Origin of the sequence: uncultured Kordia sp., assembly GCF_947496985.1 — a bacterium.
In the GTDB taxonomy this organism is placed as follows: domain Bacteria; phylum Bacteroidota; class Bacteroidia; order Flavobacteriales; family Flavobacteriaceae; genus Kordia.
In genome coordinates, this window is sequence record NZ_CANMEZ010000003.1 from 57672 (window position 1) to 115342 (window position 57671).

Here is a 57671-nt window from a genome sequence, read left to right on the forward strand (position 1 = left end):
GCATCGGCGCTTACAATATTTCCTTCTGGATCAATCATAATGAATCTTGGAATTGAAGAAATCTTATATTTATTGATGAAACTCTCTTTGTCTTTAGCGTCATCAGCAATTAGTTGTGTACCGCCTAAGTCTTTGTCAGTTACCATTTTTTTCCAAGTTTCATAAGCTTTTGGCGTATCTATGGAAATAGAAACAAATTCAATATTTTTACCGTGGTATTGTTTTTCAACCTTTTTTAAAGAAGGAATTTCTGCGATACAAGGTCCGCACCAAGTTGCCCAAACATCAATGTATACGAATTTACCTTTTAAATTGGCTAAAGAAGTTTTTCCTCCTTTGTGATTTTCGTAATCAAATGTTGGCGAAACTTTACCTCTTGGTAATTCTTTTTTAAGTGCAATTGCTTCTCCAGCGTATTCTTTGTAGAATTTTAACATTGGTTCAACGTCTTTTACTTTATTAGCTATAATAGTGCTATCAACATCCGTTTTTGAAGCATAAAATTCTTTTAATTTTTTAGACATTTTTCCAATTTCTTTCTCCAATCCTAAAGAGTCAAGACTTGTAAGCATGTCCATATTTAGCATTTTTTCTTGCATTAGCGCATCTTCCGCAAGGAAATTACTATGTACAGCTCCTTTACCACTATATTTTACAGTTTCGTCAAACATTTTGGTATCTAAAGTGATATTTATATCAAAGTCATTTTCTAAATAAATGCTAGTACTCTCTTTACCGTCAAAAAAGTTATACATACCATTTGCTACTTTTAACGTATCTTTAAAAGTGCCATCTTCATTGACTTTTATTGTTTTTGAGTATGTTCTAGTTCGAACGACAATAGAGTCACTATTTTTGTTTTCAATTTTTCCAGATAGCGTTACGTAGTCTTTTGGTGCTTCTGGTTTTTTTTCACACGAGAATATTGCAAATGCTGCAATTAATAGCAATAATTTTTTCATTTTTCCAAAGTTTGTTTGCTCAAATTTAAACGATTCTTTTTTTAATCAATAAATTATTAACAATTATTTGGTTTATATCAATGGAATTTTCACTTTTGAATTAAATTTTATAGCGTTTTTAACATGGTACACGAAATAAGTTCTCAGTTACTTGATATTACAATAATTAAAGAGTTATTGTTATCTAATGCAAAACTTTCTCTATCAGCATCTTCGACTGATAAAATTGTTGCTTGTCGTGAATATTTAGAACAACGATTGAAAGATCAGAAAACACCAATTTATGGAATTAATACAGGATTCGGATCGTTGTGTAATGTGAAAATTTCTGATGAGCATCTTTCTAAATTACAAGAAAACTTAGTCATGTCACATGCATGTGGAACAGGAGATCGCGTTCCTGAAGAAATTATAAAATTGATGCTATTGTTAAAAGTACAGTCACTAAGTTATGGACATTCTGGAGTTCAATTGATTACAGTACAGCGGTTGATTGATTTTTATAATCATGATATTTTACCAGTTGTTTTTGAGCAAGGTTCACTCGGTGCTTCAGGAGATTTAGCACCTTTAGCACATTTATCATTACCACTTTTAGGAAAAGGAAGTGTGTATTATAAAGGAAAAGAAGTGCCTACTTCAGAAATTTTGAAAGAGTTCAATTGGGAACCTATTGAATTGAAAGCCAAAGAAGGATTAGCATTGTTGAATGGAACACAATTTATGAGTGCTTATGGAGTCCATACGTTGTTGAAAGCTTATAAGTTGTCATACTTTGCAGACTTTTTTGCATCTATCTCATTGGAAGCTTTTGATGGACGTTTAGAACCGTTTAATGATTTAATTCATTTGGTTCGTCCACACAATGGACAATTAAAGACAGCTCGAAGAATTCAAGAATTTGTGGCTGGAAGTGAATTGATTTCGCAAGAAAAGAAACATGTGCAAGATCCGTATTCATTTAGATGTGTACCACAAGTACATGGAGCTACCAAAGATACGTTGGCGTTTATTAAAAAGACATTTGAAACAGAAATTAATTCTGTAACTGATAATCCAAATATTTTTATTCAAGAAGAAGCTATTATTTCTGGAGGAAATTTTCATGGACAGCCTTTAGCTTTAGCGCTTGATTATTTAGCGATTGCTGTTGCTGAATTAGGAAATATTTCGGAACGTAGAACTTTTCAATTAGTTTCTGGCTTACGTGGTTTGCCTGATTTCCTTGTAAATAATCCTGGATTGAATTCTGGATTTATGATTCCACAATATACAGCAGCAAGTATTGTAAGTCAAAATAAACAATTGGCAACGCCTGCAAGTATTGATTCTATAGTGTCTTCCAATGGACAAGAAGATCATGTTAGTATGGGTGCCAATGCAGCTACAAAAGCTAAGAAAGTAATTGATAATGTAGAACGCATTTTGGCAATTGAATTATTGAATGCTTCTCAGGCATTGGTATTTAGATCGCCATTAAAGAGTTCTGAATTTATTGAAGCTTATTTATTGATGTATCGTGGAGAAGTTCCTTTTGTGGATGAAGATAGAGAGTTACATATCGCGATTAAGGATACATTATTATTTATGCAAAATATGGTGATTGAGAGCGAAGTATTGTTCGATTAAAATATTATTATAAATACGTTTTAACCCAAGTAACGGCTTCTGGAAGTGTTTTAAAAATATTCATTGGTTTATTGAAAAAGTGTTTTTCAATTTTTACATTATGATTGTCAATGAATTTGTTTGATACAATAGCGATTGCTTTTAAATTTTCAATCTCAAAAACTTTTAAATACATCATTGGATCTACAGCATACGAATTTTTACGAATAGTAATGTAGGCAAATGATTTTTCTAGAAAGTGTTTTTGTGCAATTAGTATAATTTCATGTACACTTTCAACATTCAATGTAATACCTTCATTTAATTGGGCAACCATGTAATCTTCATAGATTTTGATTTTTCCAATACTCAGAATATACTTTTGAATGTACGAGTTTTTATGTCCGTTAGTTAATTGCAATGTCGAAGCTTTTCTTAAAGATACTTTTTTTTACTTTAAAACGAGAAAAAAATAGATGAACTACGTAGTATTTTTTTGAAATGAACTTTTCCAACGAATTAAGGTTTCGTTTTTACTCTTTGAGCGTATCTTTTTTTACGCTAATAGCATTGTTTTCTAGTGGAATGATTTTGTCTAACCAATTTATAGCGGCTCCAAGTGTAGTAAACAATTCATAGCGCCCGTTGAAAAACTTTTTTTCTACATGTGCATTTAAAGAAGCAAACTTATCATTAGATACAACAGCAATTCCTTTTAGAAGATTGTTTTCCGGAAGCATTTTGTATACTTGTGGATCAATAGAGTAGGAGTTTTTTCGATATGAAATGTATCCGAAAGGTGTTTTGAAGTTTTCTTCAAAGAATTGAAAGAAAGAAAGCATTTCATCAATTGAAATGTGTACACCTTCAAAAATTTCTCCTATAATTAAATCATTATATATGTATAATGTTCCGTCATCGAAATTGTAAATGTCTCTTAATTGTTTTCCTGCAATCTGCATTATGTGTAGGTAGTTTGTTTTATTAGACTACTAAATTACTTGGATGCTTGCATTATTCTACTGATTTTAAGATACTTTAAGAGTATTTTAGATGAACACCCTATTTTTATCTGTAAAGAACACGAAAACAAGGAAAAAGAAAAATCCTGCTTTTTAGAAAAACAGGATTTTTTTATTGTTTTTAAAAAGTATTGCTATTATGATTCAGCAGGCTTTTCTGCTTTTTCAATCTTAATAGTTAACTCATCAGTTTTTTCATTTAAGTCCATGAAAATTTTATCACCTTCATGAATTTTAGATGTAATTATTTCTTCGGCAAGTGCATCTTCTACATACTTTTGAATTGCTCTTTTTAAAGGTCTTGCTCCATATTGTTTATCAAAACCTTTATCAGCGATATAGTCTTTGGCTTTTTCGCTTAATAATAAATCATATCCTAAACCTTTAATTCTAGCATATAATTTTGCAATTTCGATATCAATAATTTTGTGAATATGTTCACGTTCAAGTGCGTTAAAGATAACAACATCGTCAATTCTATTTAAGAATTCAGGGGCAAATGCTTTTTTCAATGCATTTTCAATGACACCTTTTGCATGATCGTCTGCTTGTGTCTTTTTAGCATTTGTACCAAAACCAACTCCAGCTCCGAAATCTTTCAGTTTACGTGCACCAATATTTGATGTCATAATGATAATCGTGTTTCTGAAATCAATTTTTCTTCCAAGACTATCAGTTAAGTATCCATCGTCTAATACTTGTAACAGCATATTAAAGACATCTGGATGTGCTTTTTCAACTTCATCAAGCAATACAACTGCGTAAGGTTTTCTACGAACCTTTTCGGTTAATTGTCCACCTTCTTCATATCCAACGTACCCTGGAGGTGCGCCAACTAAACGAGAAATTGCAAATTTTTCCATGTATTCACTCATGTCAATTCTGATGAGTGTTTCTTCAGAATCAAATAACTCACGCGCTAGCACCTTTGCTAGCTGTGTTTTTCCAACTCCTGTTTGTCCTAAAAAGATAAATGAACCAATTGGCTTATTTGGGTCTTTAAGTCCAGCACGGTTACGCTGAATAGCTTTTACAACTTTTCCAACTGCTTCATCTTGACCAATTACTTTTCCTTTAATCAATTCAGGAAGTTGTGCTAGTTTATTGCTTTCAGTTTGTGCAATTCTATTTACAGGAATTCCAGTCATCATAGAAACTACATCGGCAACATTGTCTTCATCAACTGTTTCTTTGTGTTGTTTGGATTCTTCTTCCCACTTTTCTTGTGAAATTGCTAATTCTTTTTCGAGACGCTTTTCATCATCTCTTAATTTAGCAGCTTCTTCATATTTCTGTTTTTTAACAACAGTATTCTTCAATTCACGTACTTCTTCTAGTTGACGCTCTAAATCAAGAATTTGTTTTGGAACATCAATATTTGTGATATGTACTCTAGAACCTGCTTCATCCAATGCGTCAATAGCTTTGTCCGGAAGGAAACGATCTGACATGTATCTATTTGTTAATGTAACACAGGCTTTAATAGCTTCTGGAGTGTAACTTACATTGTGATGCTCTTCATATTTATCTTTGATGTTTTCTAAAATCTCAATAGTTTCATCAACTGTAGTTGGTTGTACCACTACTTTTTGGAAACGTCTTTCTAAAGCACCATCTTTTTCAATATGTTGTCTGTATTCATCTAATGTTGTTGCACCAATACATTGTAGCTCACCTCTTGCTAAGGCAGGTTTAAACATATTAGAGGCATCTAAACTTCCTGTAGCACCACCAGCACCAACAATTGTGTGAATTTCATCAATGAAAAGAATGATATCATCATTCTTTTCTAGTTCATTCATCACGGCTTTCATACGCTCTTCAAACTGACCTCTGTATTTAGTTCCGGCAACTAAACTGGCCAAATCTAACGTAACTACACGTTTGTTGAAAAGAATACGTGATACTTTACGCTTTACAATTCTATTTGCTAATCCTTCAGCAATGGCAGATTTACCAACACCAGGTTCACCAATTAGAATAGGATTATTCTTTTTACGCCTGCTTAAAATTTGTGAAACACGTTCAATTTCTTTCTCACGTCCTACAACAGGATCTAGTTTTCCTTCTTCCGCCAGAGCGGTAAGATCGCGTCCAAAATTATCTAATACAGGTGTTTTTGATTTTTTATTTACTTTTCCTCCAGTGTTAGAAGATCCAAAAGGATTTTCTTTAGAAGGTTCTTGCGATCCACCGTTGTCGTCAAACTGTGAGTCTGCACGAGGAGAATCTATGTAATCATCATCATTTGTTATCATATACTTAAATTGCTCTTTAACGTTATCATAATCCACTTTTAACTTATTTAAAAGTTTTGTAGTAGGATCATTTTCATTTCTTAAAATGCACAATAATAGGTGTGCGGTATTGATAGAAGAACTTTGAAAAAGTTTTGCTTCTAAAAATGTAGTTTTTAGCGCTCTTTCGGCTTGTCGAGTTAAGTGTAAATTTCGCTTTTCGTTTGGAGCTACTGCTACATTCGGATTTGCAGGACTTAATATCTCTACTTTTCTGCGTAAGTGTGTCAAATCGACATCTAATGCATTTAAAATATTGATAGCTTTGCCATTGCCATCTCTGAGAAGTCCAAGCATTAAATGTTCAGTACCAATAAAATCATGGCCTAAACGCAATGCTTCCTCTTTACTGTAGGCGATTACATCTTTTACTCTTGGGGAGAAATTATCATCCATAAATCTTGTTTCCTTTCGTCATTAAAATTAATACTTCGGAACGAATAATACAAAAATTGTTCCGTCATGGAAGGTTGTCAAAGCTAATAGACGAAAAAAAACAGCGAATTCAAAAATTATAATATTAAATTATCAAAAAAACTTATTAAAAATTGTTAATAAAAAAACGTTAAAATGCTGTTTTAAATCCTCGCTGAATACTAGTAAATGTTGTATATTGACCCGATTTGTAAAACTCGAAATATTAAAACATAAAATACATGGCAGAAGGAGAAAAGTTAATCCCTATTAATATTGAAGATGAGATGAAGTCTGCTTACATCGATTATTCGATGTCAGTCATTGTGTCACGTGCACTTCCAGATGTAAGAGATGGTATGAAACCAGTACATCGTAGAGTATTATTCGGAATGCATGAACTCGGTGTAAGATCTAGTTCAGCTCATAAGAAATCTGCAAGAATTGTTGGAGAAGTATTAGGTAAGTATCACCCACATGGTGATACCTCAGTATACGACGCCATGGTTCGTATGGCGCAAGAATGGAGTTTGCGTTATATGCTTGTAGATGGGCAAGGTAACTTCGGATCTATTGATGGAGATAGTCCTGCAGCAATGCGTTATACGGAAGCAAGAATGCGTAAAATATCTGACGACATGTTGGCAGATATTGATAAAGATACCGTAGATCATTCTCTAAACTTTGATGATACGTTAAAAGAACCAACAGTTTTACCAACAAGAGTTCCTGGTTTATTAATCAATGGAGCATCAGGTATTGCAGTAGGTATGGCAACAAATATGCCTCCACATAACTTATCTGAAGTTATTGATGGAATTCATGCGTATATCGATAATAATGATATAGAAATTGATGAGCTAATTCAGCATGTAAAAGCACCCGATTTTCCAACTGGAGGTATTATCTATGGATATGATGGTGTTCGTGAAGCGTTTAAAACAGGACGTGGAAAAGTTGTCATGCGCGGAAAAGCTGTAATGGAAGAAGTACAAGGTAGAGAATGTATCATTGTATCTGAAATTCCATATCAAGTGAATAAAGCAGATATGATTAAGAAAACTGCTGACTTGATCAATGATAAAAAAATTGATGGTATTTCTACAATTCGTGATGAATCTGATAGAAAAGGAATGCGTATCGTTTATATTTTAAAACGTGATGCAATTCCAAATATCGTATTGAATAAATTATATAAGTATACAGCATTACAATCTTCATTTAGTGTAAATAATATTGCACTTGTACATGGACGTCCGCAATTGTTGAATCTGAAAGATATGATTCACCATTTTGTTGAACATAGACATGAAGTAGTAACGCGTAGAACACAATATGAACTTAAGAAGGCTGAAGAACGTGCGCACATTTTAGAAGGTTTAATTATAGCATCTGACAATATTGATGAGGTAATTGCTATTATACGTGGTTCAGAAAATGCAGAAGCAGCTCGTAATAACTTAATCAAACGTTTTGAATTGACAGAAATTCAAGCCAAGGCGATTGTTGAAATGAGATTACGTCAGTTGACAGGTCTGGAACAAGACAAACTGCGTGGTGAATACGATGATATCATGAAAAGTATTGAAGATTATCGTGATATTTTGGCTAACAAGTCAAGAAGAATGAACATCATCAAAGAAGAACTTGATGTTATTAAAGATAAATATGGAGATGAGAGACGTTCATTAATTGAATATGCTGGTGGTGATGTAAGTATTGAAGATTTAATTCCTGATGAAAAAGTAGTAATTACAATTTCGCATGCAGGATATATCAAACGTACTTCGTTAACAGAATACAAGCGACAAAACAGAGGAGGAGTTGGTCAAAAAGGAAGTGCAACTAGAAATGAAGATTTCCTAGAGCATCTTTTCGTAGGAACCAATCATCAATATATGTTGTTCTTTACGCAAAAAGGAAAATGTTTCTGGATGCGTGTGTATGAAATTCCAGAAGGAAGTAAAGCTTCTAAAGGAAGAGCGATTCAGAACTTAATTAATATTGAGAAAGACGATAAAGTAAAAGCATTCATCTGTACACAAAACTTAAAAGACGAAGAGTATATCAATAATCACTTTGTGATTATGGCTACTAAAAAAGGTCAGGTTAAAAAGACTCCTTTAGAGCAATACTCGCGTCCACGTACTAATGGAATTAATGCGATTACAATTAAAGATGGAGATGAATTACTAGAAGCAAAATTAACTACTGGAAATAGTCAGGTAATGTTAGCTGTAAAATCAGGTAAAGCTATCCGATTTGAAGAAGAGAAAACGCGTCCAATGGGAAGAAATGCTTCTGGAGTTAGAGGAATTAGACTTGCTAGTGAAAGTGATGAAGTAGTAGGAATGGTTGCTGTAAACGACATGGAAAGTAATATCTTGGTAGTTTCTGAAAATGGATATGGAAAAAGATCTAGTTTAGAAGATTACAGAATTACGAATCGTGGAGGAAAAGGAGTAAAAACGATTTCTGTAACAGATAAAACAGGAGAGTTAGTTGCTATTAAAAATGTAACTGATGAAGATGGTTTAATGATTATCAACAAATCAGGAATTGCAATTCGTATGGCAGTTTCAGATTTAAGAGTTATGGGGCGCGCAACGCAAGGAGTTCGATTGATTAATATCAAAGGAAAAGATTCAATTGCTGCAGTAGCCAAAGTGAAGAATGAAGACGAGGATCAAGTTGATGATATCGAAGGCCTTGAAAACACTGAAGTTTCAGAAGATGGCACGGCTGTTGATACTAACAATGATAGTGACAACGAAACACAAGAATAATAATAACAAAACTCTCAAATTATTTAAACATTAGAAAAATGAAGAAGACAATTTCAATTTTCGCAGCATTATTAATTACCGCATTTACTTTTGCACAAAAGAAAGAATTAAGAGCCGCTGAGAAAGCATTAAAAAAAGGAAACACTGTTGAGGCTAAAACAGCTATCACTAGTGTTGAGTCTATGATTGATGGCGCTGACGCAAAATATAAAGCTCAATATTATTTCCTAAAAGGAAAAACATATTTTGAGTTAGCAAAAAAAGGAATGGACGCTGAGAATTCCTATAAAACAGCAAGCGATAATTTTAAAAAATTACTTGAATTCGAAAAAGAACAAAAGAAATTTAAGTATACCCAAGAAACAAAACCATTAATGCAAGAAATGGTAAGTAAATTGGTTGATAACGCAATTACTGCTCAGAAAGCTAAAGATTATAAGAAAGCAGCTGATATCTTGTACATGACATATAAAATGGATACGTCAAACAAAGATTACTTATATTTTGCAGCTTCTAATTCAATTACCGGTAAAAACTTTGACGATGCATTAAAGTATTATGAAGAATTAAAAGATTTGAATTATACAGGTGTGAAAACTCAGTATTACGCAATTAATGTGTCTACAGGAAAAAAAGAATCTTTTCCAGAAAAAACGGTAAGAGATTTTTCTGTTAGAGGAGGAACGCACAAAGATGCAACTCAAGAAGAAACAAAATCTAGATTACCAGAAATCATCAAAAACATTTCTTGGATTTACTCAAACCATATTGGAGATAATGAAAAAGCATTAGTAGCTGTGGATGAAGCAATTGCTGCAAATCCTAATGATGCGTCTTTATTATTGGCAAAAGGAAAAATCTATTATGATCAAGGTAAAAAAGACAAGTTTAAAGAAATTATGCAAGAAATTATTACTAAAAACCCTAATGACGCAGATTCACACTATAATATTGGTGTAATTAGTGCTGAAAATGGTGAAGTAGAAGAAGCAAGAAAAGCATATATTAGAGTATTGAAAATTGATCCAGGGTACACAAATGCAGGAATCAACTTGTCAAAAACGTATATTGATGAAGCTGCTGATGTAGTGGATAAAATGAACCAATTAGGAAATTCTTCTGCAGACAATAAAAAGTTTGACGAATTACAAGCGAAGCAAACTGAGCTTTACAGAGAATCGTTAAAAGTATTAGAAGCGCTTTCTATTAAAATTCCTGACAACGTGCAAATCTTAAAGCAATTAAAAGGTTTATATTCTTTCTTAGGAGAAGATGATAAAATGAAAGCTGTAAAAGCTAAATTAGTTGAATTAGGACAATAGTCTTATAAACTATAACATATTTAAAAAACCTCGCAATTCGCGAGGTTTTTTTGTTTTAAGTAGCTATTTTTTTAAAATATAAAATGCTCGTAAGTGTTAAAAATCAGTTTAAAATATTTGTTATAGAAAATGATATAGTGTAGTTTTAATCTCGAGCTCATTTTTGGTTAAACATTAAAAGTCAAGATGAATTCAGGAAGTAATAGTATAAAAGAAAACACATGTTTGGAAACTTATTTGGAAGAAAGAGAATAATAGAAGACAAAGAATTTACTGCAGATTTTGACGATGCACTAAAACGATATATTGGAGTTACTGAAGGTCGCGTTGAATATAAGTTTAAGGATAAAAAAGGAAATGTAATACCACCTTCATTTGCGTTTGAAGAAACGTATAACGAATGGAAAACGATTCAATCTGTTTGGGATAAAAGAAGCGTCATTTTTTCTGCGTTAGATGAAATATATTTAAGCAAAATACCAAAAGATCAAATTATAGAAAGGTTTGTCATAGATAGATATCCTGAAAAAGCGCTCATGTTTAGTGAAAAGTATATCACGGAAGAAGATTTTAACGATGACAAAGTATTGGCTTCTTTATCAAAGTGCCATTTCTTCTTATCTAATTATGATAAAAGTATTGAATTAGCTCAAAAAGCGATACAGTTAAATGAGGAAAATAAAAAAGCACAGATTGCTTTGGCTGACTCTTTGCATATGACAAATCAACACGATAAGGCACATGAAATATATGAAACGATTTTAAGTACGAGTAAATTAAAAGATTGGGATAAAGGTGAAATCAACATTGTTGAGATAATTGACTATAACAATGATATTTTGAATTCGCCTGTTTATGCAGTTGGATTGCTATCAAATGAAGAAACAGATGAAGCTACTTGGGACAAAGCAGCGGAAGAGTTTTATCATTGTCCATTCTTTAGAAGTCAGCACGCTTTTTGGTTATTAAAAAATAAAGAAAGTCTAAAAGGAATGGCGAAATTAATCTCAACAACTCAAGAATTCCCTTGGTATAAAGATGCTGTTGTAAATGTTAAAAGTGGAATTTTGCAATTTCGCGAACAAATGGGATCAAGCGATTTGTGGGAAAAAGAATTGAAGTATGTATCTGAAATTATAGAAAAAAATAATTGGTAATAAATATATAATCGAATAAAAAACCTCGTTAAGTAATTAACGAGGTTTTTTTATATCTAAAATTAAAAATATATTATTTAAATAATCTTCTTAATTACACGTAATCGATGTGTGTGACGATTGGTTTCTACATTAAAAATTCCTGAATGATCAATACGATCAATACGAACTTTTCCATGTGCATGAATGATATAATTATCCTCCATAATGATGCCAACATGAATTATATTTCCTTCTTCATTATCGAAAAAAGCCAAATCACCAGGTTCGCTTTCTTCAATAAAACTTAGTGCTTCACCTTGTGTTGCTTGCTGTGAAGCATCACGTAAAAGCTTATATCCATTCAACTTATACACCATTTGTGTAAAGCCTGAACAATCAATCCCGAAAGGTGTTTTTCCGCCCCATAAATAAGGAGCACCTAAATACATGTATGAAGTCTTTATGATATTTTCCTTCGGAAGTATTCCTGTAACAATGCTTCCATCATATTGATGTGCTAATAGTGACAAAGGATTCAAAACGGCACCAATAGGAATTGGCATCAAATGTTTTTCATCTGTAATAAATTCGACCAAATCGGAAGACAATTTCAATTCTTCTTTATCTTTCTCTTTGTAAATTTCTTCAGAAACTTCTAAATACTGCTTATTATCAATCCAACCTTCATATTTATCATATGCAATGCGAATGCGACTCCATTTTTTTCGTTGTTCCAACACTTTAAAATGTTCTCCATACAACACTTGTGATACAAGTTCACTCATATCACTTGGTTCAGCACGAAGCGGAACAATACTCAGATTGCAAATTCCGTATTGCATGTATTAAATTCGGATGATTTTTAAGTTGAAAATATTAAGCTCTTTCTAAAACTAATGCAGAAGCACCACCACCACCATTACAGATAGCTGCAGCTCCTAACTTAGCATTATTTTGTTCTAAAACATTTAACAAAGTAATCAAGATACGAACTCCTGAGCAACCTAATGGATGTCCTAAAGAAACTGCTCCACCATTTACATTTACTTTATCGTCTGATAAACCTAAAATTTTCATGTTAGCCAATCCAACTACTGAAAATGCTTCATTAAATTCGAAATACTCTACATCATCAATACTAATATTAGCTTTTGCCAATGCTTTTGGAAGTGCTTTTGCAGGCGCAGTTGTAAACCATTTTGGTTCGTGTGCAGCATCTGCATAACTTTTTATAGTAGCCAAAGGTTTTAAACCTAATTCAGCAGCTTTTTCCGCACTCATTAATACCATTGCTCCAGCACCATCATTAATCGTAGAAGCGTTGGCAGCAGTTACAGTACCTTCTTTTGTGAATGCAGGACGTAATGCTGGAATTTTTTCCATTTTTACATTCTTGTATTCTTCATCTTCACTTACAATAACTGGTTCTCCACGTCGTTGAGGTACTTCAACAGGAACAACTTCATTTGCAAATTTTCCTTCTGCCCAAGCTTTTGCTGAACGTTCATATGATTGAATAGCAAAAGCATCTTGATCTTCTCTAGAAAAACTATATTCAGTTGCACAAGCATCTGCACAAACTCCCATAGCTACATTATCATACACATCAACCAAACCATCTTTCTGCATTCCGTCTTCCATCTTTGCAGGTCCAAACTTTGTAGCTTTTCTTGCATGGTAGTAATGTGGAATTAAACTCATGTTCTCCATTCCTCCAGCAACTATAATATCAGCATCACCTAAAGCGATTGCTTGCGAAGCTTGCATTACAGCTTTCATTCCTGAAGCACATACTTTATTAATTGTAGTACATGGAACTGTATCTGGAATTCCAGCAAAAATTGCAGCTTGTCTTGCAGGAGCTTGCCCTGTTCCAGCTTGTACAACATTCCCCATAATTACTTCTTCAACATGTTCTGGAGCCAAGTTTATCTGTGCCAAAGCACCTTTTATGGCAGTTGCTCCTAACTTTGGAGCTGGTATAGTGGATAAAGCGCCTAAAAAACTTCCGATTGGAGTTCTTGCAGCTGCTACAATGACAACTTCTTTACTCATGATATTTGCTTAACGTTTAATTGCTGCGAATTTAATTATTTTTTAGAAGATATCCGTATAAATTATAAATTTAAGCGATAATAAGACTTGCTTAATTTTATTACTTTTGAATATTACCATATATTCGTTTAATGAAGCAGATCATCAATAAGTTATATAAGAACCAATCTTTTGTCTATAAAATCTTTTTATATGTCTTAACTACTTTTTTGGTTGTATATCTTTTTCCGAAAGGAGGAAAGTTTCAATATGAGTTTCAAAAAGGGAAACCTTGGCAGTATGAAACACTTATTGCTCCTTTTGATTTTCCTATCATGAAAAGCCCTGAAGATATAGAAGCAGATAGAGCTGATATTATCGCAAACGCAAAAACATATTACTACTACGATACCAATGTTGTAGAGCGTGTTAAAAAAGATTTTAATGAAGAATTTAACGAGCTTTTTACAAATGATAGTATAGTAGAATCACAAGCATTTTCTATCTTAAAAACAAAAGCAAATCGGTTATTATCTAATTTTTATAGAAATGGTGTGATTGAGACTGCTGATGATTCCAAAATAGACAAGTTAGTTGTATTAACACAAGATAATGTAGAGCGAAATGTTAGCTACAATCGATTTATCAAATTAAATAATCTTCAAAATTACATTACTGAATTTGTACGACGCGAATTGTTAGAAAACTATGAAACACAGTTGTATGGCTTGTTTTTTGATGTTTTAGATCCGAATGTATCCATTAATTCAGAAATTACCAATAGTGTATTGGCAGATCAGTTAAATACAATTGCGCCCACACTAGGAAACATCCAAGAAGGTATCCGGATAATTGCCAAAGGAGAAGTGGTAGAAGGAGAAAAATTGGCGCAGTTAAATTCATTGAAGAAAGAATACGAATCGCAGGTTTGGAATGAATCAAATTACAATTGGATTGTCTTCGGATATACAATATTAGTGGCTTTAGCGTTATTAATGCTATTGTTATTCATTCGAAAATATCGTCCAGATATCTACGAAAATAATAATAAAGTAACATTCATTTTTATGAATATTGTGTTCATGATTGTGTTGACTACGTTGGTTGTAAAATACAATGCAAATTATGTGTATGTGGTGCCATTATGTATTTTGCCACTAATTTTAAAAGCATTTTTTGATGCACGTTTAGGGTTATTTGCACATGTATTAACAGTATTGCTTTTAGGATTTATAGTGCCAAATAGTTCAGAATATATCTTTTTACAAATTATTGCGGGGATAGTTACCATTTTAACGGTTTCTGAGTTGTATAAGCGAGCGAATCTCTTCATTTCTGTCGGTCAGATCACATTAATTTATATCGTAGCGTATTTTGCATTTTATATCACGCATGAAGGTGGAATAAAATTTACCGAAGTATTTAGTAAAAATGAATTGGGCAATGTACATGTAACATGGATTTACTTTATGCAATTTATGTTATGTGGATTGGCAACACTTTTTGTGCAACCGCTAATTTATATATATGAAAAGATTTTTGGACTGGTGTCAGATGTATCTTTGTTAGAATTGTCGGATACAAACTCAAAACTCTTGAAGCGACTTGCTAACGAAGCACCTGGGACTTTTCATCATTCATTACAAGTAGCTAATCTGGCGGAAGCTGCAGCAAGTGAAATAGGCGCAAACACAATGTTGGTTAGAGTAGGTGCGTTGTATCATGATATTGGAAAAATGAACAATCCGACATTCTTTATAGAAAATCAGGCAACTTCTGTAAACCCACATGATGAATTAGCACCAGATGAAAGTGCTACGATGATTATTGATCATGTGTTGGATGGTATAGAAATTGCAAAAAGTAATAAACTACCAGATCGTATTATAGATTTCATTCGAACGCATCATGGAACGTCTACGGTCTATTATTTCTATCAGAAAGCAAAAGAACTCAACGAAGATGTTTCTATTGAAAAATTTCAATATCCAGGACCAATTCCATTTTCAAAAGAAACAGCGATATTGATGATGGCGGATTCGGTTGAAGCTGCTTCGAAAAGTTTAAAAGAACCAACATCACAAAAAATAGATCAATTTGTAGAACGTATCATTGACAAGCAAATGGATGAAATGCAATTCATGAATGCGGACATTACGTTGAAGGAAATTGTAACCATCAAAAAAGTGCTAAAAAAGAAGTTAAACAACATCTATCATTTACGAATTGAATATCCAGAATAAACGATAGTTTGTTGAAAATTAAAATATTGTAAAAAAATATCAAAAAAAAGACTAAAAAAACGCGTAAATAGTTGTTTGATATGAAATGAACTGTTACATTTGCAACCGCAATTTAAGGATTGCGTAAGTTCTTAATTCATAAAGAATATTGGAGAGGTGGCAGAGTGGTAATGCAGCAGCCTGCTAAGCTGTCAACCTTCGGGTTGCCTGGGTTCGAATCCCAGTCTCTCCGCATTTTTTTGAATAATATTAGTATTTCGGCACGTAGTTTCTCAATTTTACTTGAGATAAATTACATTATAAATGTTACACTATCGGGGTGTAGCGTAGCCCGGTTATCGCGCCGCGTTTGGGACGCGGAGGTCGCAGGTTCGAATCCTGCCACCCCGACAATCGAAATACAAAAGAGCAATGGTCGCGTAGCTCAGCTGGATAGAGCATCTGCCTTCTAAGCAGACGGTCACAGGTTCGAATCCTGTCGCGATCACAGGAGCGGACAAATTAACATTTTTGTTTTTTTGTCCGCTTTTATTTTTGTTGAAACTTATTGATAGCGAACATGTTAATTCAAATATTGAATTTGCTCTAGTGGTTCGAACTACATCTTTTTTTCTATCATACGTGATTCCATCGGGGAACATGAGTTTTTGAAACTTTTGCTTTTAATTGTAATTCCCTAATATCCATATATTGTGTAAGTTACAAAGCAAATCTATCGAGTTTAAATGTAAGTTTCAAGGTTCGAACTATCTAAACTATTTTTTTGAATTTCTTGTAGGATTCCCTCTTTTTCATCATTGAATTTCTTTGAGAATTTTTGATATAAGTTCCCATCAATTTCTCCGATTACAAAGCGTTCTTCGATCTTATTGATGTTTTCCTCAATACCTTTCAAACTGTACTTTAAACGCGCTATATTGTCTTCATTTGAAGTATTGAAATATTCAAATGTATATTTTAATTGTATTTTCATTGGCGCTATTAATTTTTCATCTATTTGATAGCTATTTAATATATCAATAAACTTATCATGTAAATCATTTGCATTTTTATTACATGAGCAACCAACAGTTTTACATTTATAATAATAGATATCTTTCTTTTTCACTAAATAACCTGTTAGTGGACTTTTACAAGCTTCACATTTTGTAAATACTTTTAATGGTAAGTTTTCATTTGCCTTATTATTCTGTTTTGGTTTATTATTTTTTGCTTCTTGGATTCCATGTACTTTTAAAAATAATGCTCTTGATACAATCGGTTTGTGTTTTCCATCCACGACTTGATCGTCTAATAAACTATGAGAGATCAATCCACAATACACCACATTACGAAATACATCTGTCAATCGTTGGCGATATATCTTTAGTCCATACGTTTCTAATCGTTTTGCAATCTCAGCATTCGATAAGTTTTCGTTTGCTTTCCACTCAAACGCTTTTCTAACCAAATGCGCTTTATCACTTTGAACAATAATAGGTATGTTCTTTTCGTTTCTAGCATTTTTATAACCAATTGGAGCTGTTCCCATCCAATAACCGTTTAGCAAACGATGACGCATTCCTGTAATGGTTTTACCGCGTCGTTGATCATTATCATACTTGCTAAATAACAAATTCAGATTTTCATAAAAGCGACCTGTTGAAGTTTGTGTATCTGCGAGTGCATTTAAGTCTGGAAAAACAAAACCTAAGTTTGATACTCTTGTTAAGATTGCTGAAGTTCTAAATGTAGATATTAGACAACTATTTAAACCTACAAAGTGAAATTCATTACTCAATGGCTTTGTTGAGTATTAAGATGAAATATACCGTATTTATTCCAAAGAAGATTTAGAGAATTTATTGGCTATTGTTAATAAAGATGCTGAGTAGTTTTTCAAATAAATTTAGTTGTTTAGTAAGAGTTATTCAACTTTCTATTTTACAATACCAAAATCAGTTTCTTCTTCAACATCCATAAAATCACTACAAAGTTCTTTCCATTTTTTACTGTTTTTCCTTTTCATTAAAATTATCAAGCCTTACAGCAACATCTGCAAAATATTTTATCCTACTTTTAATTACCAAATAATCATTAGGACTTATAGATTTTAAATCCTCTTCTGCCAACTCTTTTAAATACTTTAAAACTTTAATTATGTATTTAACAGTTTGTTTTGCCATCTTATTAGTAATCAAACTTTAATAATAATTTTTCTTTTGAATAAAATATATCCAAGAAGGATATAAAATAACACTACAACTAGCGCATATAGTAAAGAAGACATTTCGGCACTGAGAAAAGAATGTACAAATATGTTATTATACAAGTATGAATGTATGTTTTCGTTTTCTCCAACTTTAGTTAAATAAAAGAATTTTGAGATGAAACTTGATAAAAAGTATATGGTAATTGCATTGATGCCAACATATGTAAAGATTGCACCAAATTTTACACGCAATACATCTGTAATGAAATAAATTATTGATAAAATTAAAACTGCCCAACCACTTGTAACTAATACAAAACTACTACTCCAAAGAGCTTTGTTTATAGGAAACCAATAACTGAAAATATATCCAATTAAGAGTAAACCAATCGCTATTATAAAAAGTGTAATTTCTTTTCTGTTTTGATAACTCATCAATACTTTACCGATTAGTATTCCGAATAAACATGTTATAATAGAAGGAATTGTGCTTAAGATACCTTCTGGATCATAATCGGGCTTCCACATGTGCTTTCCTAAAATATTTAAATCGACATAATTAACCCAATTATTTGGTGCTCTATCAAAAGTTGGTAGTGTTCCATCGGGAAAAGGGAAAAAACCTAGAAAAGCCCAATAGATGAGTAATGTAGTTATTGATAGCCCTATGATAACTTTCCAATTACAATGAAGATATAGCATTGCTGAAATACAAAACACGATTCCAATCCGTTGTAAAACGCCTGGTATTCGCATAGTTTCTATATCAGTAATGAATGGAAAATAAGGTAAAAACAGGTTGAGAAATAATCCTAATGCAATAAGTTTTAAACTTCTAATGAAAATCTTATTGTATGTCAAAAACGTTTTTGGTTTGTTTTTATAGGCGAATGCAATAGAAATTCCAACAATAAATAAAAAGAAAGGGAAAATTAGGTCCGTTGGTGTCAAACCATGCCACTCTGCATGTAGCAGAGGAGCATATACATTAGACCATGTTCCAGGTGTATTTACTAGAATCATTGCCACAATGGTAACACCTCTTAAAATATCAACTGAAACTATTCTCTCTTTCTTCATTATAGTAGGAAATTAAGATTTTTTAAGACCTACTTTATGTCCAAAGAAGGCATAGTATAGAATGATTATATAACATGGAAGTAGTATCCAATATCCATGTGATGCGGCTTCTGCTGTGGCTGATATTTCATTTATTCCACTAGAAGTAAGGTGTTCTTTTTTGTTATCAACTAGCACTCCGTATAAAAGTGGAAGAATGGCTCCACCAGAAATTCCCATGATCAATAATGCAGAGGCAGTTTTTGTAAATTTTCCTAATCCTGTTAAGGCTAAAGGCCAAACAGCTGGCCATACTAAAGCATTGGCAAACCCTAAAGCAGCAACAAATAGAACAGAAGTAAATCCGCTCGTAAACACAATAGCAAATGATAATACAATACCTAAAACGGCACTGGCTTTTAAAGCAAATGCTTGACTTATATATTTTGGAATTAAGAAGACTCCTAGTGCATAGGTAAATACCATAGCCATAAGCGTCAATAGTGTAAAGAATTTAGCCTGTTCAGTAGGTATGTCTAAGGCAATACCATAGGCAATAATTGTATCACCAGCAATCACTTCAACTCCAACATACACAAATAATGCTAAAACACCTAACCATAAATGTGGAAATTGAAAGATACTTGTTTTAGATTTTTCGCCATCTTTAGGGGCTTCAATAGGAGCTGCTTCTACATGTGGTAATGGCGCTTTTCTAATTAAGATACCTAATACAACCAACACAATTGCCATAATGATATAAGGCATTACGACGCTATCCGCTGTAGAATTTAATAGTTGATCTTTTTCAACTTCACTAATTGTGGTTAATTTTTCTTTTACATCATCGATTCCAGTTAGTAAAATAGCTCCAAAAATAACAGAACCTAATGCACCAGCTACTTTATTGGCTATTCCCATAATAGCAATTCGTTTAGCACCACTTTCTATAGGTCCTAAAATAGTTATATATGGATTGGAAGCTGTTTGTAATAAAGTCATTCCAATACCTTGAATAAAAATAGCAACTAAAAACATCCAGTATGTTCTTGCGCCAGCAGCAGGAACAAAAATCAAAGCTCCAACTGCCATGACTATTAACCCAAGTGACATTCCACTTTTAAATCCTATCTTTTTTATAATATAAGAAGCTGGTAAAGCCATCACAACAAATGAAATGTAAGAGGCAGAAGCAACCAAATATGACTGTGTATCGGTTAACTCATTAATGGTTTTCATATAAGGAATCAATGCTCCATTAATCCAGGTTACAAAGCCAAAAATAAAGAATAAGCCTGCAATTATTATGATTGGAACTAGAGTAGATTTTTTTAATGTATCGTTAGTTGTTGACATTCTAATAAGTTAGTAGTTAATTAATTTTTAGTATCATCATTAATGTTGAAAATACGTTGTTTGGTAATTTTAAGATAGTTTCTACCTATTGGAATTTTCTTGTTTAAAATTTCAACAGTATTGCCTTCTAAAGCGCTTATTTTATTAATGGAAATTGTATAAGATCGATGTATTCTTAAGAAACTCGATTGTGGTAATTCTTCAGTAATTGCTGAAAGTGATTTATGAACAACATAATCGCCAAGTGTAGTATTGACTTTGATATAATCTTTAAGGCTTTCTATAAATAGAATATCACTGAAATTGACTTTTACTAACTTCTTGTTAACCTTTAAAAAAATATGTGGTTCCTGTTGCAACCCTACATCTGTAGTAGCATTGTTCATGTACACTTGTTGATATATTTTATTAATTGTTTTGAGAAACCTATCAAATGGAATTGGCTTCACTAAATAATCTAATACATTTAGTTCGAAGCTTTTTACAGCATACTCACGATACGCAGTAGTAATAATGATTAATGGTTTATAACTCAAGTTTTCTATAAACTTAAAACCAGTCATTTGAGGCATATTAATATCTAAAAAAATCACATCTATTTTTTCCTGTTCTAAAACAGGATATGCCTTTAGCGGATTGTTAAAGGTGGCTACGATTTCAACATGGTCAAAACTCTTTAAATGATTTTCTATCACCTGAATCGCCAAGTGTTCATCATCTATTATAACGCACTTAATTTTCATAATACTGGGATCTTTAAAAATAAATTATATGTGTTATCTTGTATCTTAGTGTTTAAAACAAAATCATTGTCATACAACAACGTTAACCTTCTTTTAGAATTCATAATTCCAATACCATGATTTTTTTCTTGATCCGTATCGTTGGAATTAAAGTTATTTGCGAGCTTAAATTCTAAATAATTGTCTTTGGTAATTTCAAAACAGATATTAATATTGATTTTATCAACTCCTTTTAAGCCATGCTTAAAACAGTTTTCTACAAATGATAAGAATAATAATGGAGGAATTTCAACATCATCTATATTTCCTGTGATATTCATATCAGATTCTATCCGATCGTTAAATCGCATTTTTTCTATATCGATGTAATTATTGATATGATTTATTTCTTTTAGCAAACCTACTTTTGTGCCTTTTACTTCGTACAAAGCATATTGCATCATATCTGATAACTTCAAAATTACTCTAGGAGTATCTTCTGATTTGTCAATAGCCAAAGCGTATAAACTATTCAAAGTATTAAAGAAAAAGTGTGGTTGGATTTGAGATTTTAAAAGGTTCAACTCTGTTCTCATTTGAACTTCTTTTAATCGTTCTGTTCTTTTTCGCTCAAAAATCCAATCAGAAGTCAACTTTAACATAGTAACAAGTGCCACATCATAAATCCCAATCATGAATACAACGATAATATGATTAAAAGAATACGCTTTCTGTGGTGTGTCAGATTCGGGCCAAACATTTTCGTTAATTAGTGCATAAATCAACTCGGTTCGTACCACATAAAAAATACTAAGCGTTAGAAAAAAGTACACTATATAACTCGCATACTTTTTATTTAAAATGAACTTAGGAAACAAAAAGTAGATATTAACATATACTAATACTGCTCCAATAGAAACGGTTAGTAAGTTTGATTTAAAGGAATACCAATAATCCTGATAATAGCTTCCCCATCTAATAAAGTTAAGCATGAAGTATCCTACCCAGAAAGCAATGTGATATTTTCGAGGTATGGTATGATTTGAACCTTCTTTAAGAATAGATTTAAGCACGTTTCTAAAAGTTTTTAATAAAAAATTACTTAGTTTTATATAGCAATTTTAACGATATAATAATTAATTAACAATAAAATTGATTATTCTTTATTTTTAAAAAATCGTTAGTCTTCAGTTCATTGTCGTCTGTGTGTAAAATAATGTTGTTTATATATTTTTTTTCCAAATAAATTTTGATTGAAATACTTTGGTATCATAAAATTGTAAATAACCAACATTATGAAACAAAATTTACGAGTGTTATTTTTGTTTTCTTTTTTCCTATTATTCGCGCAAAACTCTTTTGCTCAGGAACGAGAAATTAAAGGTACAGTAACTTCAAAAACAGATAATCTACCTATTCCTAGTGTAAATATATCAGTAGAAGGAACCACAAAAGGAGCACAAACAGATTTCGATGGAAATTATTCTATCAAAGCGTCTCCTGGAGATGTATTGACATTTTCATTTATAGGAATGACTACTAAACAAGTAACAGTAGGAGATTCAAATGTCATAAACGTTCAACTTGAAGATAATCTAGAGGCATTAGATGCAGTTATTGTAACAGCTCTTGGTATTAAAAAAGAGAGAAAAACTCTTACGTACGCTGCTCAAGATGTAAAAGGAGATGATTTAACGAGAGTTAAACAAACAAATCCTATTAATAGCTTATCGGGAAAATCAGCAGGATTAACCATTTCGAGAAGTTCTTCAGGTGTAGGAGGATCTACTAAAGTTGTATTAAGAGGTAATTCTTCTACAACAAATAACGATCCTTTATATGTAATTGATGGAGTTCCAATGCTAAACAATGGTAACGGAGCACAGCCTGGAGGTGATATCTTTGGAAGTCAAACAGGAAATAGAGATGGAGGAGATATTACTTCATTAATAAATCCGGATGACGTAGAAAGTATTTCGATATTAAAAGGAGCTTCAGCAGCTGCCTTATATGGTAGTCAAGGAGCTAATGGTGTTATCCTTATTACTACAAAAACAGGAAAAGATGGAAAGGTTAAAGTAAATTTTAGCTCAACACTAACTGTTGATAATGTTATTTCATTACCAGAATTGCAAACAGAATATCAATCATTATCTGTAGGGCAACCAATAGCAGAAAATGGTAGAGTTACCGACCCTAAATCTTGGGGAGCAAGAACTGGTGGACTTTCAAATACTGTTGATGACTTTTTTGATACAGGAATCACTTCTATACAATCTATATCCTTAAGCGCAGGAAACAAAAAGGCGCAAACGTATTTTTCATTTGCAAATACAAATGCTAGTGGCGTAATGCCTGGAAATAGATTTAACAGAAACGTACTTAACTTACGTGAAACGGCAAGTTTCTTAGATGATAAAATTCAGGTTTCAGCTAATATTAACTTATCTGATCAAAGAATTTGGAATAGACCAACTAACGGATTATACTCAAACCCTTTAACAGGTTTATATTTAAATCCAGTAGGAGTTGATTTAAACAACTACAAAAATCAATTTGAATATTTCAACACAGCTACCAACATGATGGATCAATATGCGACTTCATTTGATGAGAATATTCAGCAAAACCCATATTGGTTAATTCATCGTAACCCTAGTAAAGATATTGCACAAAGAGTGTTAGCTAGTGTGAGTATTAAATATCAAATAAATGATAATTTCTCATTACAATCTAGAGGAAGTTTTGATAAATCATTCTTTACATTCGATAAAAGATTGTATGCAGGTAGTGATTTAACTTTTGTTCCAGACACAGGAAGATATATTCTTGAAAAAACAGAAAACACACAGCAATATGTTGATTTAATTGCTAACTATACGAAGAAGTTTTCAGAAGATTTTGATTTTGGAGTGACTTTCGGAACAAGTCTTACTAAATATTCTATCGGTGATAGAGTAACGTTAGACTCAGGAACAAATGGTGGGTTAAGATTTCCAAATGAATTTACGATTGCAAACTTTGTACAAACGAATAACATATCGCAAAGTGTAACCAATAGAGAAGTACAATCTATTTTTGGAACAGCTAATCTAGGATATAAAGACATGGTATACGTAGATGTAACAGGAAGAACAGACTGGTCTTCAACATTAGTAAATACGGCATCAAGTTCTTTCTTTTATCCTTCAGTTGGTGTAACTGGTATTTTATCAAATATGTTTGAAATGCCAGAATCTATTTCTTTTGCAAAAATTAGAGCTTCCTATGCAGAAGTTGGTAAAGATATTCCAGCGTATGCAACAGTTCCTTTAAGAACTATTAGTAATACAGGATCTGCTGATCAAGCAACATTTGCTCCTAGAGAAGGTGAAACACTTGAACCAGAAAATCAAAAATCTTTTGAAATTGGTACGGAGTGGAGATTTTTAGGAAACAGATTAGGAGTAGATTTCACATACTATAGTTCTACTACAGAAAATCAAATATTCTTTATTGCTGCACAACCAAATATTCAAGGATATACACAAAATATAGTAAATGCTGGTAAGATTACGAATAAAGGTGTTGAATTAGTCATTAATGCAAAACCATACGTAAGTGATAATTTTAATTGGAATACAACCTTAAATTATGCTTCAAACAAAAACAAAGTAGTATCAGTGCATCCATCACTTGATAATGGAGAAGCTATCATTACTGGTCCTGGAGTAAATGGATATGGATATTCTTTAATTGAAGGAGAAGACTTTGGTAGTATTCGTGGTCGCTCAGTAGTTAGAAATGCTAATGGTTTACCTGTAGTTACTGATGATGGTAGTGGTAACTTAACAATTGAGGCTACTGAATTTGAAACTATTGCACATGCACAACCAGATTTTACATTAGGATGGAGCAACACTTTTACATACAAGGATTTCACATTAAACTTCTTAATCGATGGTAAGTTTGGTGGAGATGTAGTAAGTGTTACAGAAGCTGTAAATGATTTTTACGGAGTATCACAAGCTTCTGCTGATGCAAGAAACAATAATGGAGGTATGATAAACGTAGTTGACACTAATGGAAATGCACTTCAAATGACAGCACAAGATTATTATACAAAAACAGGAGGTAGAGCAGGACTATTAGGAGAATATGTATACGATGCAACAAATATTAATTTAAGAGAATTATCTTTAAGTTATAGATTGCCTGTAAAGAATGATTTCATTGAATCTATAAACCTATCTGTAATTGCAAACAACCTTTTCTTTATATACAAAGATGCTCCATTTGATCCAAATATTGCTTCAAGTACTGGAATAGGATTACAAGGTGTTGATATATATGGTCAACCTTCAACAAGAAGCATAGGTTTAAACGTTAATGTAAATTTCTAAGAAAATGAAGAAAATATTTATAAAATACTCACTAGCTTTTTTAGCGGTAATGAGTTTATCAAATTGTACTGATGACTTTCAAGACATCAATACAGATCCAAATGGGATAACTGAAGAAAGTTTAACCCAAATGAACAATAACGTAGGAAACGAATTTCAGCCTATGTTTTTAAATGTGTTTAATGCAACTCCGGCATGGAACTATCAATTACAACAAGGTCTTATAGGAGATGTATACTCTGGTTATATGACACCACCAACACCTTTTGCTGGAAATGTAAACAACATGACGTATGCATTAGTAGATGGATGGAATGGTTTTCCTTGGTCAGATGCTTATGAAAATGTGATGCCGCAAACCTTAAACATTAAAAATGCTGTAGAATTATCAGGAGATGCTAATGCTATAAAATTTGTACACTTAGCAAACATTATAAAAGTTACAGCAATGCATCGTGTGTCTGATATTTATGGACCAATACGTTATACTAAATTTGACGATTTTGCAACAACGGGAGAATATGATTCTCAAGAAGTAGCGTATCAAGCATTCTTTGATGACTTAGGAGCTGCTATTGATGGATTAGAAGCTTATATCGGTGATGTTCAATTTGTTCCTTTTGACAAATCTACACTAGCTGGTGATATTGCAAAATGGAGACAATTTGCGAATAGTATGCGTTTGCGAATAGCAATGCGTATTTCGAAAGTAAATCCAGCATTAGCAAAAACACAAGGAGAATTATCTTTGGCTAGTAATGCAGGATTATTAGAAACAGAAGACATGGTTGTCAATACTGGTTTCCCACATCCTATTACTGTTATTAGCGGTTCTTGGGGAGATATCAGAATGGGAGCAGAAATGGAATCTATTTTAACAGGATATAATGATGGAAGAATAGAAACATATTTCAATCCTTCTGCTGATGCATCCTTAGCTGGTGATTACAAAGGAATTCGAATGGGAATAGATATTGAATCAAAAGCACAATACCTTGATCATGCTTCTATAGGAAGCGTTATAGATGGCGAAACTATTACTTGGATGACTGCATCTGAAGTTCATTTCTTAAAAGCTGAAGCAGCATTAAGAGGTTGGGCTGGTGCAGGAAGCGCACAAGCAAACTATGAGGCTGGTGTAACGGCTTCATTTACACAACACGGTGCTTCTGGTGTTTCAGATTATTTAGCTGACAATACAAGTACTCCTAATGATTTTGTAGATGCACTATTTCCAGTGAATGATATTCCTTACGGTAGTGATGTTAAGATAGCATATAATCCAGGTGGTACTAATGAAGAACAATTAGAACAAATTATTACTCAAAAATGGATTGCAATGTTTCCTGATGGGCAAGAAGCTTGGAGTGAATTTAGAAGAACAGGATACCCAAGAATTTTCCCAGTTGTTGTAAATAATAGTGGTGGAACCATAGATACAAATATTCAAATCAGAAGAATCAATTTTGTTCAAAATGAACTAAATACTAATAGTGCAAATGTACAAACCGCAGTGGGACTTTTAAATGGTCCTGATAATGGTGGAACACGTTTATGGTGGGATACTGGCGGACCAAATTTTTAAAGTAACGCTCTCATATATTTCATGTTTAATTAGTTTATTACAACGAGAACTTCGGTTCTCGTTGTATAACCCTACACGTTAATTTCAAAAAAAAAGAAAGGCTATACTAATGGAAGTAGATTTCGAAAATTATAAAAACATTTCGTATACCAAAGCGGGAAAGTTTGAAGAAACACGTTTCGAAAAAATACACAATGTTATTTTTGAAACTTCAAATGAAGCATCTATTCTTGTTGCGCAAGAAATTGCTTCTTTGATCAGAGAAAAAGAACTCTTAAATAAACCATGTGTTTTAGGGTTGGCTACAGGTTCTTCACCAATAAAAGTATATGAAGAACTAGTGCGAATGCACAAAGAAGAAGGCTTAAGTTTTGCAAATGTAATCACATTTAACCTTGACGAATATTATCCAATGGATAAAAGTAATATTCAAAGCTATTATTACTTTATGCACGAACACCTTTTTAATCATGTAGATATCTTACCTGAAAATGTTAATATCCCAAATGGAAAAGTAAGTGCCGAAGATATATATCAATATTGTATTGATTATGAATTAAAAATTAAAGATGTTGGCGGATTAGATTTTCAATTGCTGGGAATTGGTAGAACAGGACATATCGGATTCAACGAACCAGGTTCACATTTAAATTCTGGTACACGCATCATTACACTAGATCATATAACACGTGTAGATGCCGCACCTTCTTTTTTAGGGATTGACAATGTTCCAAGAAAGGCAATAACTATGGGGATTGGAACTGTACTAAGCGCCAAAAGAATTATCCTATTAGCTTGGGGAATTAACAAAAGTGACATTGTAAAAGAAACAATAGAAGGCCAAATAAGCGCTAATGTTCCTGCAACATACTTACAACAACATCAAAACACAACATTTATTCTAGACAAAGAAGCTTCTGCCGAATTAACACGTGTAAAAACACCTTGGTTAGTAACTTCATGTGTTTGGACAGAAGATTTAAAACTCAAAGCTGTTGTTTGGCTAAGCGAATTGCTTGAAAAACCTTTTCTAAAACTAACAGACAAAGATTATAACGATAATGGAATGTCTGGGCTTTTAACAGAAGAAGGTTCTGCGTATGATATGAACATCAAAATGTTCAATAAACTACAACATACCATTACTGGTTGGCCGGGAGGAAAACCAAATGCTGACGATTCTAATAGACCTGAACGTGCATTTCCTGCCAAAAAAAGAATCATCATTTTTAGTCCACATCCAGATGATGACGTAATTTCTATGGGCGGAACATTTGATCGATTGGTAGAACAAGGACATGATGTTCATGTTGCTTACCAAACTTCAGGAAATATTGCAGTATCAGATGAAGAAGCACTAAAATTTGCAGAAATCACTAAAAGTTTAGAACCTAGTTCATTAAGTGTAAACGGGATTATTAACTTTTTAAAAAATAAAAAAGATAATGATCTGATAGACTCGTTAGATGTAAGAAAACTAAAAGGAGCTATTCGAAAAAGTGAATCACTTGCTGCTACAAGATATGTAGGCTTAAAAGATGAAAATGTACATTTTTTAAACCTTCCATTTTATGAAACGGGAACCATTAAAAAAGGAAACCTTTCACCTGTTGACATTCAAATTATGAAAGATATAATTGATGAAATAAAACCACATCAAATATATGCTGCAGGAGATTTAGCCGATCCGCATGGAACGCATAAAGTATGTTTAGATTCACTATTTATAGCGCTAGAAGAACTAAAAACAAATGATTACATGGATGATTGCTGGGTTTGGTTATATCGTGGTGCTTGGCACGAATGGGAATCGTATGAAATAGAAATGGCAGTACCCATGAGTCCAGATCAAATACTAAAAAAACGTCATGCAATATTTTATCATCAATCACAAAAAGATGGTGTAATGTTTCAAGGTGGAGATTCTAGAGAATTTTGGGTAAGAGCTGAAGATAGAAACAGACTTACGGCAAAAAAATACAATGATTTAGGCTTAGCAGATTATGCTGCTATTGAAGCTTTTAAACGTTATCACTTTTAAAAAAATGAAAAATATCATACTTCTTTTCTTAATGCTTTTCGGTCTTAGTAATTGTGTTAAAAAAGAAGAATCAAAAAATATAGAAGGCACTTGGAAAATGGTGTATGCTGAAATCATAGAAGGTGACAGTATCGAACTAAAAGATCTATCAAATACAACTTTTATAAAAATTATAAATAAAAGTCATTTTGCTTTTTTCAATCAAGAAAATAATAGCAATGCTAACTTTTATGGAGGCGCAGGTACGTACACTTTACAAGGTGATAACTATACTGAAATTTTGAATTTTACAGCTGTAGAAGCTATAAAAAATCATCCATTCTCTTTTACAATTGAAATAAAAGGAGATACTTTAATTCAATCTGGAATTGAAAAAGTAGAAGCTGCAGGAATGGATAGATATATTATAGAAAAATACATTAAACTAAAGAAATGAAAAGAATTATTCTCATCATACTCGTTGGACTTTTTAGCCAATTAGCAACTTCTCAACATACATTGTCAGAGAAGTATAACTTAATGCCTTGGCCACAAGAAGTCCAAGAAAATAATTCTCAATTCAAGATAAACGAAACGCTTACAATCACTATTCTCGGGAACGATTCAAAGGAAAGAGTGCATAAAGCTGCTACTAAATTTCTAAGAAGACTTTCTGGTAGAACAGGCGTTTTTATTGATACAGGTTTTCCTGTAGAAAGTAATACGGCGTCTATTAAAATTAACTTTGAAACAGTTTCTGATTTAACAATACATCAGGATGAATCGTATACCTTGGAAGTTAAAAGTGATGCAGTTTTAATACAAGCAAAAACAGATGTTGGCGCTTTAAGAGCGCTAGAAACTTTACTACAGTTAACAACACACAATACTTCTGAATATTACTTTTCTGGTGTTCAGATTCAAGATGCACCACGATTTGTTTGGAGAGGTTTAATGATTGATGTTGCCAGACATTTTCAACCTGTAGCTGTTATAAAACGAAATTTAGATGCAATGGCGTCTGTGAAACTGAATGTTTTTCATTGGCATTTAACGGATGATCAAGGATTCAGAGTTGAATCTAAAGTATATCCAAAACTACAACAACTTGCGTCCGACGGTTTATATTATACACAAGCACAAATAAAAGATGTAGTACAATATGCTTCCAATTTAGGAATTAGAGTGATACCAGAATTTGATGTGCCTGGTCATGCTTCTGCTTTTCTAACAGCATATCCAGAATTAGGTAGTAAAGATGGTTACAAAAATAGCATCGAAAGATATGCTGGTGTTTTTGACCCAACATTAAACCCGACGAAAGAAGAAACATATGTTTTCTTAAAAAATCTGTTTACTGAAATTGCTCCGTTATTTCCAGATGAATATTTTCATATTGGTGGTGATGAAAACGAAGGGAAGCATTGGACAGAAAACAAAGAAATTCAAAAATTCAAAAAGAAACACGATTTAAAAACGAATCATGACTTACAAACGTATTTCAATATTCGATTGGAAAAAATCTTAAAAAAGCTCAACAAAAAATTGATGGGTTGGGATGAAATTATGACACCTACGATGCCAACAACAGCAGTAATTCATTCTTGGAGAGGTACAAATGAAGGTTTGGAAAGTAGCACGCTAATTGCTGCGGCAAAAAAGGGATATAACGCCGTACTTTCTAATGGATATTATATAGACAGAATGCTTTCTGTAAAGCATCATTATACAGTTGATCCAATTGGAGATGCAGTACTTACTACAGAAGAACGCAAACGAATTTTAGGTGCAGAAGCTACGATGTGGAGCGAACTCGTAACTCCGTTAACTATTGATTCTAGGATTTGGCCTAGAACTGCAGCAATTGCAGAGCGCTATTGGTCTGCTAAAGAAGTAAATGATGTTGATAATATGATGAAGAGAATGTCGACTGTAAGCCTTCAATTAGAAGAATTAGGAATTACGCACATTCGCAATAGAGATGTTATTCTGCGAAATATGGTTAAAGGTGAAGATATTAATTCATTAATTACGCTATCAAATATTTGCGAACCATTAAAGATATATACACGAAACGAAGGCGGTACAGAATACAAATCTTTTTCTCCTTTTACATTATTTGCTGATGCATGTACCGCTGATGCTAAAGATGCGCTTATTTTTAATAAAAATGTATCACAACTTATGAATGATAAAAGTGAAAAGAGTAATCAAAAAATAAATGATTATTTAAACAAATGGGAAGCAAATCATGATGCGTTTGTGAAAATTTCAAAAAATCCAATTGTACAACCTTTAGAATCTTTATCTGAAAACTTAGCGGCTATTTCGAAATCATTACAAGTGTCACTTCAAACTAAAAAAATTACATCGGAAGAATTCAATTTATGTAAAAATTATATCAAACAACTTAGAGAGCCATTTGCTGATACAGAATTAGTGATTGTAGATTCGTTAGAGAAGCTATTACTTTTCTGTAAATCAAATTATCTGACTAAATAATAAAAAGATGTTCAACTCAAGTAAAAAACCAATAAATGTTACATTAAAAGATATGGCAACTATCTTAGAGTTGTCTATATCTACAGTTTCAAAAGCTTTAAATGATAGCCCAGAAATAAGCGTTGCTACAAAAAGTAAAGTACTCGAAGTAGCAAGGTCACTTAATTACAAACCCAATATCATAGCTACGGCTTTGCGAAATAAAAGGAGTTTAATATTAGGTGTGATTTTACCCGATTTAAAAGATGCTTTCTTTTTAGAATCTTTAATTGGAATTACGGAAGAATCATCTAAAAATGATTACAAAATCATGGTATATCAATCGTGTAATGACTATAAAAAAGAAATCGCGTATACGAAATTGCTATCCGAAAGTAACATTATAGATGGCTTGATTTTTTCTTCTATAAAAGAAACCGTTGCATCAAAAAAAGCAACTCACATTCAGCGTGTTGCTAACAGAGGCTTACCAGTAGTATATATTAAAAATAACATCAAATTTTCTTCAGATATAATTGAAGAAAATAATACTGATTCAGAAAAAGACGGCTTTAAAACTGGTCAAAGCTGTGTGAAAAAATTATTAAGAAAAATTGAAAACGAGCAACTAAATTTAAGTGCTTAAAACAACTAAAAAGTGGATAACGAAACAAACATAACATTTACAAGTCCTTACCATCAATTGATTCGTAAAACCACGTTCTCATCTTCAAAGCTTTATCAGAAATTTATAAATTGGGTAAGCGGTGAATTTGATTTGTATTTACAAGATGAATCAAATGGATTGCATGTTTTTTTTCCAGAAGGAAAATTTCATATAAAAAGTGATACTGAAAGCGACACTATCGTTGTTGCCGAAATTCATTTAAAAAGTAAAGTGCTTCAAAAAGGCATTGATATGATTGACGAGATCATGTCTGTGTACAATCTATTAGCAAAAAACTCCTAAAACGAAACAAATGGTATTAATAGCAGATAGCGGTTCTACAAAATGTGATTGGATATTGTATGAAAGTAAGGAAAAACTGCCTTTACGAATTAGAACGAAAGGACTAAATCCTGTTATTTTAAGTAAAAAGGAATTCCAAAAAATCATCACTGAGAATTCAAAACTTTCGGCACATAAAGACAAAATTACCTCTGTCTGTTTTTTTGGAGCTGGTTGTGGTACTAAAAAAAATCAAGCTAAAGTTGAACTCATTTTAAACTCCTTCTTTGAAAATGCTACAGCTATCGTAAGAGAAGATATTATGGCTGCTGTTTGGGCAACTACCAATGAGCCTGCAGTTGTTTGCATACTTGGTACAGGTTCTAATTGTTGTTATTTTGATGGACACACGACGCACTCAAAAATACCTTCGTTAGGTTATATGGTGATGGATGAAGGAAGCGGAAATTATTTTGGGAAAAGATTGTTGCGAGGCTATTTCTATAAAAAAATGCCAGAAGAACTACGTCTTTCTTTTGAAGCTACATTCAACTTAAAAGAGAAAAAAGTAGTTGATAAGCTATACAAATCTGCAACACCAAATAGATACTTAGCGGAGTTTGCAAAATTCATGTTTGAGAATAGAGAACATACATACATTGCTAAGTTACTTGCAAAAGGAATGGCTAAGTTTATTGAAAATCATATTTTACAATATCGCGAAGAACTGAAAACTGTTCCGTTACATTTTGTAGGGTCTATAGCATATCATGGGAAAGATTTTATAAATAGTGAATTAAGCAAAAAAGGACTCTTAGCTACTAGTTTTGTGAGAAGACCTATGGAAAACTTAATTCATCACTTAAGAGAAGATAACTTTCATGTAGAACTAAATTGATTTTTTTAAAAATATTGGTAGGATAAAAACTTCGATAAGTGTTTTATTAGCAAACCAACACAAATGACAAAAAGAAACCTACTATACTTCATAGCTATTTTATGCTCTTGTATGCTAATAGCGCAAGACACTAAAAAAGTATTATTCCTTGGAAATAGTTATACTGCATCTAATAATTTACCATCATTGATAAGTAATATGGCTACCAATACTGGCAATATACTAATTTATGACGCTAATACGCCAGGAGGACATCGATTGATGAATCATGTCACCAATACAACAACGATTAATAAAATCAATGCAGATAATTGGGATTTTGTAGCCATACAAGCGCAAAGTCAGGAAACTTCTTGGGGACAAGCGCAAATGGAAGTCGAATTATATCCGCATGCAGCATCTCTAATTAATACCATACGAACTAATAATGCGTGTACAGTACCTTTATTTTATATGACTTGGGGACGAGAAAATGGAGATGCAAATAATTGTGCTTCTGCTCCGTGGGTTTGTACGTATGCAGGTATGGATGATGCAATTAGAGCTACCTACATTTTGATGGCAGAACAAAACAATGCACAAGTATCTCCTGTAGGAGCTGTTTGGCGTTATATACGTGCCAATCTGCCAAATATTGATTTGTACACTGGAGATGGTTCTCACCCTTCATTAGCAGGTTCATATGCAGCAGCATGTGCATTTTATACGATGATTTACAAAAAAGATCCAACTTTAATTACATGGAATTCCACGTTGCCAACAGCTACTGCGAATGCTATAAAATTGGCTGCGAAAACAATTGTTTTTGATGATTTGAATACATGGAATTTTACAGCATATTTCAATCATGTTACAAATATGAATGAAGTGACATTTACTTCAGAAAATGAATATGATAGCGTAACTTGGAATTTTGGAGATACTAATACTTCAACACAAGAAAATCCAGTGCATACCTATGCTGCAATAGGAGATTATCAAGTAACACTTACAGCGACTAAATGTGGTATAGAACATAGCTATACTAGAACTGTAAATGTTCCCTCTTTAAGTGTTTTAGATGCTACTATTGATCCAATTGAAATCTATCCGAATCCAGTGAAAAATGAAATTCATATAAAAAATACAACCAATCCGTTAATCAGCATCGAAATTTTTGATCTGAACGGGAAATTAGTGCTTACAAAAAAGAATAACCTAGATCGTATAATTGTAAACAAGTTACCAAACGGTGTATATTTTATAAAACTATATAGTCAAAACAGTAACACATCTTGGAAATTTATAAAAGAGTAGTTTTCTTATAACAGCTTCAAACTTCTCAGATAATTTCCTAGTTTTATAGATATCTTAACCAAACCAAAAAAAACAGGATGAAATCGAGAAGAAATTTCATAAAAAAAATAGCTGCTGCTGGCGTAGGTATTTCTATGGTTCCAAACCTAGCTTTTGGATCTATATTAAATACAAACAAGCAAAAACTTAAACTAGCCTTTATAGGAGTTGGACTCCGAGGAACGAATCATTTAAATAACTCTTTACAGCGAAAAGATATTGAAGTAACTGCTATTTGTGATATAGACCCTAAACGAATAGAAATTGCATTAAAAAAGATTGAAGAAGCTGGTTATAAGAAACCGAAAGTCTTTGGTAAATCTGATTATGATTATAGAAATTTATTAGACCTAAAAGAAGTAGATGCTGTAATCATATCTACACCTTGGTTATGGCATACCAAAATGGCTGTTGATGCCATGAAAGCAGGAAAATATACAGGTTTAGAAGTATCGGCTGCCAATACCTTAGAAGAATGTTGGGATTTAGTAAATACACATGAAGCTACAGGTTCTCATCTGATGATTTTAGAAAATGTAAATTACCGCCGCGATGTAATGGCTGTATTGAATATGGTACGTCAAAATGTTTTTGGAGAATTGGTTCACTTTAGATGTGGTTACCAACATGATTTACGTTTTGTAAAATTGAACGATGGAAAAACTCCGTATGGAAAAGGTGTTGAATTTGGCGAAAAAGGAATTTCAGAATCTAAATGGCGAACACAACATTCTGTATTAAGAAATGGTGACGTATATCCTACACATGGTGTTGGGCCAATAGCAACAATGTGTGATATTAATAGAGGAAATCGTTTTGTTTCCTTAACATCAAATGCTTCAAAAGCTATTGGACTTCACAATTATATTGTAAAACATGGAGGAGAAGATCATCCGAATGCAAAAGTAAAATTCAAACAAGGAGATGTCATTACCACAACCATTGAAACAGCCAAAGGAGAAACCATTATTGTAACGCATGATTGTAACTTACCAAGACCGTATTCATTAGGTTTTAGAGTGCAAGGCGCAAATGGTTTGTGGGAAGTAGATGGAAATAGAATATATATAGAAGGAAAGTCAGATCCACATCGTTGGGATGCTGCTGACGAATGGCTCAAAAAATACGATCATCCATTATGGCAAAAATATGGTGAATATGCCGCAGGTTCAGGTCATGGCGGAATGGACTTTTTTGTATTGAATGCTTTTGTCGAATCTGCAAAGCAAAACATTGCACCGCCATTAGACGCGTATGATGCGGCAGCTTGGAGTGCAATTACACCACTTTCTGAAGCTTCAATTGAAAACAATGGCGCGCCACAAGATTTTCCAGATTTTACAAGAGGTATGTGGGTAAAACGCACACCGTACAATTGGATTAAAAACACCTACTAATGAAGAAAATAATATCATTAGCTTCTGGAAGAACTTGTCTTTTTGGCGATCATCAAGATTACTTAGGTTTGCCAGTTATTACTTGTGCAATTGATAAATTTATCAAATTAGTAGCTGTAGAAAATAATTCTGCATGTTTCAATATATCAAAACCAGATATTAACGAACAAAGAACAATACAAATTGATGCTGTAAATGAACATACAGACGTCATTGGAGATCATTTTTTAGCAGTTTTAAAAGTTTTGAAAAAATATAACTGTATTCCAACAAAAGGATTTGATATTACGATCACAGGAACAATTCCTATCAATGCGGGACTTTCAAGTTCATCAGCAGTTGTGGTAGCTTGGGTGCAATTTTTACTAGAAGCTTTCGGATGTAATCAAGAAGTGACACAAGAATTTATTGCTCAAATTGCGTATGAAGCAGAAGTAGTAGAGCAAAAATCATCTGGAGGAAAAATGGATCAATATAGTATTAGCTTAGGTAATATTATATATCTGGAAACGGACGAAAGTTCAGCATACGAAACCATTCCTAAAAAATTACCAGGATTGATTATTGGTGAATCTGGTATTCCTAAAGACACTTTGGGCACACTGAAAGAATTAAAAGAAAACGCTTTACGATCTATTGAAAAGATAAAAGAAATTGATCCAAATTTTGATATAAGAAAGGTTGAAAAAGATGATATAAAAACCTATGAAAGTTATCTAACCACAGATTTGCAACCGTATTTCCGTGCGGCAGTTTTAAATTATTTGATTACACGAAAAGCATTGGTTGAATTTCAAAAAGAAAAATTGAACTATAAAACAATAGGTGATTTAATGTATCAACATCATGAAGTTTTAAGAGACTTACTTCATATTACAGTTCCAAGAATTGATAATATGATTGATGCCGCATTAGCTAATGGCGCATTAGGAGCAAAGATAGTAGGTTCCGGAAAAGGTGGAAGTATAGTAGCTTTAGCGCCAGAAGGAAAAGAACAACAAGTAATTGATAGTATTAAAAATGCTGGAGCTGTAGACGTGTATTTAGTAGCTATAGATACTGGAGCTAGAATCGTATAATTATGCATACAAACTTAATCATATTGGCAGGAGGCGCTTCTTCAAGAATGAAAAAGCAAACAACAGTTATTGACTTAAGTGAGCAAGAAATAGTAGAAGCAAATCAACGAAGTAAAAGTCTCATCAGTGTAAATCCTGATGGACGACCAATACTCGATTATTTACTCTACAATGCAAAGTTAGCTGGATATAAAAACATCTATATTGTTGTTGGGAAACAAAGTGAATTATTTAAACAATTCTATGGAAGTAAGGAAAAAGACAATGTTTTTCATGGACTCAACATTTCCTTTGCTACGCAACATATTCCGCAAGGAAGAATCAAGCCATTTGGTACTGCAGATGCCGTATATCAGGCTGTTACACAATATCCTGAATTGAACACACAGTACTATACGGTTTGTAATAGTGATAATTTATATTCATCTAATGCATTTTTAGCATTACGAAAAACAACAAGCGATCATGCTTTTATTGGATACGACAGAGATGCTTTGGAGTTTTCTATGGAAAGAATTGCACGTTTTGCTTTGGCTAAGCTGAATGTGAAAAATCAATTAGTAGACATTATAGAAAAACCTGCCTTAGATGAAGTTGATGATTACAAAGATGCTTCTGGTGTATTGAGAGTGAGTATGAACATCTTTAAATTTAAAGGAGCTACTTTTTTTGACTATCTCAAAGATTGTCCTGTACATACAACTAGAAATGAAAAAGAATTGCCTACTGCTTTATTAAATATGGTAAAAGATCATCCGGGCACAGTTGAAGGCATTCCATTATCAGAACATGTTCCTGATTTAACAGCGAAGGAAGATATCTCTATTGTTAAAAACTATCTGGCAAAGCATTATAAAAGCTTAGACTGGAATGACAGCAATTAATACTAAATAAATCTCCTGAAATGATATTTTTGAAAAAACATAAAATCTTTTACTTCGCGATACTTTTTTTATGCATTGGTTGTGCTGAAAAAACAGCGGAAAAGAGTGCTACATTATTTAGTTTGGTAAACAACGAGCACACAAATGTTCATTTCAAAAATGAGGTAAAAGAGAATCTATACTTTAACTTCTTAAACTATTCATACATATACAATGGCGGCGGAATTGCGGTAGGTGACATTAATAATGATGGATTGGAAGATGTGTATTTTTCTTCAAATCAAGGAAGTAATGCGTTGTATGTAAACAAAGGTGGTTTCGAGTTTGAAGATATTACTAAAACAGCGAAAGTATCTGATGAAGATGGTTGGACAACTGGTGTGAGTATGATTGATATTAATAATGATGGCTGGTTAGACATTTATGTGTGTAAATCAGGATCTTTAAAAAACCATAATCTTCGAAAGAACAAACTATACATCAATCAGAAAGACAATACGTTTAAGGAAAGTGCTGCTGCATACGGAATTGATCATTTTGGGTTTTCTACACAGGCGTATTTCTTTGATTATGATACAGATGGTGATTTAGATTTGTACTTGGTAAATCATCGTTTTGATTTTCGCAATAACACCAACATTGATCCTCGAATTCAACAACAAAAAGAACCGTACAATTCAGATCAATTATTTAGAAATGATGGACAACGTTTTACCAATGTAACACGTAGTGCAGGTATTGAAAATAAAGCTTGGGGTTTGAGTGCTTCTATAGGTGATTTTAATAATGACAATCTTCCAGATATTTATGTGGCAAACGACTTTTTAGAGCCTGATTTTTTATATATAAATCAAGGTGATGGTACTTTTAAAGATGAAATTCTAGAACGTTTCAAGCATATTTCTGCAAACAGTATGGGATCGGATTATGCAGATATAAACAATGATTTACAACCAGATTTGATTGTGTTAGATATGTTAGCGGAAGATCACATCAGAAGCAAAGAAAATATGGCAACGATGAGTACGGAAAATTTCCATGCTGTTGTTAATGCAGGTTATCACCATCAATACATGTCTAATATGTTACAACTCAATAATGGTGACGGAACTTTTAGCGAAATAGGGCAGTTGTCAGGTATTGCAAAAACCGATTGGAGTTGGGCGCCATTAATTGCCGATTTTGACAATGATGGATTCAATGATGTATTTGTGACCAATGGAATTGAACACGATCTTTCCAATCAGGATTTCAGAAATCAAATGAAAACCAACATTCAAAATCGTAAAAAAGTTTCCTTGGAAGAAGCAATCAACATGATGCCTTCAAATACATTAAACAATTATATTTTTCAAAACAATCACGATCTTACTTTTTCTAACAAAACTAAAGATTGGGGTTTTGATGTCAAAGTGAATTCTAGCGGAGCTGTATATGCTGATTTAGACAACGATGGAGATTTAGATATCATCACAAATAATCAATCTGCGGAAGCACAGATTTATAAAAACCATTCAGACGGAAACGCTGTTACTTTTTCTCTAGTCGGAACTGATCAAAATAAAAATGGAGTCGGAACTACGGTTCATGTATATGCTGACGGATTACAGCAATCCAAAACATTGTTGTTGAGTAGAGGTTACCAATCATCAGTTACGAATAAATTGCATTTTGGTTTAGGAGAAATCACAAAAATAGATAGCGTTGAGGTTTATTGGCAAGATGGTAAAAAACAATTACTTTCTAATGTCAAAATTGATGCATTAACGACCTTAAATTATAAAAACGCAACACAGAAGAAAGTAGAAAAACCGAGTTCAACAGGGTTGTTTGAAATTATAAATCCTACTGATTTAGGAATTGAATATGCTCAAAAAGAAAATGATTTTGATGATTTTGAATTGCAAGTACTTTTACCACAAAAGCAATCTGAAAAAGGAAATCCTTTAGCTGTGGCAGATGTGAATAATGACGGTTTAGATGATTTCTTTGTGGGAAATGCAAAAGGTGTTTCAGGGAAGTTATATGTTCAGCTAAGTGATGGAACATTTACTGAGAAAAGTCAAAAGTTGTTTGAAGGAGAGAAAAAATATGAAGACACAAATGCACAATTTATAGATGTTGATAATGATAAAGATTTGGATTTATATGTAACTTCTGGTGGTTATGAAAATGAAGAAAACAGTGTGTTGTTACAAGATCGATTGTATATAAATGATGGAAAAGGAAACTATACAAAGTCCAACCGCTTGCCTAAAATACAAACAAATACAAAAGCGATTACAAGTGGCGATTTTGATAAAGATGGTGACATTGATATTTTTATTGGTGGAAATACAACACATGGGAAATATCCACTTGCGGAAACATCATATTTGTTGAAAAATGAAAACGGAAAATTTACAAATACGAATGATGAGGTCATTTCTGAAATTTCAGAATTACAACTAGTCAATGATGCACTATTTACGGATTATGATGCGGATGGCGATTTAGATTTAATTGTTGTTGGCGAATGGATGCCAATTACCATATTTGAAAACAATAACGGAGAATTTGAAAAAAAAAATCTTCCTGAACTTAACAAAACTATAGGTTGGTATCAATGCATTACAGAAGCAGATATTGATAACGATGGTGACAAAGATTACATCATAGGAAATTGGGGAACGAACAATAAATTTCACCCAACCAAAGAAAAACCTTTGCATATATATGCGGGGAATTTAGATCAAAATACTTCTTTTGATATGGCGTTGAGTAAAGTTTCTAAAACGGGAGAATTACTTCCAGTTCGCGGGAAACAATGTTCTTCTCAACAAACTCCAGTTTTAAATAATAAAATAAAAACCTATAAAGAGTTTGCAACTTCTACATTGACTGAAATATACGGACAAGATAACTTAGCCAATGCTACACATTTAGAAGTAACAAATTTTGAATCGATCATTCTTAAAAATAATGGTGATGGTACTTTTAAAGAGCAACGATTACCCAATCATGCACAATTTGGACCAACCTTAAGTATAGCAACACACGATTTTAATACTGATGGTTCTCTAGATATTTTTGGTGTTGGAAATGTCTATGATGCAGAAGTAGAAACCATTCGTTACGATGCTTCTAAAGGCTATATATTAGTAGGAAACGACAACGAAACGTATCAATATGCAAAAGATTCTAGTTATCTCAATCATTCGGAAGCAAAATCCATTCAAAAAATTGAGATACGTGGCGTAACGCACTTTATTATTTTAAACAAAAATGCCGAATTAAAAATTTTAAAACTCAACTAATTGATTTTATAAACACATTAATCTCCCTCAAATCCTCTACCAAAAAGTTCGAACTTTGAATGCTCGCGGTCACAAGACAAAAGCCTTACTAGCAATAGTAAGGCTTTCTTTTTTTTATATGAGAAAATTTTACAAATCGTCCTACAGAAACCTTTATTAAAATAATAGTACGGTTTTAATCATACTATATATTTTAGTTTGTTGGTAGTTGTTCTAGGATTTGATAGGTACTAAAGTTTAAAAAATTCCCTGGATGTGCCAATACGTTTTGTAAGATGATAGGAGTATCAGGCGAAGTTCCTGTGTATTGTGTATTTCCGTCCATATTGACATCATGCATGTTGTATCCGCTGACTACAAATGTTGGGAAACTTAAAAAATTACCTGCATCATTCAGCACGAGCGATAAAATACTTGGTGAATCAGGCGTAGTTCCTGAGTATTGTACGATTGCATCTCCATTTGCGTCTCCTGCCCACATAGCAACTGTACCTGTAGGAATTCCAAAAACCGTTTGCGCATTGGAGCCAAAAGTCTGAGTTGTCGGATTGGTAAAATCGACACTTGTCACAGAACTATTGAGCGTAATTACATTGGCAGACATTATTCCCAAATGATTTCTATGTTTTATAACTACATAATAATTGGTTGGTGCTGCGTTTAATTCTAGTGTTGAAACACCATCTAAATCTACAATATCTCCATCTCTCTGTACTAATGCTGATTGTGCGCGCACTATTTTTGTATCGTCATTTGCTTGGCGTATTTCTATCCAAACCCAATCTACAATATCGTTTTGTGTCATTCCTGTTCCAGAAGTTCCACCTAAATTGAAAACAGTTGCTACTACGGTAGCTGTATCTGCATACGGAGATGTAATTGGTAAATGATCATTTGATCTTAAATCATCATTCATTAATCCAGCTGTTGCTGGATTTAAAAGTGGTCCTTGTAAAAATATTTTTGGATTGATATTAATCTTAAAATTTGTTGTTATAAAACCTTCAGAAACAGAAAGCGTTGTAGTAGAATATTCTTGTATGTTTGTTTCTCCGATAGTGTAGAGTATTTCTATTCCTTCAGCTGTAGCTGATGCTCCACCACTATCAATACTATATTTTTCTATGGTTTGAGTAAACCCAATATGACTTACTAGTAATACTATTAGTACTATATATTTTGTTCTCATGATGATCATTTCTTATAATTTATAAATAACAAACTGAAAAGTTGTTGTTACTTGTGTACCACTAGCAGTAAAGATGCGTACATTAAGGTCTACATCGCTATCTCCATTGCCATCAGAAAGGATAGTAGTTGAAGTTCTAGCCGTAGTGGAAATTGGTGTTATGATAGCTACTGTATTACTATAGTTCAATGATTCTGTGCCATTAACATCTATAATAAATACATTACCACTTAAAAACGCAGTAAAATTTCCAGTACCACTTAACACACTTCCAGTAGATTCAACAATGCCATAGGCAATAGGTATTAAATTTGCAGTACCTGTTGTGGATGTATTGACTTCTTCTGTGTTAATTGTTTGCGTGTTAATTGTTTCGGCGACATCTAAAGTACCGTCTACACTCATGTCTTGTGTAACATTGAAGGTTCCGTTTATACGTAATAGGTTTGTATCAAACTCGCCATAAATTAGTGGCATATCCGACTGACCATTGTTAATATATAATTTGTTACTTCCTGCTGTTGTTGAACTACCAGAACTATTTCCTATATAAATATTTCCGGTTCCCGAAGCATTATTTATTCCTGAATATTGACCTATCGCTATATTGAGATACCCTGTCTCATTATCGCCTAGAGCTCCTAATCCAATCCCTATATTACTATATCCTGTCGTATTATCACTTAAAGCTTCTATTCCAATAGCTGTATTAAAATTCCCTGTTGTGTTGTCATTTAGAGTGAAATTTCCTAATGCAATATTATTATCGCCTTCAGTATTAGCACTTAATGATCTATATCCAATTGCGGTGTTAGATTCTCCTATTGTATTTAACCTCAATGAGTTTCTCCCAACTGCAGTATTTCTTTGTCCAGATGTATTTCCTTGTAAAGCTCCAGCGCCTACAGCTACATTACTAAATCCAGTTATGTTTTCAGATAAAGCATCAAGACCTATTGCAGTATTGTAAGATCCTGATGTATTTTTATTTAATGCATAATGCCCAATACCAACGTTATTCGTAAACGTTAAAACTGGACCCGTAATGAATGCATCATCATTCAAACCAGCATCATCGCCTATGTATAATGAACGACCACGAGATTTACCATCGGATAAATCATTTATATTTTTACTAACATTTAAAGCATAAGGCACTGCCATAAATTGAGTGGCATCAAAATCTATGATACCGCCGCTATAGGAAACTGTTACTTGTAAAAAATGTACATCTGCAGCCCAATCTATAGCTGAGAATGTACCTACACTTATTAATGCGCTTGTACCTATAGTAAGTATAACCAATCCGTTTGCATCTGTTGTAAAATTATGACTTTCTTGATATACAATTGTTCCTGTTGCTGTGTTTTCATGAATGGTAAATTGTATATTCATCGCAGTATTTGCCATTACATTGCCACTATCATCTTTTATGATGGCTTTATAGTTAATACCTTGTTGCGCAAAAGTTGAAACTGTTATTAATAGTAAGACAAGTACTGTAATTATTTTTCTCATGAGCTTATTTTTACGTTTTTCAATATTTTTAATTGATTCTAATTTTTTTAGTAATCATGCTGTTGTCAATATGAATTTTAACCAAATACATACCTGCTGCTAAATGACCAATATCAATTTTTGTTTTGCCTACTGTTTTAAGAATTTGTTTTCCTTGTAGATTATATAAAGTAACCGAATGAACTGGCGTTGAAGTATTAGTATTTATGTTGATGTAATTTGCTGTCGGATTTGGATATACAACAACTGAGTACGAGTTTTTACCAATTGAGTTTATGCTTAGTGTCGAAGCATCAAAAGCTTCTGCGGCGCTCCAAAATGATATGGTACGACTTAAGTTTCGCCAATCGTTAATGTCTGAATTCCAAGCTTGATATATAAGTTCTATTTCGTTATTATCTACATCAAACGTTCGTAATTGCCTAAATTTATTTCTCCAAACATCATCTGCAGTAACCCATTCTTGAATAATGAGTTCCGTCTGATTTCCCAATGTATATGCATACACAAAACGTTCAAAATTTCTATAGGTACCACTTATCCGTAATTGCCTTGTTCGTTCCGTAAGTTGTTGTAATGCATTATAGGTATATAAAGTTTGTTCAGTTCCATTGTCATTAAAATCGTTTTGACTTCCATTAAATCCAAAGCTTTCTACTTTTTGCAATGCTCCAAAACTGGTATAGTTGTATTCCTTTTTTTCAACATTGAGCCAAAAGTCTACGTCTGCAAAATAGATTTGCTCAATTTCTTGAGTTAATCTATCAGAACCTATTGCGTACTCATATAGGAATCTGTCTTCAGGAACAAGACTAGAACCATCAAGTTCTTCAAGTGTTTTAGAAACGACATTGTTTCCATCATAGATTTTAGTTTCTCGTCTTTGACTTCTCCAAATATCATTCACTCGTATGGCATATAGAAAAACTATTTCATTATTCTGTGCATTGTACATATACGTATCTCTTGCGCTATTTGACCAAGCGTCACTACTCCAATTTTGCTGTATGCTTTCGGTTATATTATTTAAAGTATTATAGTTTTTATTAAATTGATAAAAATTCACCCAATTACCAGTTCCCCCATTCGCTATCAAACGTAGTAGATTGGTTTCTTTCGTTCCTTCGTAATCAAACGTGTATAATTCTCTTGTGTTATGAGACCAATTAGTATTCGCATTTGACCATGAAAATACATGGATGGAGTCTTTTCTGAATATTTGTGCTGTATGATGTTGAATGTTTAAAAAAAATAATAAACAAAAAATTGAGTAGTGTTTTTTCATAGCCTTACTTTTTAAAGGTTGTGGTGTGTATGACTTTATTTTTATTGACAATATGTAAGGTATAAGCACCTTTTGTAAGATCATTTACGTTGAGGTAAATAGTATCAGTTAGTACTTCATTTAATTTCCCTTCATATAGTTTCATTCGCTATATTGATTGTGTTAAAATCATTTTTATAAGGGTAAATGTAGTAGTGCTATTGCCTGAAGACTATAAACATTGTAACAAAGGCTATAACTATTGTAACATTGCTTGAAGCACAGATTATATCTATGTTTGTAAAGAAAAAATATTTAAAATATAGGATGTTTAGTTCGCTCTTTTAGCATATTGCGTAGGAGTGCAATTGTAGACTTCTTTGAAGCGTTTGCTAAAATATGCAGGATCATTAAAACCGACACTATACCCAACTTGTGATACGGTTACATCAGAAGTTTTTAACAAATCGGCAGCTAATTTTAAACGTTGCGAACGAATAAATTCTGTCGTTGTCATGTTGAATAATGCTTTTAGTTTTCTGTGCAATTGCATTCTACTCATATTAATAGATTTGCAAAAATCATCTGTATTAAAAGTCGATTCAACCAGCTTATCATCTAACACATCTTGCAAGCGATTTAAGAATAAATCATCTGTAGAACTGATTGAAATTTCTGTTGGTTTTAAAATAACTTCTTGACTAAATCTTTCTTGTAGTTTTTTAATGCTCGCCAATAAGTTTTCAACTTTTAGTTTTAAAAGTTCGTGATTAAAAGGTTTCGTTATATAATCATCAGCACCAGTTTTGATACCTTTAATCTCGTTTTCTTCACCAGCTTTAGCAGTTAGTAAAATAATTGGAATATGACTTGTTCGCTCGTCAGTTTTTAACGTATTGCATAGCTCAATTCCATTTTTTATTGGCATCATAATATCACTTATAATGATATCTGGAATATGTTGAATTGCCAAATCAATTCCTCCTTGTCCATTTTCAGCATGTATAATTTTATAATTACTTTTAAAAATAGAATCGACATACATTCTTACATCTGCATTGTCTTCAACAATTAGAAGGATTGGTGTATCATCATCAAAATCATTTTTTGCTTCTATCATATTAGAAGTGACGATACCTTCTTCTGTTTTTTTGTTTTCAGAACTTTCTTCAATATTAATATCTTTGTAATCAGCTTTAGTAATTGGTAATATTACTTTAAAAGTTATCCAATTTTCAACACTTGTAGCCGTAATTGTTCCTTGATGAAGTTTTACAATTTCTTTGACGAATGACAGTCCAATTCCAGTTCCTTCCACATGTTGATCAACTTGGTAAAAACGGTCAAACAACTTCGCTACTTCTTCAACTGTTAATTGTTCTCCAGCATTTTTTATTTCGAAGTGAAACTCATTATTTTTCACAACTGCTTTACAAGTAATTTTTCCATTTTCTGGAGTGTATTTTACAGCATTTGATAATAAATTCGTAATAATTTTTTCAATAAGATCCTTATCAAACCAAGTTTCTACTATTGTAGGTTCTGTAGTAATCTCAAACTTTAATAGTTTTTGTTTTGTTGTAAATCTAAAATTATCAATCAAAGATTCAGCAAAAGTGATTACGTTATTTTTTGATACATGTAATGTTACCTGTCCTGATTCTATTTTTGATGCGCCTAATAATTGATCTACCAACGTAAGCAAACGATCGGAGTTTCGTTGCATCATTTCAAGATTGCTCCGATCTTCATTTGACAAATCTTTCTTTTTTAATTGTTGTTGAATTGGACCAGAGATGAGCGTTAATGGCGTTCTAAATTCATGTGAGACATTAGAGAAAAAATTTGACTTCGCCTTGTCTAATTCCTGTAGTTTTTTCGTCGTTTTTTTACGATTTCGATATAAAAAGAAAAAGAATAAACCAGCTATAGAAGTAATACTAATAACACCTAATAATTGGTTGCGTTGATTTGTTTTTTGCTTTGCTACTAATTCGTTCTGAGATTTTAAAAGAGCTATTTCTTGTTCTTTCTTTTCAGATTGAAATTTTAATTCTATTTCTTCTATTTTTTCAATATTTTTAATCTGCTGAACTTCTTCCATAATTTCTTTTGCAGATTTTAAATATCGATATCCTTTCTTAAATTCGTTTTTTCCAAAATAAGCTTCAGCTAGATTATAATCAATATCATGATAGAACTCTTTTCTAGCAGATTTTGATTTTCCCAACATCTCTTTTGCATAATCCAAGTGGTTTACAGCATCTACATAATTTTCAATTTTATTGTATAATTTTCCTAGTTCTAAATTAACTACAGAAATGACTTTAAAATTATTTATAGTCTTTGCTTTTTCTACTGCTTTTTCCTGATAAACTATCGCAGAATCTAACAATTTTCTGCGAAGAAATATTTTAGCTAGACGATTAAATATTAATGATTGTCTAATGTTATTATTAATTTCTACACTAATTTCTAACGATTTTCTATAATAATACTCTGATGTTTCTAAATCGTTTTTGGTAAAGTATACATCTCCTTTTTTGTATAAAAGAATAGAACTTGGCACTTTAAAACCTATTGAATCTGAAACCTTTAAACCATCGTCTATATAAGGAATTACTTGATTTATTAATAAAGGTTTATCATTGAGTAAAGATTCCATTAAAACATCACAAATACCATTTTTTGTCATTACTGATATAAATGATTTTCTGTTAATCGCAGTAAAAACAGAATCTGCTTTATAGTAATATTTTAATGCTTTCTTATCAAAAGAATTATTGTAATACCAAGTTGCTTTATAATAATAATTCCACCCGAGTAAATTTCTGTTTTTACTAGACTTGAGTAATGTTGCTTCTGTTAAGTTTAAAAAATGAAAAGCCTCAGATTCATTTTTTTTAAATCTAGCTACCATAGCTCCAACATTAACTTTTAATGAATCGTGAGGTTGATTTGTTGTTGTAAATAATTCTTCAGCATAATAAATAACACTATCAGCATTTCTCGAATGATAATGTTTAATTAAAGAGTCATATATGACTTTCCATTCAGGATCATTTTTTCTGTCTTGAGCAATTAAATGACAAGATGAAAATAATATCATACATAGTATCAAGATTTTTTTTAGAAAACTTGAATGTATTGAAAAATCGAAGAATAGAAAAAACATACTATTAAATGGTAATTAGATCAAATTTTCAGGGAAATTATCTTTGTTAAAATAATTCAATCCATATGCTTTATAAAATTAGACAATTTAAGTTGTTTAAGGCATCTTTCATTAAAAACTTCAATTTTAGAATATTATAGCTTCAGAAATTATCATTAAATGTAGAAGAATTATAATAAGGTTAAGAAACTTTAGATAATATTTATACTCTCAAAAAACAAACTTATCTTCCTCAAATCCTCCACCCAAAAGTTCAAACTTTGAAGGTTCGCGGTCACAAGACAAAGCCTTACTAGAAATAGTAAGGCTTTTTTGTTTTTTTATATTAATATTTAAAATCGTGTAGAATTTCGCTTCACCAATTTCGTTTCAAGTTCAATAATTTTAGGAACAATATCTTTTTTCTTTTTCTTAGCTTTTAACTCTTTATATAATTGTTTAAATGCCATTTTTCCCATTTCAAAACCTGGTTGATTAATTGTTGTCAAAGAAGGTGTAATGGCAGAAGACATAAACCAATTGCTAAAACCAACAATAGAAATATCTTCAGGAATTTTGATATCCTGTCTATTGAATTCAGTAATTGCGCCAATGGCAACTAAATCGGTATTGACAAAAATGCCATCTACATCTGTATGTTCCGATAAAATTTTCCGAGCAAACATTTCGCCTACTTCAAAAGTCATGTCGTCAAAAATATAAACCAAAGAAGGATCGTATGTCATATTATTATCGAGCAAGGCTTTCTTATAACCCAAAAAACGATCAATAGAATTTTGTGGTAACAATGGACCTCTAAAATGGGCAATACGCTTGCATCCTGTATCAATTAAATGCTGAGTAGCTGTGTAAGCTGCTTTTCTATCATCTATAATAACTTTAGAACATTTGACAATTTTGGCAATCTTATCAAACATTACAATTGGTTTCCCTTGATCCATGATATCGGTAATGTGTTTAAAATCGGCTGTTCCGTTAGCAAGTGATATCAGAATTCCGTCGACACGTTTATTCATCAACAAGTCAAGTTGTTTCTTCTCTAAGGCATACGACTCATTTGATTGCAAAATGATAACCAAATACCCTTTCTTTTCTGCTTGACTTATAATTCCTTTAATCACGCTTGAAAAAAAGTGATGTACAATCTCAGGAATAATCAAACCGATTGTTTTAGATTCTTCCGTTCGTAAATTAACGGCGAAAGCATTGGGCTTATAGTTCAATGTTTCGGAAAGCTCTTTAACTAAAGCACGGGTTTTTTTACTAACATCAGGATATCCTTTTAAAGCTTTTGATACTGTAGTGATAGAAATCCCTAAAGTCTCTGCGATATCTTTTAAAGTAACTGGTTTCATGGAAACTAAAGTAGTTTTTTTATTTAAAGAATGACCAAAATACAAAATCGAAAACGTTTTCGGTAAAATCGAAAACGTTTTCGATAAGAAAAATGTAAAATAGTAGCATCATAAATATAATTTAGCTAAAAATTAATCCAAAAAACTATAAATAATACAATGAAAAACTATACTAACTTAAAAGGTCTTTGTTCCTTATTATTACTTTTGGTTACGACGTTATCATTTGCGCAAACCAAAATTTCAGGTACTGTAAATGATCAAAAAGGAATGCCTATCCCAGGTGTAAATATTATTCTTGACGGAACTACAAAAGGAGCCGTTACTGATTTTGATGGAAAGTTTGCTATTACAAATGTGGAAGATGGAACTTATACATTAAAAGCTTCTTCAGTTGGATATACCACATACAATCAATCAGTAAATGCAAATGGAAGTGCCATTGTGCTTAAAATTACATTAGCAGATGATGCAGAATCTTTAGATCAAGTAATTATTACTGGTGTAGTAAATCCGAGATCGAAAATAGAATCAAGTGTTTCGGTAACGAGCATGCAACCAGCAACGATCAAACAATCAGCTCCAAGAAGTACTGCTGAAATTTTTAGAACAATTCCTGGTATTCGTGCAGAATCATCTGGTGGAGAAGGAAACGCAAACATCGCAGTACGCGGTGTGCCAATATCTTCTGGCGGATCTAAATACGTACAATTACAAGAAGATGGTTTACCTGTATTATTATATGGTGATATCGCTTTTGGAACCGCAGATATATTTACCCGATTTGATTATAATGTGAAAAGAATAGAAGCTATTCGTGGAGGTTCTGCATCAACATTAACTTCTAATGGACCAGGTGGAATTATCAACATCATTAGCAAAACAGGGAAAAATGAAGGTGGAGCTATTGGAACTACATTCGGTTTAGATTACAATTCTTTTAGAACAGATTTTAATTACGGTTCAAAAATAGGAGACGGTTTATATTTTCATGCTGGTGGATTTTACAGAGCTGGAGAAGGTGTAAGAGAAACTGGATTTACAGCCAACAATGGTGGACAACTAAAACTAAGTTTAACAAAAGAATTTGAAAATGGTTCTGTGCGTGTGTATGCTAAATATCTAAATGATAGAGCTGCTGCATACTTACCAATGCCAATTCAGGTAACAGGAACCAATAGCAATCCTGATTGGGGAAATGCGCCAAACTTTGATGCAACAAGAGGTTCTCTACATAGCGCAAACCTTACACAAACTGTTAGAATTGGTGCCGACGGACAAGTACAAAGAGGAGATGTTACTGACGGAATGCACCCGCTTTCTACTTCTGTAGGAATGCAAGCAAATTTCGATTTAGGAAATGATTGGAATGTAAGAAACAACGCACGTTATTCTGCTAACAATGGTGCTTTTGTATCACCATTTCCATCGCAAATAGCTGATGCAACTACAATTGCAGATTCTTTTGGAGCAGGCTCAACACTTGCTTTTACAGATGGTACGCCTGTAGGCGGAAGCAGTTTGGTAGCAAGAATTCACATGTTTGATGTAGAATTGAACAACTTCAATAACTTTATGAACGATTTCAAATTATCAAAATCATTTGACAACTTAGATGTTACGGTAGGATACTTTAAATCTTTCCAAAGTATTTCTATGTCATGGTTATGGAATTCGTACTTGCAAGAAGTAAATGACGATAATGCACGATTGATCAATGTATTTGATGCAGGAAACAACGCATTAAGTGAAAATGGTTTATATGCGTACGGAACTCCTTTTTGGGGAAATTTACACAGAAACTATGATACAGACTACAATGTATCTGCTCCTTATGTAAACTTTACGCTAGAAGCTTCTGAAAACTTTACAATTGATGCAAGCTTACGTTACGACAAAGGACGTGTTTCAGGTTCGTTCACAGGTGGAACACAAAGAGAATTTGATGTCAACAATGACGGCGTTATTTCTGTGCCAGAGCAAAATGTATTTGCCATTGACAATGCAAATCCTACGGCAGTAGATTACGATTATGATTACGTTTCGTATTCATTAGGTTTAAATTATAAATTGAATGACTCTCAAGCTATTTTTGGACGTTATAGTAGAGGTGCTTCTGCAAAAGCAGATCGTATTTTATTCTCAGGATTAGATTATTTAGATGGAGATCGTATCAACGCATTAGACTTTATCAATCAAGCAGAAATAGGATATAAAAGAGGTTTTGAAAATGGAGCAATTTACGCAACAGCATTCTATGCAAAAACAGAAGAAGAAGGTGGATTTGAAGCATCAACAAACAGTATTGTAGAAAACGATTACAAGTCATTAGGTATTGAAGTAGAAGGTTTCTACAGATTTAATGATTTTAGCTTACGCGGAGCAGTTACATGGACAGATGCAGAAGTAGATTCAGGAGACAATACAGGAAACACACCAAGAAGACAACCAGATTTTATCTATAACGTAATTCCGTCGTACAACTTCGGAAGTGAAAAGAAAAACTCAGTAGGATTGAGTTTCATAGGACAATCGAAAGTATTCGCTCAAGACAACAATGAATTAGTAATGCCAGGATTCTTAATCGTAAACAGTTTTATAAATGTTGGAATCACAAAATCACTTAACGTAAACATAGCAGCAAACAACATATTTGATTCTTTAGGAATTACAGAATCAGAGGAAGGAAGTATTGTAGAAGGACAAACGAATATTGTAAGAGCAAGACCTCTACCTGGAAGATCAATCTCTCTTACATTACAATACATGTTTTAATTATTTGAATACCATAAGTTTTTTAATTAGTTTAAAAGAGTTGATGTCAACTGATATTGACTCTTTTTCTCATAAAAAAACATCACATGAAAAACCTACTTATTGCTATATTTCCTTTACATATAATGGAATAGCTAACGTTGCATATTTTAACTAATTTCTAGAAAAATAATAGCATACTATGAAGTTTAAGAAACCTAAATTAAGTTTTTGGCAAATTTGGAATATGAATATTGGATTCTTTGGAATTCAATATAGCTTCGGACTGCAACAAAGTGCGGTAACACCAATTTATGATTTTCTAGGAGCAGATCCATCGCAAATTCCTTTATTACACTTAGCAGGTCCCATGACAGGCTTATTGATTCAACCATTAATTGGAGCAATGAGCGATAAAACATGGCATCCAAAATTTGGACGTAGAAAACCATATTTTTTTATCGGAGCGCTTATCTGTAGTATTTGTTTACTAGCATTTCCGTTTAGCAGTTCTTTATGGATGGCAGCAGGATTACTCTGGATATTAGATGCAGGAAATAATACAGCAATGGAACCGTATCGTGCATTTATTGCTGATAAATTAGACGCAGAACAACAACCGTTAGGATTTCAAATGCAAAGCTTTTTTACAGGTATAGGACAAGTATTGGCAAATGTTTCCTTATTTATATTTCCAATGATTTTTATTGGAACCACAGGCTCGTTGCCAACTTGGGTATATGCTTCCTTTTTTTTAGGAGCAGTTTGTTCAATTGGCTCTATTTTATGGACAATGAAAACGACAAATGAAATTCCTCCAACAGAAGAAGAGCTAGCAGTCTTACGAAGCGAAAAAAGAAGTGCTTTTCATCCATTAATAGAAATTTATGAAGCCATTGGCGATATGCCAAAAGTAATGTGGCAATTGGCATTGGTATATCTATTTCAGTGGTACGCGTTGTTTTGTTACTGGCAAAATTCTTCCAAAAGTATTGCACTTTCTGTATGGAATGCCACACCAAAAAGTAATCTAGAAGCGTATGAACAAGCGGCAAGTTGGACAGGTTTAGTAAATGGTTGGTACAACGCTGTTACTTTCTTAGTTGCTTTTGCCTTGGTAGGATATGCAAAAAAATACAGTCCAAAACGCGTACATGCTTTTTGTTTATTGCTAGCTGCGATTGGATTCTTAGTATTTCCTCACATAGAAAATAAAAATCTATTATTCTTTGCCATTACTGGTTTTGGAATCGGTTGGGCAAGTATTATGGGAATTCCATACTTAATGGTTGTACATGACATTCCAAAAGAACGTTATGGTGTGTATATGGGAATTATTAACATGATGATTGTCATTCCAATGTTGCTTCAAACCATATCATTTGGTTATATATTAGAAAACTTTTTAGACAACGATCCGCGTAATGCAATCACATTTGCAGGTGTATTACTTTTAATCAGTGTAATCTGTACGTTATTAATTAACTCCAAAGCAAAAGAAAAAATAGCTGCTGCATGACAAATCAATCTTACATACAAGCGCAACAACTACTTTTGAAGGCAAGTTCTGAAAAAGGGTTTTTAGCAAGCGCAGAAAATATCACAAACTATAAACGTGTTTGGGCTCGTGATGGCGTTATTTGCGGACTTTCTACATTGTTAGATGGTAATGAAACTTTGGTAAATACTTTTAAAAATACATTACAAACACTTGCGAATCATCAACATGAATTAGGACAAATTCCATCGAATGTATATTTTAAAGAAAACGATGAAGTGGAACTGAGTTTTGGTGGATTGGCAGGTAGAGTAGACACCATTTCTTGGTTCATTATTGGTGTATGCAACTATTGTTGGATGATGAAGGATGATGAATTTTTGATTGAATTGCTTCCAAACATAGAAAAAGGACTAAAACTGCTTGAAGCGTGGGAATTTAATAACAATGATTTATTATATGTTCCACGATCAGGAAATTGGGCAGACGAATATATTACGGAAGGACATACGTTTTATGATCAAATATTACGATTATGGGCATTGCGATGTGTTCACAGATTAAAACCATCTGATAATTTTCAAACAAAAATTGATCGCATCACAGAAAAATTAAATGAAAACTACAGAAAAACAACATGTCAAAATCCGTTTCATCCAAAAGCATACAAACAATTAGAAGATACTCCGTATTGGATGGCTTCTGTAAATCCTTCAGGTTACCAAACCATGTTTGATGCGTTTGCAAATTCTATTGCACAATTATTACAATTTGGTGACTCATCGTTTCAAAAAAGGCTCACAAGCTATTCAGAGGAGTTAAGAGAAAGTTTACCATTAAACTTATTACCAGCATTTTGGAAACCGATTCACGAAGAAGATGACGACTGGAAATTGCTTGTAAATAACTGTAAATATGAATTTAGAAACTTCCCGTATGAATTTCATAATGGCGGTACATGGCAAATGATCAATGGTTTTTATGGAATGAGCTTGATGAGCCAAAATCAAAAAGAAAACTCTCAGCATGTGTTAAAAGCGATAAAGGAATTAAACGCGAAAGAAAACTATGGGTTTTATGAAAACTTCAATACAAAAACACAACTGGCAGTAGGAGTTCCGCTATGTACATGGAGCGCCGCAGGAGAAATATTATTAGAACAATATATTAAAGGAAAAAGGTTATTAGTTTGATTACAAATAAGAATATAGATATACTTTGCGTAGGTGAAGCTTTGATTGATTTTATAGGACATCAAGATAGTGTCCTGATTGATGAGATACGTGATTATCATAGACATCTAGGAGGTTCTCCTACAAATGTTGCTATGAATACAGCACGCTTAGGATTACAAACTAAATTAGTAGCTAGCATAGGAAGTGATGGTTTGGGGAGCTATATTTTAAAACGACTTAGTGAAATAAACATAAATAATGAATATATAAAACAAACACTTGAAAGTCCAACTTCAGTTATTTTTGTGTCTCGATCCAAAGAGACACCTGACTTTATTCCATATAGAAGCGCAGATTTTTTAATCACAGAAGATCAAATCCCTTCAGACTTACTTCAAAAAACAAAAATATTTCATACAACTTGTTTTGCGCTAAGTAAAAATCCAGCACAAGAAACGATTATAAATAAAGCCAAAGAAGCATACAAATTAGGATGTAGGCTAAGTATAGATATTAATTATTCTGAAAAAATATGGAGTGACAAACAAAATGCATTAGAAATCATTAAAAAATATTGTAGTTACAATCCGTTAGTGAAAATTAGTGAAGATGATGTTGAACGCTTGTTTGGGAAACATACACTACATGATGAGATATTTACTTTTTTCCATGAATTAGGCGTGGATATAGTATGCTTGACTTTAGGTAAAAATGGTGTCAAACTATCACAAAAAAACAAAGAATTAATTTTGATGCCCGCCATAAAAATCAACAAAGTTATGGATGCTACTGGCGCAGGAGATGCTTTTTGGTCAGGATTTCTATTTGCGTATTTAAAAGAGCATTCAATTAAAGACTGTTTGCGTATTGCATTAAATTTAGCAGCACTTAAACTACAAAATGTAGGTAGATTACCTAACAACATCAATATACTATCTGAGCTATTGAAAAAATAAGTTACGCACTTTCACAAACAAACCAATCTCTCTCAAATCCTCCACCCAAAAGTTCAAACTTTGAAGGTTTGCGGTCACAAGACAAAGCCTTACTAGAAATAGTAAGGCTTTTTTGTTTTTAGAATATTTTTCATTTTTAAACAAAGTCTAAATAAAACTTCTGAGGAGGTTACAGTTTTTTATTTCTACACCAAAAATGATAACAATTCTATGAAGTATAGATTTTTATACATTAGATATATAGTGAACCATAACTTTATTTATGACTAAATCGGTCTTTATCTGAATACCTGTAAGCGGCAAGTACATATACAAAAGTTCCATTTTCAATGTGTTTTTTGTAATTAAACGAATAAATTTACCATACGATTTTTTAATTGTTTCATCGGGATATATAACTAATACATCGTCCTCATCTGCAGTCATTCTCTTTAAATATTTTTCTACTATATCTTTGTCTGTGAGCATAATTTTTAGCTTTCTATCGATTTTATTGGTATAAAAAGAATGCTGAAAGTTCTCAAAATTCAATTCATGAAAAAAAAACATCCGTTCATGAAATAGATTCTTTCTGACCTAATTTCAATTCTATGTTTGTGCTCAAATTCACAAACATTATGAAAAAAACTTTACTTTCTTTACTTTTTTTGAGTTGTATTGTAAGTAGTCTACATGCGCAACAATTCACAGAATATTCTGTTCCAAGTCAAACTATTTTCAACCCTAGAGAGTTTGCGACTGGCGATATTGATGGAGATGGTCATATTGACATTATTGTCCCTGAAAATACAAATAGTAGTATTAGCATTTTATATGGAACTGGAGATTTGTCAAACTATACAATGGTACGTTATAATTTAGTAGATCCAACTGTAAATGGTAATATGAAACCTTGGGCAATTGTGATTATGGATATAGATGAAGATAGTATTGATGATATTATATTTTCAAATTATGCCAATACTGTAAATGCTACGGACGGTGTGTATTGGATGAAAAATACTGGAAATAGAACATTAGGTAATGTGCAACTGATTCGTTTCCATGATAGATGTCGTGGAATTTATAAAGGGAATTTTGATACTGATGCTCGCGATGAATTAGTAGTTGCAGGTGATAATAACTCCATTGGTAATTTAAAAATATTAAATGTAAGTACGAATGGCGGCAGTACCGTTTTTTTAAATTATTATGCCAATCGTAGACCATTGCATGTAACTTCAACAGATCTTACCAATGATGGTATACAAGATTTAGTTTATACATCATTCGGAACAGGTTCGGAACCTAACAATAGTACAAGTTCCACAAATGGTGTCAAAACAT

The 57671-nt window shown here is 32.6% G+C and carries 41 protein-coding genes, 3 tRNA genes and 1 pseudogene (2 of these 45 cut by a window edge); 27 read left to right on the forward strand and 18 right to left on the reverse strand.

What is annotated here, in order from left to right; translation table 11 throughout:
- A protein-coding gene (locus Q0828_RS08670) for a TlpA disulfide reductase family protein (RefSeq protein WP_298419645.1) crosses the window boundary here: on the reverse strand, positions 1-962 show its 5' portion. The gene continues 55 nt to the left of window position 1, outside the view; 962 of the gene's 1017 nt are visible here — the first part of the coding sequence; its start codon is at positions 960-962; its stop codon lies beyond the left edge, outside the window.
- 123 nt (positions 963-1085) lie between these two features.
- Here Q0828_RS08670 and hutH point away from each other — a divergent pair, with 123 nt between their 5' ends.
- Positions 1086-2591 carry a histidine ammonia-lyase gene (gene hutH / locus Q0828_RS08675; RefSeq protein ID WP_298419647.1) on the forward strand — a complete coding sequence of 502 codons (1506 nt, stop codon included), beginning with the start codon at positions 1086-1088 and terminating at the stop codon, positions 2589-2591.
- A 7-nt stretch (positions 2592-2598) separates the two neighbouring features.
- Here the strand turns inward: hutH and Q0828_RS08680 are convergent, their stop codons facing one another.
- The 3 genes from Q0828_RS08680 to Q0828_RS08690 form a co-directional block, all read right to left on the reverse strand.
- Entirely contained in the window at positions 2599-2991 is a 393-nt protein-coding gene (locus Q0828_RS08680) for an STAS/SEC14 domain-containing protein (RefSeq protein ID WP_298419649.1), read from the reverse strand.
- Positions 2992-3103: 112 nt separating this feature from the next.
- Complete coding sequence (locus Q0828_RS08685) at positions 3104-3532, reverse strand: hypothetical protein (protein WP_298419651.1); 429 nt, start codon at positions 3530-3532, stop codon at positions 3104-3106.
- Positions 3533-3729: 197 nt separating this feature from the next.
- Complete coding sequence (locus Q0828_RS08690) at positions 3730-6285, reverse strand: ATP-dependent Clp protease ATP-binding subunit (protein ID WP_298419653.1); 2556 nt, start codon at positions 6283-6285, stop codon at positions 3730-3732.
- A 260-nt stretch (positions 6286-6545) separates the two neighbouring features.
- Here Q0828_RS08690 and gyrA point away from each other — a divergent pair, with 260 nt between their 5' ends.
- From gyrA to Q0828_RS08705, 3 genes are all read left to right on the forward strand, one after another.
- The gene (gene gyrA, locus Q0828_RS08695) at positions 6546-9089 is read left to right on the forward strand and encodes a DNA gyrase subunit A (RefSeq protein WP_298419655.1); all 2544 of its coding nucleotides are present in this window, start codon (positions 6546-6548) and stop codon (positions 9087-9089) included.
- 38 nt (positions 9090-9127) lie between these two features.
- Entirely contained in the window at positions 9128-10411 is a 1284-nt protein-coding gene (locus tag Q0828_RS08700; protein ID WP_298419657.1) for a tetratricopeptide repeat protein, read from the forward strand.
- A gap of 221 nt (positions 10412-10632) precedes the next feature.
- Complete coding sequence (locus Q0828_RS08705; RefSeq protein ID WP_298419659.1) at positions 10633-11568, forward strand: tetratricopeptide repeat protein; 936 nt, start codon at positions 10633-10635, stop codon at positions 11566-11568.
- Between the two features lie 77 nt (positions 11569-11645).
- On the opposite strand, the gene Q0828_RS08710 is transcribed toward Q0828_RS08705, so the two are convergent.
- Together Q0828_RS08710 and Q0828_RS08715 are read right to left on the reverse strand one after the other, a co-directional pair.
- Positions 11646-12392, reverse strand: a complete 747-nt coding sequence (locus tag Q0828_RS08710) for a C40 family peptidase (protein WP_298419661.1) — start codon at positions 12390-12392, stop codon at positions 11646-11648.
- Between the two features lie 34 nt (positions 12393-12426).
- Positions 12427-13605 carry an acetyl-CoA C-acyltransferase gene (locus tag Q0828_RS08715; protein ID WP_298419662.1) on the reverse strand — a complete coding sequence of 393 codons (1179 nt, stop codon included), beginning with the start codon at positions 13603-13605 and terminating at the stop codon, positions 12427-12429.
- 131 nt (positions 13606-13736) lie between these two features.
- Here Q0828_RS08715 and Q0828_RS08720 point away from each other — a divergent pair, with 131 nt between their 5' ends.
- The 4 genes from Q0828_RS08720 (at position 13737) to Q0828_RS08735 (ending at position 16314) form a co-directional block, all read left to right on the forward strand.
- Complete coding sequence (locus tag Q0828_RS08720) at positions 13737-15827, forward strand: HDIG domain-containing metalloprotein (protein ID WP_298419664.1); 2091 nt, start codon at positions 13737-13739, stop codon at positions 15825-15827.
- Positions 15828-15977: 150 nt separating this feature from the next.
- Positions 15978-16059 (forward strand) — tRNA-Ser (locus tag Q0828_RS08725).
- A gap of 83 nt (positions 16060-16142) precedes the next feature.
- Positions 16143-16217 (forward strand) — tRNA-Pro (locus Q0828_RS08730).
- 23 nt (positions 16218-16240) lie between these two features.
- A tRNA-Arg gene (locus Q0828_RS08735) sits at positions 16241-16314 on the forward strand.
- A 234-nt stretch (positions 16315-16548) separates the two neighbouring features.
- Here the strand turns inward: Q0828_RS08735 and Q0828_RS08740 are convergent.
- Entirely contained in the window at positions 16549-17388 is an 840-nt protein-coding gene (locus Q0828_RS08740; protein WP_366523582.1) for a recombinase family protein, read from the reverse strand.
- 139 nt (positions 17389-17527) lie between these two features.
- Between Q0828_RS08740 and Q0828_RS24520 the strand changes: the two are divergent.
- Positions 17528-17593 (forward strand): annotated as a pseudogene (locus Q0828_RS24520) (hypothetical protein); the annotation flags it as partial.
- A 222-nt stretch (positions 17594-17815) separates the two neighbouring features.
- Here the strand turns inward: Q0828_RS24520 and Q0828_RS08745 are convergent.
- From Q0828_RS08745 to Q0828_RS08765, 5 genes are read right to left on the reverse strand one after another with little or no spacing between them, the layout of a single operon-like run.
- Positions 17816-17992 (reverse strand): hypothetical protein, encoded by a 177-nt coding sequence (locus tag Q0828_RS08745; RefSeq protein WP_298419668.1) that lies wholly within the window; start codon positions 17990-17992, stop codon positions 17816-17818.
- 11 nt (positions 17993-18003) lie between these two features.
- Positions 18004-19098: a DUF5009 domain-containing protein gene (locus tag Q0828_RS08750; protein WP_298419670.1), complete on the reverse strand. Its 1095-nt coding sequence runs from the start codon at positions 19096-19098 to the stop codon at positions 18004-18006.
- Between the two features lie 12 nt (positions 19099-19110).
- A complete protein-coding gene (locus tag Q0828_RS08755; RefSeq protein ID WP_298419672.1) occupies positions 19111-20433 on the reverse strand; it encodes a sugar MFS transporter in 1323 nt (440 codons plus the stop codon).
- A gap of 20 nt (positions 20434-20453) precedes the next feature.
- A complete protein-coding gene (locus tag Q0828_RS08760) occupies positions 20454-21176 on the reverse strand; it encodes a LytTR family DNA-binding domain-containing protein (protein WP_298419674.1) in 723 nt (240 codons plus the stop codon).
- Positions 21173-22228, reverse strand: a complete 1056-nt coding sequence (locus Q0828_RS08765) for a histidine kinase (protein ID WP_298419676.1) — start codon at positions 22226-22228, stop codon at positions 21173-21175. The genes Q0828_RS08760 and Q0828_RS08765 overlap by 4 nt, the downstream gene beginning before the upstream one ends.
- 222 nt (positions 22229-22450) lie before the next feature.
- Here Q0828_RS08765 and Q0828_RS08770 point away from each other — a divergent pair, with 222 nt between their 5' ends.
- The 13 genes from Q0828_RS08770 (at position 22451) to Q0828_RS08830 (ending at position 41461) form a co-directional block, all read left to right on the forward strand.
- On the forward strand, positions 22451-25537 hold the full coding sequence (locus Q0828_RS08770) for a SusC/RagA family TonB-linked outer membrane protein (protein WP_298419678.1): 3087 nt from the start codon (positions 22451-22453) through the stop codon (positions 25535-25537).
- A 4-nt stretch (positions 25538-25541) separates the two neighbouring features.
- Positions 25542-27122 carry a RagB/SusD family nutrient uptake outer membrane protein gene (locus tag Q0828_RS08775; RefSeq protein WP_298419680.1) on the forward strand — a complete coding sequence of 527 codons (1581 nt, stop codon included), beginning with the start codon at positions 25542-25544 and terminating at the stop codon, positions 27120-27122.
- A 109-nt stretch (positions 27123-27231) separates the two neighbouring features.
- The gene (gene nagB / locus Q0828_RS08780) at positions 27232-29163 is read left to right on the forward strand and encodes a glucosamine-6-phosphate deaminase (RefSeq protein WP_298419682.1); all 1932 of its coding nucleotides are present in this window, start codon (positions 27232-27234) and stop codon (positions 29161-29163) included.
- Between the two features lie 4 nt (positions 29164-29167).
- Positions 29168-29599, forward strand: coding sequence for a lipocalin family protein (locus Q0828_RS08785; protein WP_298419683.1), 432 nt, complete (start codon positions 29168-29170; stop codon positions 29597-29599).
- Positions 29596-31644, forward strand: coding sequence for a family 20 glycosylhydrolase (locus tag Q0828_RS08790; protein ID WP_298419685.1), 2049 nt, complete (start codon positions 29596-29598; stop codon positions 31642-31644). The genes Q0828_RS08785 and Q0828_RS08790 overlap by 4 nt, the downstream gene beginning before the upstream one ends.
- A 52-nt stretch (positions 31645-31696) precedes the next feature.
- Positions 31697-32269 (forward strand): LacI family DNA-binding transcriptional regulator, encoded by a 573-nt coding sequence (locus Q0828_RS08795; RefSeq protein WP_298419687.1) that lies wholly within the window; start codon positions 31697-31699, stop codon positions 32267-32269.
- 12 nt (positions 32270-32281) lie between these two features.
- Positions 32282-32593 carry a hypothetical protein gene (locus tag Q0828_RS08800; RefSeq protein WP_298419689.1) on the forward strand — a complete coding sequence of 104 codons (312 nt, stop codon included), beginning with the start codon at positions 32282-32284 and terminating at the stop codon, positions 32591-32593.
- Between the two features lie 10 nt (positions 32594-32603).
- Positions 32604-33470, forward strand: coding sequence for a BadF/BadG/BcrA/BcrD ATPase family protein (locus Q0828_RS08805; RefSeq protein WP_298419691.1), 867 nt, complete (start codon positions 32604-32606; stop codon positions 33468-33470).
- Positions 33471-33533: 63 nt separating this feature from the next.
- Positions 33534-34766 (forward strand): T9SS type A sorting domain-containing protein, encoded by a 1233-nt coding sequence (locus tag Q0828_RS08810; protein ID WP_298419693.1) that lies wholly within the window; start codon positions 33534-33536, stop codon positions 34764-34766.
- Between the two features lie 77 nt (positions 34767-34843).
- On the forward strand, positions 34844-36202 hold the full coding sequence (locus tag Q0828_RS08815) for a Gfo/Idh/MocA family oxidoreductase (RefSeq protein WP_298419695.1): 1359 nt from the start codon (positions 34844-34846) through the stop codon (positions 36200-36202).
- Positions 36202-37281 carry a galactokinase family protein gene (locus tag Q0828_RS08820; protein WP_298419697.1) on the forward strand — a complete coding sequence of 360 codons (1080 nt, stop codon included), beginning with the start codon at positions 36202-36204 and terminating at the stop codon, positions 37279-37281. The genes Q0828_RS08815 and Q0828_RS08820 overlap by 1 nt, the downstream gene beginning before the upstream one ends.
- Before the next feature lie 2 nt (positions 37282-37283).
- The gene (locus Q0828_RS08825; protein WP_298419698.1) at positions 37284-38165 is read left to right on the forward strand and encodes a sugar phosphate nucleotidyltransferase; all 882 of its coding nucleotides are present in this window, start codon (positions 37284-37286) and stop codon (positions 38163-38165) included.
- 29 nt (positions 38166-38194) lie between these two features.
- Positions 38195-41461 (forward strand): VCBS repeat-containing protein, encoded by a 3267-nt coding sequence (locus Q0828_RS08830; RefSeq protein WP_298419700.1) that lies wholly within the window; start codon positions 38195-38197, stop codon positions 41459-41461.
- 193 nt (positions 41462-41654) lie between these two features.
- Here the strand turns inward: Q0828_RS08830 and Q0828_RS08835 are convergent, their stop codons facing one another.
- The 5 genes from Q0828_RS08835 to Q0828_RS08855 all read right to left on the reverse strand — a co-directional run bounded on the left by Q0828_RS08835 (position 41655) and on the right by Q0828_RS08855 (position 49962).
- Positions 41655-42650: a hemagglutinin protein gene (locus tag Q0828_RS08835; protein WP_298419702.1), complete on the reverse strand. Its 996-nt coding sequence runs from the start codon at positions 42648-42650 to the stop codon at positions 41655-41657.
- Positions 42651-42662: 12 nt separating this feature from the next.
- Entirely contained in the window at positions 42663-44168 is a 1506-nt protein-coding gene (locus Q0828_RS08840; RefSeq protein WP_298419704.1) for a hypothetical protein, read from the reverse strand.
- A 28-nt stretch (positions 44169-44196) separates the two neighbouring features.
- A complete protein-coding gene (locus Q0828_RS08845; protein ID WP_298419706.1) occupies positions 44197-45453 on the reverse strand; it encodes a T9SS type A sorting domain-containing protein in 1257 nt (418 codons plus the stop codon).
- A gap of 310 nt (positions 45454-45763) precedes the next feature.
- The gene (locus tag Q0828_RS08850; RefSeq protein ID WP_298419708.1) at positions 45764-48541 is read right to left on the reverse strand and encodes a response regulator; all 2778 of its coding nucleotides are present in this window, start codon (positions 48539-48541) and stop codon (positions 45764-45766) included.
- A gap of 398 nt (positions 48542-48939) precedes the next feature.
- Complete coding sequence (locus Q0828_RS08855; protein ID WP_298419710.1) at positions 48940-49962, reverse strand: LacI family DNA-binding transcriptional regulator; 1023 nt, start codon at positions 49960-49962, stop codon at positions 48940-48942.
- Positions 49963-50121: 159 nt separating this feature from the next.
- Here Q0828_RS08855 and Q0828_RS08860 point away from each other — a divergent pair, with 159 nt between their 5' ends.
- The 4 genes from Q0828_RS08860 to Q0828_RS08875 all read left to right on the forward strand — a co-directional run bounded on the left by Q0828_RS08860 (position 50122) and on the right by Q0828_RS08875 (position 56345).
- The gene (locus tag Q0828_RS08860) at positions 50122-52737 is read left to right on the forward strand and encodes a TonB-dependent receptor (RefSeq protein WP_298419712.1); all 2616 of its coding nucleotides are present in this window, start codon (positions 50122-50124) and stop codon (positions 52735-52737) included.
- 181 nt (positions 52738-52918) lie between these two features.
- Positions 52919-54235, forward strand: a complete 1317-nt coding sequence (locus Q0828_RS08865) for an MFS transporter (RefSeq protein WP_298419714.1) — start codon at positions 52919-52921, stop codon at positions 54233-54235.
- Positions 54232-55407 (forward strand): glycoside hydrolase 100 family protein, encoded by a 1176-nt coding sequence (locus Q0828_RS08870; protein WP_298419716.1) that lies wholly within the window; start codon positions 54232-54234, stop codon positions 55405-55407. The genes Q0828_RS08865 and Q0828_RS08870 overlap by 4 nt, the downstream gene beginning before the upstream one ends.
- Positions 55407-56345 carry a PfkB family carbohydrate kinase gene (locus tag Q0828_RS08875; RefSeq protein WP_298420587.1) on the forward strand — a complete coding sequence of 313 codons (939 nt, stop codon included), beginning with the start codon at positions 55407-55409 and terminating at the stop codon, positions 56343-56345. Before Q0828_RS08870 ends, Q0828_RS08875 begins: the two co-directional genes overlap by 1 nt.
- 225 nt (positions 56346-56570) lie before the next feature.
- Here the strand turns inward: Q0828_RS08875 and Q0828_RS08880 are convergent, their stop codons facing one another.
- Positions 56571-56813, reverse strand: a complete 243-nt coding sequence (locus Q0828_RS08880) for a hypothetical protein (protein ID WP_298419718.1) — start codon at positions 56811-56813, stop codon at positions 56571-56573.
- Between the two features lie 149 nt (positions 56814-56962).
- On the opposite strand from Q0828_RS08880, the gene Q0828_RS08885 reads away from it, so the two are divergent.
- A protein-coding gene (locus tag Q0828_RS08885) for a T9SS type A sorting domain-containing protein (RefSeq protein WP_298419720.1) crosses the window boundary here: on the forward strand, positions 56963-57671 show its start. 752 nt of this gene lie beyond the right edge of the window; only the first 709 of its 1461 coding nucleotides appear in the window; the start codon lies at positions 56963-56965; the stop codon falls past the right edge of the window.

What these genes read in the sequence shown, in the direction of transcription:
- hutH (WP_298419647.1), top strand. Translation starts at nt 1,086, where the DNA reads ATGGTACACGAAATAAGTTCTCAGTTACTTGATATTACAATAATTAAA.
- Q0828_RS08685 (WP_298419651.1), bottom strand. Translation starts at nt 3,532, where the DNA reads ATGCAGATTGCAGGAAAACAATTAAGAGACATTTACAATTTCGATGAC.
- Q0828_RS08690 (WP_298419653.1), bottom strand. Translation starts at nt 6,285, where the DNA reads ATGGATGATAATTTCTCCCCAAGAGTAAAAGATGTAATCGCCTACAGT.
- gyrA (WP_298419655.1), top strand. Translation starts at nt 6,546, where the DNA reads ATGGCAGAAGGAGAAAAGTTAATCCCTATTAATATTGAAGATGAGATG.
- Q0828_RS08700 (WP_298419657.1), top strand. Translation starts at nt 9,128, where the DNA reads ATGAAGAAGACAATTTCAATTTTCGCAGCATTATTAATTACCGCATTT.
- Q0828_RS08705 (WP_298419659.1), top strand. Translation starts at nt 10,633, where the DNA reads ATGTTTGGAAACTTATTTGGAAGAAAGAGAATAATAGAAGACAAAGAA.
- Q0828_RS08710 (WP_298419661.1), bottom strand. Translation starts at nt 12,392, where the DNA reads ATGCAATACGGAATTTGCAATCTGAGTATTGTTCCGCTTCGTGCTGAA.
- Q0828_RS08715 (WP_298419662.1), bottom strand. Translation starts at nt 13,605, where the DNA reads ATGAGTAAAGAAGTTGTCATTGTAGCAGCTGCAAGAACTCCAATCGGA.
- Q0828_RS08720 (WP_298419664.1), top strand. Translation starts at nt 13,737, where the DNA reads ATGAAGCAGATCATCAATAAGTTATATAAGAACCAATCTTTTGTCTAT.
- Q0828_RS08740 (WP_366523582.1), bottom strand. Translation starts at nt 17,388, where the DNA reads ATGCGTCATCGTTTGCTAAACGGTTATTGGATGGGAACAGCTCCAATT.
- Q0828_RS08745 (WP_298419668.1), bottom strand. Translation starts at nt 17,992, where the DNA reads ATGGCAAAACAAACTGTTAAATACATAATTAAAGTTTTAAAGTATTTA.
- Q0828_RS08750 (WP_298419670.1), bottom strand. Translation starts at nt 19,098, where the DNA reads ATGAAGAAAGAGAGAATAGTTTCAGTTGATATTTTAAGAGGTGTTACC.
- Q0828_RS08755 (WP_298419672.1), bottom strand. Translation starts at nt 20,433, where the DNA reads ATGTCAACAACTAACGATACATTAAAAAAATCTACTCTAGTTCCAATC.
- Q0828_RS08760 (WP_298419674.1), bottom strand. Translation starts at nt 21,176, where the DNA reads ATGAAAATTAAGTGCGTTATAATAGATGATGAACACTTGGCGATTCAG.
- Q0828_RS08770 (WP_298419678.1), top strand. Translation starts at nt 22,451, where the DNA reads ATGAAACAAAATTTACGAGTGTTATTTTTGTTTTCTTTTTTCCTATTA.
- Q0828_RS08775 (WP_298419680.1), top strand. Translation starts at nt 25,542, where the DNA reads ATGAAGAAAATATTTATAAAATACTCACTAGCTTTTTTAGCGGTAATG.
- nagB (WP_298419682.1), top strand. Translation starts at nt 27,232, where the DNA reads ATGGAAGTAGATTTCGAAAATTATAAAAACATTTCGTATACCAAAGCG.
- Q0828_RS08785 (WP_298419683.1), top strand. Translation starts at nt 29,168, where the DNA reads ATGAAAAATATCATACTTCTTTTCTTAATGCTTTTCGGTCTTAGTAAT.
- Q0828_RS08790 (WP_298419685.1), top strand. Translation starts at nt 29,596, where the DNA reads ATGAAAAGAATTATTCTCATCATACTCGTTGGACTTTTTAGCCAATTA.
- Q0828_RS08795 (WP_298419687.1), top strand. Translation starts at nt 31,697, where the DNA reads ATGGCAACTATCTTAGAGTTGTCTATATCTACAGTTTCAAAAGCTTTA.
- Q0828_RS08805 (WP_298419691.1), top strand. Translation starts at nt 32,604, where the DNA reads ATGGTATTAATAGCAGATAGCGGTTCTACAAAATGTGATTGGATATTG.
- Q0828_RS08810 (WP_298419693.1), top strand. Translation starts at nt 33,534, where the DNA reads ATGACAAAAAGAAACCTACTATACTTCATAGCTATTTTATGCTCTTGT.
- Q0828_RS08815 (WP_298419695.1), top strand. Translation starts at nt 34,844, where the DNA reads ATGAAATCGAGAAGAAATTTCATAAAAAAAATAGCTGCTGCTGGCGTA.
- Q0828_RS08820 (WP_298419697.1), top strand. Translation starts at nt 36,202, where the DNA reads ATGAAGAAAATAATATCATTAGCTTCTGGAAGAACTTGTCTTTTTGGC.
- Q0828_RS08825 (WP_298419698.1), top strand. Translation starts at nt 37,284, where the DNA reads ATGCATACAAACTTAATCATATTGGCAGGAGGCGCTTCTTCAAGAATG.
- Q0828_RS08835 (WP_298419702.1), bottom strand. Translation starts at nt 42,650, where the DNA reads ATGAGAACAAAATATATAGTACTAATAGTATTACTAGTAAGTCATATT.
- Q0828_RS08840 (WP_298419704.1), bottom strand. Translation starts at nt 44,168, where the DNA reads ATGAGAAAAATAATTACAGTACTTGTCTTACTATTAATAACAGTTTCA.
- Q0828_RS08845 (WP_298419706.1), bottom strand. Translation starts at nt 45,453, where the DNA reads ATGAAAAAACACTACTCAATTTTTTGTTTATTATTTTTTTTAAACATT.
- Q0828_RS08850 (WP_298419708.1), bottom strand. Translation starts at nt 48,541, where the DNA reads ATGATATTATTTTCATCTTGTCATTTAATTGCTCAAGACAGAAAAAAT.
- Q0828_RS08855 (WP_298419710.1), bottom strand. Translation starts at nt 49,962, where the DNA reads ATGAAACCAGTTACTTTAAAAGATATCGCAGAGACTTTAGGGATTTCT.
- Q0828_RS08860 (WP_298419712.1), top strand. Translation starts at nt 50,122, where the DNA reads ATGAAAAACTATACTAACTTAAAAGGTCTTTGTTCCTTATTATTACTT.
- Q0828_RS08865 (WP_298419714.1), top strand. Translation starts at nt 52,919, where the DNA reads ATGAAGTTTAAGAAACCTAAATTAAGTTTTTGGCAAATTTGGAATATG.
- Q0828_RS08870 (WP_298419716.1), top strand. Translation starts at nt 54,232, where the DNA reads ATGACAAATCAATCTTACATACAAGCGCAACAACTACTTTTGAAGGCA.
- Q0828_RS08880 (WP_298419718.1), bottom strand. Translation starts at nt 56,813, where the DNA reads ATGCTCACAGACAAAGATATAGTAGAAAAATATTTAAAGAGAATGACT.